General features: G+C 74.4%; 52 protein-coding genes and 3 pseudogenes (1 of these 55 cut by a window edge). 28 read left to right on the top strand and 27 right to left on the bottom strand.

What is annotated here, in order from left to right; all coding sequences use genetic code 11:
* From ACZ58X_RS35335 to ACZ58X_RS35300, 8 genes are all read left to right on the top strand, one after another.
* Positions 1-574, top strand: partial view of a hypothetical protein gene (locus tag ACZ58X_RS35335; protein WP_470337667.1) — the end only. The gene continues 1739 nt to the left of window position 1, outside the view; 574 of the gene's 2313 nt are visible here — the last part of the coding sequence; its start codon lies off the left edge, out of view; its stop codon occupies positions 572-574.
* A 65-nt stretch (positions 575-639) separates the two neighbouring features.
* Positions 640-1110 (top strand): YbaB/EbfC family nucleoid-associated protein, encoded by a 471-nt coding sequence (locus ACZ58X_RS35330; protein WP_470337666.1) that lies wholly within the window; start codon positions 640-642, stop codon positions 1108-1110.
* Positions 1103-1402 (top strand): hypothetical protein, encoded by a 300-nt coding sequence (locus ACZ58X_RS35325; protein WP_470337665.1) that lies wholly within the window; start codon positions 1103-1105, stop codon positions 1400-1402. Before ACZ58X_RS35330 ends, ACZ58X_RS35325 begins: the two co-directional genes overlap by 8 nt.
* Before the next feature lie 122 nt (positions 1403-1524).
* The gene (locus tag ACZ58X_RS35320; RefSeq protein ID WP_470337664.1) at positions 1525-15486 is read left to right on the top strand and encodes a WXG100-like domain-containing protein; all 13962 of its coding nucleotides are present in this window, start codon (positions 1525-1527) and stop codon (positions 15484-15486) included.
* A 98-nt stretch (positions 15487-15584) separates the two neighbouring features.
* On the top strand, positions 15585-16025 hold the full coding sequence (locus tag ACZ58X_RS35315; protein WP_470337663.1) for a hypothetical protein: 441 nt from the start codon (positions 15585-15587) through the stop codon (positions 16023-16025).
* A gap of 112 nt (positions 16026-16137) precedes the next feature.
* Positions 16138-17517, top strand: a complete 1380-nt coding sequence (locus ACZ58X_RS35310) for a hypothetical protein (protein WP_470337662.1) — start codon at positions 16138-16140, stop codon at positions 17515-17517.
* A 150-nt stretch (positions 17518-17667) separates the two neighbouring features.
* On the top strand, positions 17668-21078 hold the full coding sequence (locus ACZ58X_RS35305; protein WP_470337661.1) for a right-handed parallel beta-helix repeat-containing protein: 3411 nt from the start codon (positions 17668-17670) through the stop codon (positions 21076-21078).
* Positions 21075-22346 (top strand): S8 family serine peptidase, encoded by a 1272-nt coding sequence (locus ACZ58X_RS35300; protein WP_470337660.1) that lies wholly within the window; start codon positions 21075-21077, stop codon positions 22344-22346. Before ACZ58X_RS35305 ends, ACZ58X_RS35300 begins: the two co-directional genes overlap by 4 nt.
* A gap of 88 nt (positions 22347-22434) precedes the next feature.
* Here the strand turns inward: ACZ58X_RS35300 and ACZ58X_RS35295 are convergent, their stop codons facing one another.
* From ACZ58X_RS35295 to ACZ58X_RS35285, 3 genes are all read right to left on the bottom strand, one after another.
* Positions 22435-23616 carry a MinD/ParA family ATP-binding protein gene (locus tag ACZ58X_RS35295; protein ID WP_470337659.1) on the bottom strand — a complete coding sequence of 394 codons (1182 nt, stop codon included), beginning with the start codon at positions 23614-23616 and terminating at the stop codon, positions 22435-22437.
* A 298-nt stretch (positions 23617-23914) separates the two neighbouring features.
* Complete coding sequence (locus tag ACZ58X_RS35290) at positions 23915-24238, bottom strand: DUF6193 family natural product biosynthesis protein (protein ID WP_470337658.1); 324 nt, start codon at positions 24236-24238, stop codon at positions 23915-23917.
* 121 nt (positions 24239-24359) lie between these two features.
* Positions 24360-24854 (bottom strand): hypothetical protein, encoded by a 495-nt coding sequence (locus ACZ58X_RS35285; protein WP_470337657.1) that lies wholly within the window; start codon positions 24852-24854, stop codon positions 24360-24362.
* Between the two features lie 52 nt (positions 24855-24906).
* On the opposite strand from ACZ58X_RS35285, the gene ACZ58X_RS35280 reads away from it, so the two are divergent.
* On the top strand, positions 24907-25452 hold the full coding sequence (locus ACZ58X_RS35280; RefSeq protein WP_470337656.1) for a MarR family winged helix-turn-helix transcriptional regulator: 546 nt from the start codon (positions 24907-24909) through the stop codon (positions 25450-25452).
* Positions 25453-25489: 37 nt separating this feature from the next.
* Here the strand turns inward: ACZ58X_RS35280 and ACZ58X_RS35275 are convergent, their stop codons facing one another.
* The 3 genes from ACZ58X_RS35275 to ACZ58X_RS35265 all read right to left on the bottom strand — a co-directional run bounded on the left by ACZ58X_RS35275 (position 25490) and on the right by ACZ58X_RS35265 (position 27850).
* A complete protein-coding gene (locus tag ACZ58X_RS35275; protein WP_470337655.1) occupies positions 25490-26746 on the bottom strand; it encodes a cytochrome P450 family protein in 1257 nt (418 codons plus the stop codon).
* 199 nt (positions 26747-26945) lie between these two features.
* Complete coding sequence (locus ACZ58X_RS35270; protein ID WP_470337654.1) at positions 26946-27311, bottom strand: DoxX family protein; 366 nt, start codon at positions 27309-27311, stop codon at positions 26946-26948.
* 11 nt (positions 27312-27322) lie between these two features.
* Positions 27323-27850 (bottom strand): cupin domain-containing protein, encoded by a 528-nt coding sequence (locus tag ACZ58X_RS35265; RefSeq protein ID WP_470337653.1) that lies wholly within the window; start codon positions 27848-27850, stop codon positions 27323-27325.
* 81 nt (positions 27851-27931) lie between these two features.
* On the opposite strand from ACZ58X_RS35265, the gene ACZ58X_RS35260 reads away from it, so the two are divergent.
* Entirely contained in the window at positions 27932-28792 is an 861-nt protein-coding gene (locus ACZ58X_RS35260; RefSeq protein ID WP_470337652.1) for a LysR family transcriptional regulator, read from the top strand.
* A 181-nt stretch (positions 28793-28973) separates the two neighbouring features.
* Here the strand turns inward: ACZ58X_RS35260 and ACZ58X_RS35255 are convergent, their stop codons facing one another.
* On the bottom strand, positions 28974-29300 hold the full coding sequence (locus ACZ58X_RS35255) for a hypothetical protein (RefSeq protein WP_470337651.1): 327 nt from the start codon (positions 29298-29300) through the stop codon (positions 28974-28976).
* Between the two features lie 220 nt (positions 29301-29520).
* On the opposite strand from ACZ58X_RS35255, the gene ACZ58X_RS35250 reads away from it, so the two are divergent.
* From ACZ58X_RS35250 to ACZ58X_RS35230, 5 genes and pseudogenes are all read left to right on the top strand, one after another.
* A complete protein-coding gene (locus ACZ58X_RS35250; RefSeq protein ID WP_470337650.1) occupies positions 29521-29985 on the top strand; it encodes a MarR family transcriptional regulator in 465 nt (154 codons plus the stop codon).
* A 398-nt stretch (positions 29986-30383) separates the two neighbouring features.
* Positions 30384-31358: a terpene synthase family protein gene (locus tag ACZ58X_RS35245; RefSeq protein WP_470337649.1), complete on the top strand. Its 975-nt coding sequence runs from the start codon at positions 30384-30386 to the stop codon at positions 31356-31358.
* A 74-nt stretch (positions 31359-31432) separates the two neighbouring features.
* Positions 31433-31981, top strand: a complete 549-nt coding sequence (locus ACZ58X_RS35240) for a hypothetical protein (protein WP_470337648.1) — start codon at positions 31433-31435, stop codon at positions 31979-31981.
* 191 nt (positions 31982-32172) lie between these two features.
* Positions 32173-32802, top strand: coding sequence for a DUF1707 SHOCT-like domain-containing protein (locus ACZ58X_RS35235; protein ID WP_470337647.1), 630 nt, complete (start codon positions 32173-32175; stop codon positions 32800-32802).
* Positions 32799-32975, top strand: a pseudogene (locus ACZ58X_RS35230) (transposase); the annotation flags it as partial. The gene ACZ58X_RS35235 and the pseudogene ACZ58X_RS35230, both read left to right, overlap by 4 nt.
* Positions 32976-33035: 60 nt before the next feature.
* Here ACZ58X_RS35230 and ACZ58X_RS35225 read toward each other — a convergent pair.
* The 3 genes from ACZ58X_RS35225 to ACZ58X_RS35215 all read right to left on the bottom strand — a co-directional run bounded on the left by ACZ58X_RS35225 (position 33036) and on the right by ACZ58X_RS35215 (position 35976).
* Positions 33036-33311: a hypothetical protein gene (locus ACZ58X_RS35225; protein WP_470337646.1), complete on the bottom strand. Its 276-nt coding sequence runs from the start codon at positions 33309-33311 to the stop codon at positions 33036-33038.
* A 39-nt stretch (positions 33312-33350) separates the two neighbouring features.
* Positions 33351-34655, bottom strand: coding sequence for a lipase family protein (locus ACZ58X_RS35220; protein ID WP_470337645.1), 1305 nt, complete (start codon positions 34653-34655; stop codon positions 33351-33353).
* A 349-nt stretch (positions 34656-35004) separates the two neighbouring features.
* Positions 35005-35976 (bottom strand): zinc-binding dehydrogenase, encoded by a 972-nt coding sequence (locus ACZ58X_RS35215; RefSeq protein WP_470337644.1) that lies wholly within the window; start codon positions 35974-35976, stop codon positions 35005-35007.
* Between the two features lie 232 nt (positions 35977-36208).
* Here ACZ58X_RS35215 and ACZ58X_RS35210 point away from each other — a divergent pair, with 232 nt between their 5' ends.
* Positions 36209-36694 (top strand): indole-3-glycerol phosphate synthase, encoded by a 486-nt coding sequence (locus ACZ58X_RS35210; protein WP_470337643.1) that lies wholly within the window; start codon positions 36209-36211, stop codon positions 36692-36694.
* Positions 36695-36794: 100 nt separating this feature from the next.
* Here ACZ58X_RS35210 and ACZ58X_RS35205 read toward each other — a convergent pair whose 3' ends face one another.
* The 3 genes from ACZ58X_RS35205 to ACZ58X_RS35195 are packed head-to-tail and all read right to left on the bottom strand — an operon-like array spanning position 36795 to position 38054.
* Entirely contained in the window at positions 36795-36998 is a 204-nt protein-coding gene (locus ACZ58X_RS35205; protein WP_470337642.1) for a DUF397 domain-containing protein, read from the bottom strand.
* A 22-nt stretch (positions 36999-37020) separates the two neighbouring features.
* Entirely contained in the window at positions 37021-37230 is a 210-nt protein-coding gene (locus ACZ58X_RS35200) for a DUF397 domain-containing protein (RefSeq protein WP_470337641.1), read from the bottom strand.
* Positions 37215-38054: a helix-turn-helix domain-containing protein gene (locus ACZ58X_RS35195; RefSeq protein ID WP_470337640.1), complete on the bottom strand. Its 840-nt coding sequence runs from the start codon at positions 38052-38054 to the stop codon at positions 37215-37217. The genes ACZ58X_RS35200 and ACZ58X_RS35195 overlap by 16 nt, the downstream gene beginning before the upstream one ends.
* 121 nt (positions 38055-38175) lie before the next feature.
* Here ACZ58X_RS35195 and ACZ58X_RS35190 point away from each other — a divergent pair, with 121 nt between their 5' ends.
* From ACZ58X_RS35190 to gcvH, 4 genes are all read left to right on the top strand, one after another.
* Positions 38176-38373 carry a hypothetical protein gene (locus ACZ58X_RS35190; RefSeq protein ID WP_470337639.1) on the top strand — a complete coding sequence of 66 codons (198 nt, stop codon included), beginning with the start codon at positions 38176-38178 and terminating at the stop codon, positions 38371-38373.
* Positions 38373-38612, top strand: coding sequence for a hypothetical protein (locus ACZ58X_RS35185; protein ID WP_470337201.1), 240 nt, complete (start codon positions 38373-38375; stop codon positions 38610-38612). The genes ACZ58X_RS35190 and ACZ58X_RS35185 overlap by 1 nt, the downstream gene beginning before the upstream one ends.
* A gap of 74 nt (positions 38613-38686) precedes the next feature.
* Complete coding sequence (locus ACZ58X_RS35180) at positions 38687-39154, top strand: NUDIX domain-containing protein (RefSeq protein ID WP_470337638.1); 468 nt, start codon at positions 38687-38689, stop codon at positions 39152-39154.
* A gap of 152 nt (positions 39155-39306) precedes the next feature.
* Positions 39307-39687 (top strand): glycine cleavage system protein GcvH, encoded by a 381-nt coding sequence (gene gcvH / locus ACZ58X_RS35175; RefSeq protein WP_470337637.1) that lies wholly within the window; start codon positions 39307-39309, stop codon positions 39685-39687.
* Between the two features lie 38 nt (positions 39688-39725).
* Here the strand turns inward: gcvH and ACZ58X_RS35170 are convergent, their stop codons facing one another.
* Entirely contained in the window at positions 39726-40649 is a 924-nt protein-coding gene (locus ACZ58X_RS35170) for a phosphotransferase family protein (RefSeq protein ID WP_470337636.1), read from the bottom strand.
* Positions 40650-40916: 267 nt separating this feature from the next.
* Complete coding sequence (locus ACZ58X_RS35165; RefSeq protein ID WP_470337635.1) at positions 40917-41858, bottom strand: CAP domain-containing protein; 942 nt, start codon at positions 41856-41858, stop codon at positions 40917-40919.
* 392 nt (positions 41859-42250) lie between these two features.
* Between ACZ58X_RS35165 and ACZ58X_RS35160 the strand changes: the two genes are divergently transcribed.
* A complete protein-coding gene (locus tag ACZ58X_RS35160) occupies positions 42251-43000 on the top strand; it encodes a dienelactone hydrolase family protein (RefSeq protein WP_470337634.1) in 750 nt (249 codons plus the stop codon).
* Here the strand turns inward: ACZ58X_RS35160 and ACZ58X_RS35155 are convergent.
* The 5 genes and pseudogenes from ACZ58X_RS35155 to ACZ58X_RS35135 all read right to left on the bottom strand — a co-directional run.
* Positions 42988-44007, bottom strand: a complete 1020-nt coding sequence (locus tag ACZ58X_RS35155) for an SDR family NAD(P)-dependent oxidoreductase (protein ID WP_470337633.1) — start codon at positions 44005-44007, stop codon at positions 42988-42990. The two genes, ACZ58X_RS35160 and ACZ58X_RS35155, sit on opposite strands and share 13 nt — an antisense overlap.
* A 191-nt stretch (positions 44008-44198) precedes the next feature.
* Positions 44199-44639 (bottom strand): VOC family protein, encoded by a 441-nt coding sequence (locus ACZ58X_RS35150; RefSeq protein WP_470337632.1) that lies wholly within the window; start codon positions 44637-44639, stop codon positions 44199-44201.
* Between the two features lie 23 nt (positions 44640-44662).
* On the bottom strand, positions 44663-45178 hold the full coding sequence (locus tag ACZ58X_RS35145; RefSeq protein WP_470337631.1) for a hypothetical protein: 516 nt from the start codon (positions 45176-45178) through the stop codon (positions 44663-44665).
* A gap of 138 nt (positions 45179-45316) precedes the next feature.
* A complete protein-coding gene (locus ACZ58X_RS35140) occupies positions 45317-46258 on the bottom strand; it encodes a glycoside hydrolase domain-containing protein (RefSeq protein ID WP_470337630.1) in 942 nt (313 codons plus the stop codon).
* A 261-nt stretch (positions 46259-46519) separates the two neighbouring features.
* A pseudogene (locus ACZ58X_RS35135) lies at positions 46520-46801 on the bottom strand (methyltransferase domain-containing protein); the annotation flags it as partial.
* A 95-nt stretch (positions 46802-46896) separates the two neighbouring features.
* Between ACZ58X_RS35135 and ACZ58X_RS35130 the strand changes: the two are divergent.
* Positions 46897-47223, top strand: a complete 327-nt coding sequence (locus ACZ58X_RS35130) for a hypothetical protein (protein WP_470337629.1) — start codon at positions 46897-46899, stop codon at positions 47221-47223.
* Between the two features lie 47 nt (positions 47224-47270).
* Here the strand turns inward: ACZ58X_RS35130 and ACZ58X_RS35125 are convergent.
* Positions 47271-47627: pseudogene (locus ACZ58X_RS35125) on the bottom strand (transposase family protein); the annotation flags it as partial.
* Positions 47628-47748: 121 nt separating this feature from the next.
* On the opposite strand from ACZ58X_RS35125, the gene ACZ58X_RS35120 reads away from it, so the two are divergent.
* Both ACZ58X_RS35120 and ACZ58X_RS35115 read left to right on the top strand, forming a co-directional pair.
* Positions 47749-48774: a S66 peptidase family protein gene (locus ACZ58X_RS35120; protein WP_470337628.1), complete on the top strand. Its 1026-nt coding sequence runs from the start codon at positions 47749-47751 to the stop codon at positions 48772-48774.
* 110 nt (positions 48775-48884) lie between these two features.
* Positions 48885-49166, top strand: coding sequence for a hypothetical protein (locus ACZ58X_RS35115; protein ID WP_470337627.1), 282 nt, complete (start codon positions 48885-48887; stop codon positions 49164-49166).
* On the opposite strand, the gene ACZ58X_RS35110 is transcribed toward ACZ58X_RS35115, so the two are convergent.
* Positions 49151-49846: a helix-turn-helix domain-containing protein gene (locus ACZ58X_RS35110; RefSeq protein WP_470337626.1), complete on the bottom strand. Its 696-nt coding sequence runs from the start codon at positions 49844-49846 to the stop codon at positions 49151-49153. The genes ACZ58X_RS35115 and ACZ58X_RS35110 overlap by 16 nt on opposite strands.
* Positions 49847-49980: 134 nt before the next feature.
* Complete coding sequence (locus ACZ58X_RS35105; RefSeq protein WP_470337625.1) at positions 49981-50403, bottom strand: hypothetical protein; 423 nt, start codon at positions 50401-50403, stop codon at positions 49981-49983.
* Between the two features lie 163 nt (positions 50404-50566).
* Between ACZ58X_RS35105 and ACZ58X_RS35100 the strand changes: the two genes are divergently transcribed.
* From ACZ58X_RS35100 to ACZ58X_RS35090, 3 genes are all read left to right on the top strand, one after another.
* Positions 50567-51607 carry a hypothetical protein gene (locus ACZ58X_RS35100; RefSeq protein WP_470337624.1) on the top strand — a complete coding sequence of 347 codons (1041 nt, stop codon included), beginning with the start codon at positions 50567-50569 and terminating at the stop codon, positions 51605-51607.
* Positions 51608-51783: 176 nt separating this feature from the next.
* A complete protein-coding gene (locus ACZ58X_RS35095; protein ID WP_470337623.1) occupies positions 51784-52569 on the top strand; it encodes a DUF6193 family natural product biosynthesis protein in 786 nt (261 codons plus the stop codon).
* Between the two features lie 29 nt (positions 52570-52598).
* Complete coding sequence (locus ACZ58X_RS35090; RefSeq protein WP_470337622.1) at positions 52599-53399, top strand: DUF6193 family natural product biosynthesis protein; 801 nt, start codon at positions 52599-52601, stop codon at positions 53397-53399.
* A gap of 45 nt (positions 53400-53444) precedes the next feature.
* On the opposite strand, the gene ACZ58X_RS35085 is transcribed toward ACZ58X_RS35090, so the two are convergent.
* The 4 genes from ACZ58X_RS35085 to sigJ all read right to left on the bottom strand — a co-directional run bounded on the left by ACZ58X_RS35085 (position 53445) and on the right by sigJ (position 56343).
* Positions 53445-53897 (bottom strand): MarR family transcriptional regulator, encoded by a 453-nt coding sequence (locus ACZ58X_RS35085; protein WP_470337621.1) that lies wholly within the window; start codon positions 53895-53897, stop codon positions 53445-53447.
* Positions 53894-54382 (bottom strand): MarR family winged helix-turn-helix transcriptional regulator, encoded by a 489-nt coding sequence (locus ACZ58X_RS35080; RefSeq protein ID WP_470337620.1) that lies wholly within the window; start codon positions 54380-54382, stop codon positions 53894-53896. Before ACZ58X_RS35080 ends, ACZ58X_RS35085 begins: the two co-directional genes overlap by 4 nt.
* Entirely contained in the window at positions 54379-54903 is a 525-nt protein-coding gene (locus ACZ58X_RS35075) for a hypothetical protein (protein ID WP_470337619.1), read from the bottom strand. Before ACZ58X_RS35075 ends, ACZ58X_RS35080 begins: the two co-directional genes overlap by 4 nt.
* 492 nt (positions 54904-55395) lie before the next feature.
* Positions 55396-56343 (bottom strand): RNA polymerase sigma factor SigJ, encoded by a 948-nt coding sequence (gene sigJ, locus ACZ58X_RS35070; RefSeq protein ID WP_470337618.1) that lies wholly within the window; start codon positions 56341-56343, stop codon positions 55396-55398.
* Positions 56344-56475: 132 nt separating this feature from the next.
* Between sigJ and ACZ58X_RS35065 the strand changes: the two genes are divergently transcribed.
* The coding region (locus ACZ58X_RS35065) for a DoxX family protein (protein ID WP_470337617.1) at positions 56476-56896 on the top strand (421 nt) is incomplete at its 3' end.

Here is a 56896-nt window from a genome sequence, read left to right as displayed (position 1 = left end):
CGGCGGCAGCGGTGGCAGTGGGGGAGGCGGCGCAGGCGGCGGGATCGGTTCGGGCGGCGGCACCCGGCTGCCGGCCACCGGCTCCGACTGGAAGCTGGACCTGGGCGGTTCCTTCGACGACCACGGCCCGCAGTCGGGGGTCGGCGGGCCGCTGGCCTACCCGGGCCTGCCGGGCGGCGGGGGAACGGGCGGCCTCGGCGGGGGCGGCCTGATGCCCGGCGGCGGCCAGCTGCCCAAGCTGGTCAGCTCCGGCGGCGGGCTGAGCGCGCGGGCCGTCGAGAACAGCGGCGGGCTGGCCCCGGGCGGCAAGGCGGCGGCCGCCGCCGCGGCCGAGGCCGCCGCCGCCGAGAAGGCGGCCCTGCAGAAGGCCTCCGCGATGTCCGCCGAGGAGGCCGCGATGCGGGGCCGCTCGATGTCGACCAGCGGCGGCGGGATGCCGATGGGACCGATGGGCGGCGGCGGCCTGGGCGGCGGCCAGGGGGAGAAGGAGCGTCAGCGCACCACCTGGCTGGCGGAGGACGAAGAGGTGTGGGGCACCGACACCGGCGCGGTCAGCGGCGTGATCGGCCGCTGAACCGGCCGGCGGACCGGGCGCCGAGCGGCGCGCGGGCCCATCGACGAACAAGGAACGGGAAAGACATGTCGTACTCCTTCGAGGACCAACTCAACCAGGCCATCGCCTCGTTGGCGGAACAGCAGGAGAAGCTGGCCGAGTCCACCCGCCGGATGCAGGCGATGACCGCCGCCGCGACCAGCAAGGACCGGATGGTCACCGCGAAGGTCGGCCCCCAGGGCGAACTGCTCGCGCTCACCTTCCACACCACCGCCTACCAGTCCATGGCCCCGGCCGAGTTGAGCGCCGTGCTCAAGGACGTCTTCAACGAGGCCAAGGCCCGCATGGGCGAGCAGCTCACCGCCGAGATGCGCGGCTTCGAGGGCGTCGGCGAGGCACTGCGGATGAACTTCACCGGCGAGCGCGGGGACGAGGAGGACTTCTTCCAGGCCGGCGCTGGCCTGGACCTGGACGCGCTGCTCGCCCCGCTCACCGCGATGCGACCCGGCGCCGACCGCGGCGCCAAGTCCCGCAAGCAGGAGGAGTTCAATGGCTAGGACCCTGCGCAAGGACGAGGGCCTCAAGCAGGCGTTCACCAACTTCGACGACGTGGCCGCCCTGGTCGAGAAGATCAACAAGGAGATGGAGGACATCAACAAGAAGAACGTCAAGGCCGGCGGCGGCGACGACATCGGCAAGCAGTACCACGAGAAGATCGACAAGCCGACCTCGGACCTCTACGGGCTGACGACCCAGATCCGCAACAAGCTCAAGGCGATGTCCCGGCACGGCCAGGACACCGCCGACCTCTTCGACGCCACCGACGAGCACAACGTGGGCCTGGCGTGAGCCCGCCCGCGCCCGCCCCGCCCGCGTAGAGCCCGCCCGCGTAGAGGCCCCTGCGCCCGCGGGCCCGCCCGCACGCCCCCGCACCGCCCGTACCGTCAGCCCCGCCCCCGGAGGCCCGCGCCGTGTCCCACTCCTCGATCCACGTCTCCCCGGGCCTGGCGCAGTTCTTCCACATCATCAGCGGCATGCCCTGGCCGGAGTCCGACGAGGGACTGCTGCGCGACGTCCGGGACGACTACCAGGCGCTGGCCGACGACCTGCCGACGCTGAGCGGGTACATCCTCGACGCGGTGCAGAGCTGCGACAAGCGGCTGGAGGGCGAGGCCGCGCAGGCGTTCCGCAAGGAGTGGGGGCGCTTCGTCAACACGGACCAGGCCAACGACCCGCTGCGCAAGGCCGGTGAACTCTGCACCCAGCTGGCCGAACTGGCGGGCAAGGTCGCCAACACCGTCGAGTACACCAAGTGGATGGCGATCGGCCAGCTGGTCCAGCTGGTCGTCGAGATCGCCATCGCCATCGCCTGGTCCGTCTTCACCGGCGGCGCCTCGATGGCGGCGCTGAACCTCAAGATCCTGTTCACGAAGCAGGTCCTGCTGGGGCTCCTCAAGAAGCTCCTCCAGCTGATCATCATGCACACCTTCGGCGGCATCGTCGGCGGTCTGATGCTGGACGCGATCATCCAGGGCATCCAGTTCGAGCACGGCGACCGCCACGAGTGGGACAAGGACCTCACCAAGCAGGCGGCGATCTTCGGCGCGATCAGCGGCGCCATCGGCGGCCCGCTGAGCCTGCTGGGCATGGGCCTGGGCAGGCTGCTCGGCCCGCGGCTGAGCAAGCTGTTCGTGGAGAGCGCGCTCAAGGACGTCATCAAGGGCCTGACCGGCGGAGTCGGCAAGGACCTGGCCGGCGGCGCGGCGGGCGGCGCGCTCAAGGGAGCGGCCAAGGACCTCGGGGAGGGCGCCGCGGCGGGCGCCCTCAAGGGCGCGGGCAAGGAGGCGGGCGCCGGCCTCGGCAAGCTGCTCGGCGACGAGGCCGCCGAGCGGTTCGCCAGGGGCATCACCAACCTCCTCAAGGAGAACGCCCAGTACCTGGCCAAGGGCTTCAAGGGCGGGCGCAAGGTGGGCGCCGCGATGGGCGAGAAGTTCGTGCGCCAGCTCGGCGAGCTCTTCGAGAAGGAGCTCGGCGCGCAGTTCAGCAAGGAGGTCGGCAAGGAAGCCGGTGCCCGACTCGCCCGGGAGATGGGCGAGCAGGTCGGCAGGCAGTTCGTCCAGCACTCACTCAAGACGGTGGCCAAGGAGAGCAGCCAGAGCGCGCTCAAGGAGGCGCTGGAGAACATTGCCAAGGACGGCGGCATGGTCGCCCTGACGCCGGAACTCAAGCTGCTGGCCGAGAAGATGCCCGAACTCGCCGGCGGCGTCAACAAGATGAACAAGATGTTCCACCTCGGGGCGCTGCTGGGAAGCCAGTTCGAGTCGGGCATCAACCAGTACCTCACCGAGGGCATCTACAACACGATCTACAACGGCGAGTGGTCGGCCGGCGGGATGAGCTTCGTCGGCGGCTTCATGATGGCCGGCATGCGGCACATGATCATGGGCCTCGCCTCGCCGCTGACCCTGCGCTACGCGGACTTCGTCCGAGGCCTGGAGAGCTCGCGGATCACCGACGAGAACGGCGGGTTCTACGGCCCGACCCACCCGATGACCTTCCTGTCGGTGATCAGCAACATGGGCGGCCACGCGGCGCCCTTCCCGGTGCCCCGGCCCGGCCACATCGACCAGATCGGCGGCACGCGGCTGTCCGGGGGCGACGGCGCCCCGCTCACGTCCGGCGGCGCCTCGATCAGGACCGAGGGCACCGGCTCGCTGTCCGGCTCCACCCTGCTGGGCTCCGGCAGCCACCACCGGGAGGACAACGGCGACGGCGTCCTCGCCGACCCCGAGGGCAGGAGCAGCTTCCACTCCTCCGTCGACGGCGGCTGGGACCCCAAGGCCCCGGCGAGGCCCGTCGAGACCCGATCCCGCGGCGACGAGCGGACCGTGGCCGCCGGCCCGCCCAAGCCGTCGGCCCCGCCGGGCGGCCCGGGCGGCCCGGGCGGCCGGGACGGCGCCGTTGCGCCGCCCGTGCCCAGGAAGACCGACGGCGGCGCGGAGAACACCACCACGACCACCAGCACGACCACCACCACGACCACCGGCGGCGGCACCAGGAACGCCGACGACGGTGCCAAGCCGGTCAACGCCGGCGGGCGCGGCAGCACCGCGACGGCCTCCGCCGACGCCAACGGCCAGGACGGCGCCGTCAAGCCCCAGCCCCAGCCCCAGCCCCAGCCCCAACCGCAGGCGCCGACCAGGCCGGACCCGTCGCGCCGCACCACCGTCGTCGACGAGCACGGCGAAGCGCCCCCGCACGAGTCCACGACCCCGCGCGTCGGCGGCCCCGGCAACGACACCCCGCCGCAGGAGCGCGGCTCCCACCGCAGCCCGGCCGCCTCACCGCCGCCGCCACCGCCGATCCGCACCAGCGCCGGCGGCCCCGGCGACGGCGCCGCCCCGGCCACCCCCGACCACACCGGCCCCAACCGCCCCGACCCGAACCGTCCCGACCCGAACCGTCCCGACCCGAACCGTCCCGACCCGAGGACGTCGCAGGGCCCGGCCCCCGACCCGCAGGTCCCGCCGCCCGCCGCCCCGCCGCGCGACCCGAAGCCCGACGGCCCGGGCCCCGACCCGCGCACCCCCGACCCCCACACCCCCGGCACCCCGCCCTCCTCCACCGCCTCCGGCCACCTCTACCACCAGGTCGACGCCCCCGAGCACGCCAAGGCGCCCGCCGGTGACGAACGGCGCGCCGCCTGGCGGGACAAGCAGCACTCCCTCGCCGAGGACCACGACGCCCGGCTGGCCGCCGCCGAGCGGCAGGAGGCGGACCGCCGCGCGATCGAGGACCGGCTGACCGAAGGCGCCGGCCGCCTGCCCCGGGAACTGCGCGCCCTGGTGACGCCCGATTCGCCGGTGTGGCACCGGGCCGCGGAGTCCATGCGGGAGGCCGTCGAGGCGCGCCCGCACGAGCGGGAGGAGATCCTGGACGGCGCCGCGGACCGCCTGGAGCTGGCCGGCGCCCGCGAACTCGCGCTCACCTTCGCCCTCGGCCGCTTCGACCGCCTGCTGGCCGAGCGCGGCCTGGGCCCCGAGCGCTCCGGCGACCACACCCTGGCCGAGATCCGCCGCGAGGCCTCGCAGAAGTTCCGGGCCGACGCCGAGCAGGACGTCGCCCAGCTGTTCACCGCCCGCACCGACCTCACCCCCGAGCGCAACGCCCTGGCCGCCCGGGCCCTGGAGCGCCGCCTGCGCGAGGCCGGCCGGGACCTGGACGTGCGTCAGGCCCGGGCCCGGGCACTCGAGCAGGTCGACCGGGTGGTCGAGGACGCCCACGAGCGCTGGTCGGCCGGCGAGCTCTCCGACGGCGACCGCGCCCTGCTGGAGGCGGCCGGCCCGACCGGGGACCTCCGGCTGTCGCCGCAGGCCCGCGACCAGCTGGCCGAGACCCTGCGCGAGCGCCTGGCGGAGCGGCACGACGGCGACGAGGGCCCCTCCCCGCGGATCGAGGAGGAGGGCGGCGAGGACCTCGCCCCCGTCGACCCGACCCGCCAGGGCCGGGCCCGACTGGAAGCGGACTTCCAGCGGGCCCTGGAACGCCACCGGGCCGGGCTCTCCCACGACTTCACCGTCCAGGCGGTGCGCGAGGCCGTGCTCAAGCGCTGCGTCGACGCGGTGGACGACGCGGCCGCGGCGTGGAAGGACACCGCCGCCGACCAGTTCGGCCCCGAGGCGCTGCGCGAGCTCGGCCTGGCCGACGGCCCGTCCCCGCGCGCGGTGGCCGCCGCCCGCGCCGACCTCGCCCGCCGCACCGACCACCTGGTCACCGAGCACACCGCCGCCGACCGCGACCCGGCCCACCTCAGGACGGAGCTGGACGCGCTCACCTCCCGGACGGCGGCCAACCGCCTGCTGGCCCTGCACGGCGCCCGGGAGGAGGCGCTGCGCGCCGCCGAGGACAGCGCCCGTACCCACGTGCCGCACGACCTGGGCGGCCCCGGGAGCGCCACCGGCCACGAGCGCGACGCGGCCGCCTCCGTCGAGCTGGCCCTGGGCCCGGTGCGCGGCACCAGCGCCGACCGCGCCGAACCGCCCGCCACCGACGCCGCCCGCCGGGTGCGCGAGGGCTACACCGAGCGCGTGCGCGCCGCCTTCGAGGAGACCTTCCGCTCCCTGCTGCGCGACCCGGGCGCGGACCACCGCGCCGACCTGCCCGAACAGCTGGCGCGCTGGCGCGGCGAGCGCGAGCGGCTGACCGAGGGCCTGGCGGAGCACGTCGCCTTCGAACGCGCCGTCCTGCCCGCCCGCGAACGCGCCGGCGCCGGCTACGACCGCCTCGCCGAGCAGCGCCGCGTCCCGGAAGAGCAGATCCGCAGGCTCAAGACCGAGTACGGCGACGACTTCTTCGACGCCTACCGGGACCACTGGGCGCCCGAGGACCTCGACGGCGAGCACTGGCGCGGCCACGAGGCCACCCACGAGAACGTCTTCGGCCGCCGCCCCGACCCCGGGAACGCGCCCGCCCACGAGCCCTCGAACCAGCCCGAGAACGAGCCCGCCCACGAGCCCGTGCCCGAGCCGACCCCCGCCCCCGGGGAGAAGCCCGCCCCCGACACCCCGTCGGGCCCGCTCACCCGCCCCACCGACACCGACCCGGACACGGCCCCGGACACCGCCCCCAGGACGCCCGCCGCCGCACCCCCCGCCCAGCCGCCCGCCGTGGCGCCCACGGACCTACCGTCCGCGCAACCGCGCCCGCTGCTGCCCGCCGCCGCCTGGGCCGACATCCGCGCCCTCGCCCCGTCCGCCCGCATGGACACCGTCCGCTTCGACCCCCGCGTGCGCGGCCAGGACAACCCGGGCGCCATCGCCGGCCCCCGGGTGCGCGAGCAGTACGAGAACCGCGAGCGCCGCCCCGGCGGCCTGCCCCGAGCCGAACGCAGCCTCGGCGACCTGCACGGCGCCGACACCACGATCACCTACGACGTGCGGCGCTTCGAAGCCCGACCCGGCCACTGGGTCACCGAGTTCACCCTGAACCTGCACCTCGAGGGACCGGCCGGCCGCCCCCTCTCCCAGGCCGCCGCCACCCGCGTGATCGAGCGCGCCCGCGCCGTCGTCGCCGACCGGTTCAACGAACGCCACCGCCTGCCCGGCGGCGACCAGGTCCACCTGCGCCTGGAGAGCGCCCCGAACGCCGCCGGCGCGCACCAGAGCGTCACCGTCCTGCCCGGCACCGGACGCAGCGACCAGCTCCACTGGCACGAGGACAGCGCCCCCGGCGTGCTCCTGCACGAACTGCTGCACTTCCTCGGCCTGCCCGACGAATACGTCGAACCGGCCGCCGCACCCGGTGACGCCTTCGCGCTGCGCCGCCGCGACCGCTGGGCCGGCGAGAACGGCGTCATGGGCACCTCCGCCCACCGCGACGACTTCACCGTCCTGCCCCGCCACCTCCAGCGCATCGAGGACGTCCTGCGCTCGGGCCCGGTCCTGCGCGACCTGACCCACGGCCAGTACCTCACCCACCAGGAGAGCACGGCCCAGACCCCGGGGCCGGAGCACCGGCAGCAGAGCACCGCCGTCGGCCCTCCGCTCCCTTCCGCCGCCACGAACCACGCCTCCCGCAGCCCCGACACGACCCCGCCGAGCACGCCGGCCCCGGTGCACGAGGCACGGGTGAACGTCCTCGACGACGGCCGGCTGTACCACGTCGTCGACGTGCCGGGCGACGGCGACTGCCTGCTGCACGCCGTTCTCGCCGGCGCCCGCGCGCTCCAGGGCTGGGAACACCCCGACCTCACCGTCCACGCACTGCGCGAACTGGCGTCGCAGTGGTTCCGCAGCGACGCCGGCGCCCAACTGCGCCACAACGCCGACTCCACCGGCCAGCGCCCCCAGGACCGGCTGGAGCAGCACGAACGCGACCGGACCTGGCAGGTGTACCGCAACCCCGGGGACGAGCAGCCGACGACGCTGTCCGCCGGCGACCTCGGGAACCTGCGGATGAGCGACCTGTACGACATGGGGCTGCGCAACCGCTCCCTGTGGAACACGTCCTTCTACGACCAGGCGCCGGCCATCATCGCCCACGCCCTCAACCTCCACCTCGTGATCCACGAGGGCAACGGCCGCACCGCGTTCAACGAGGGCGCCCAGGGCCGCGAGGTCCACGTCTACCGCGACCCCGGACAGGGCCTGGCCGCGCACTACTCGGAGCTGCGCCGCGACGAGCGGCAGCCGGTGGTGCGCACCGGCGGCACCGTCGACCGCGAGGTGGCGCAGGAACTGACCGGGCGCGTCAAGCCGGACATGACCGTCGTCAGCCTGGAGCCCGGGCAGCCGGTCTTCCGGGTGACGGACGCCGTGACGCTGCGCGGATACCTGCTCCAGGGGAAGATCGGCGCGGTCAAGAACAAGGAGGGCTGGTCCCAGCTGGGGCCCGGCCTCTACACCGGCCACGACTTCGGGCACGCCGCCGCCTACAGCGACAGCCTCTCCAACCTTCCGGTGGTCATGGAGTTCGTCCTCTCCCGCAAGGCGACGGGCCTGAAGGTGGAGAACATCACCCAGAACTGGACGGAGAAGGAGGTCGCCAAGACGCTGGCGAAGTACGACTTCCTCACCGACGGGACCCAGTTCAAGTTCCACCCCCGCTTCTTCGACGGCCCGCTCCAGGCCGGGCCGCGCCCCTCGGACAAGTCGAGCGGTCTGCGGCTCGGCGGCGTGAAGGTGAAGGAGGGCGACTCGCTCTGGAACCACTACCGGACCGAGGACTTCGTCCCGGAGTACGACGGCTACCTGATCAAGGCCCACCAGGACAAGGCGGCCCGGCACCCGCGCGGCCAGGACGTGCCCGGCCCCGCCCGCACCCCGGATCCGGTCCCGACGAGCAAGGCCCTGGAATCCGCCCCGCCCGCCGCGCCCGAGGACCTCAGGCGCATCCGCTACCTCCAGGAGGCCGAGGCCTACGAGCGGCGCCTCGCCACCCACCTGCTCCAGCGCGAGGACGTCCAGCGCGAGGTCAAGAAGGTCGTGGACCTCGCCTGGACGATGACCACCAGCGACAAGGACAGGGCCAAGTTCGGCTCCAGGAGCGCCGGCACCACCGGCATGGTCGGCACCGAGCGGCACATGCTGCAGGAGGTCGTCGACCGCGGCAACCTCCGCGAGCGCATGGCCCTGCTCTACAACGGCTACACCTCCCACCACATCGCCAGGCTCGCCCGGCAGCGGGAGCTGCCGCGACCGGAGGAGCTGACGTGGGAACGGAAGGACCGCCACGACATCGGCGCCGAGGTCGTCAACCCGTTGATCACGGAGATCAAGAAGGTCTACGGGGAACTGCTGACGCCGCCCGCCGAGCGGGCGGGACAGCCGGCGCCCTTCGGGCCGTTCCGCACCGACGAGCCGTACGGGCCCGTCATCGACCGGATCCGGGACGACTACCTCGACTTCCAGAACCGGCAACTCGCGGCCTACGAGCGCGAGCGGGAGGTCGAGGCCGCGCGCAAGGCCGCGGAGCGCCGGGCCAAGACCATCCTCGAAACCGACCGCAACCCCCTCGACGTCAACCCGCCGCTGGGCCGCGGCGAGTGGTACAGCGCCGTGGACAAGGACGGCCGGCTGGGCTGGCAGCCCGGCGCCAAGTCCTTCCACTACCAGCTCGGTTCCACGTTCCAGCAGAACGCCCACGACACCGGGGGACTGGTCGCCACCGGCACCTCCGGCACGGCCTTCGGGATACTCCAGGCCGTCAAGGAGCTCGTCAGGACACCGGCGGGGCGCAACGAACTCACCCGGGCGGGCGGCGGGCCGGTCGACTTCGGGCTGCTGAGGCTGGGGCTGCTCGGCTGGATGCTGGAGTCGGGCGACCACACCTTCCACGAGATCATGGCCGGCTCCCGCCTGTTCTCCGAGAGCCTCACCCCCGAGGAACGCGCGGACCCCGACCTCACCGGGACGGACCTCACCTACCGCGACACCCACCACCGCTACCGCTTCCTCTCCCCGCTGACCGAGCGGGAACTGCGCGAGGAGGTGGCACCGGGCGGGGTCTTCCCGGACGAGCACCTGGTGGGCCCCTGGTCCGTCGACGACCCGGAGGTCACCGGCCTCACCCCCGACGACCGGAACCAGGCGACCCCCCACGACACCGACACCACCGACACCACCGGTGACGGCGACGGCGACGGCGGCCTCCGGGACTCCGCCGCCGCGCCGCTGGCCCCGGCCGACCCGGTCGCCGTGGACGTGGCGCAGCGTCATCTCTCCGCCGCGAACCGGAACCAGGCGCTGCGCGAGTTCATGGGGCGGATCAAGGCCGGTGCGTTCACGAGCCGGCGTGACGACGAGGGCATGCTCAAGGTGCGGGAGGGGGAGCGCTACGAGTCGCTGCTGGTCGACGTGCAGAGGTTCCTCGACCACGCGCAGGCGCTGCGCCCGGCGGGGGAGCGGTCGGGGCGGTCCTTGAGCCTGTTCCGGGCGGTGAAGCTGGACGCCCAGTCGCGTGGGCGGGAGTCCTTCACCGAACTGCTGCCCGCCTCCACGTCGTTCAGCCGGGAGTTCGTCCAGGAGTGGATGTCCAACGGCGGCGGGGCGGACAACTACGCGTTGTTCGAGATCAAGGTGCCGTTGGAGCACCCGATGCTCGCGCTGTCCTTCCCGCCCGGCCATGCCAGGGCGGAGGGTGACCCGGATCCGGTGAACGAGGCGCAGTCGGAGGTCACGCTCGGCCCCAGCCGCCTGACGGTGACCGGCCGCGACGACGCGAGCGGCTTCCACGTCATCAAGGTCGACGCCGCCCCGATGACCGTGGACGACATCCGCACCGAGGTCGCCAACTGGTCCAGCGGCATGTCGATCCCGGACGCCTTCCGGGGCTTCACCGACTTCTACACCCCGGAGTCACTGCGCGCCGCCTACTCCTTCGACTTCAATCCCCAGCACCGCATCACCGAGACCTGGTCGCCGGACGGCCTCACGAAGACCGTCCGGATCGAGCACTCCCACGAACAACTCGCCGGACAGTTCGCCGAGGTGACGATCCATCACCGCGACGACGGGTCCGTGTCGATCCGCTGGAGCACCAGCGACGACACCGAGCCGCGCGAGCCGATGCTCTTCAACGCCGACAACATCGGCGACGTCAGCGGCGGCCTGCGCTCCCGGACGCTGGCCGAGAACCCCAGCTTCGAGTCCCTCGACCTCCCCGCCGAGTGGTACAGCCCCGAGTACGACTGGCACGAACCCGAAGCGGCACCCGTGGAGGAGGACGCCGGCCACCACCTGTCGGACCTCGACGGCGACGACCTCCATCAGCCCGCCGCCGCGCCGCCGCTGCCCGCCGCCGACCCGGTCGCGGTGGATCTGGCCCGTCAACACCTCGACGCCGCGAACCGGAACCAGGCCCTGCACGAGTTCATGGGGCGGATCAAGGCCGGTGCGTTCACGAGCCGGCGTGACGACGAGGGCATGCTCAAGGTGCGGGAGGGGGAGCGCTACGAGTCGCTGCTGGTCGACGTGCAGAGGTTCCTCGACCACGCGCAGGCGCTGCGCCCGGTGGGGGAGCAGTCGGGGCGGTCCTTGAGCCTGTTCCGGGCGGTGAAGCTGGACGCCCAGTCGCGTGGGCGGGAGTCCTTCACCGAACTGCTGCCCGCCTCCACGTCGTTCAGCCGGGAGTTCGTCCAGGAGTGGATGTCCAACGGCGGCGGGGCGGACAACTACGCGTTGTTCGAGATCAAGGTGCCGTTGGAGCACCCGATGCTCGCGCTGTCGTTCCCGCCCGGCCACGTCCGGGCGGAGGGTGACCCGGATCCGGTGAACGAGGCGCAGTCGGAGGTCACGCTCGGCCCCAGCCGGCTCACGGTGACCGGCCGCGACGACGCGAGCGGCTTCCACGTCCTCAAGGTCGACGCCGCCCCGATGACGGTGGACGACATCCGCACCGAGGTCGCCAACTGGTCCAGCGGCATGTCGATCCCGGACGCCTTCCGGGGCTTCACCGACTTCTACACCCCGGAGTCACTGCGCGCCGCCTACCCGCGTGATCTCACGGACTTCCACCACATCACCGAGACCTGGTCGCCGGACGGTCGCACGAAGACCGTCCGGATCGAGCACTCCCACGAGCAACTCGCCGCACAGTTCGCCGAAGTGACGATCCATCACGGCGACGACGGGTCCGTGTCGATCCGCTGGAGCACCAGCGACGACACCGAGCCGCGCGAGCCGATGCTCTTCAACGCCGACAACATCGGCGACGTCAGCGGCGGCCTGCGCTCCCGGACGCTGACCGAGAACCCCAGCTTCGAGATGCTGGACCTGCCCTGGGACTGGTTCGACTACACCGCGCCCATGCCCCAGGACATCGGGCAGCCGCTGTCGTCCTTCGGCGGTGCCGCCAACGGCTGGCGGATCGGCGCGGCCGACATGCCGCAGGCCGAGCGCGACGCGCTGGGGCACTTCCCGCAGCAGCCCGGGGTCTTCGTCGTGCCCGTCCACACCGACGAGGCCTCCGGGCTGCCGGTCTGGCCGAACGGGCCGGACGGCACGCTGTCGGCCTACCGGACGGCGGGCGTCCTGGCCCGACTCCACCGGGCCGGGATCTGGAACGGCACCGACACGGTGCAGTTCGTCGCCTGCAACCTGGGCCGCGGCCCGGGCCGCGAGTTCGTCGACGAAGTGATGCTCCGGCTGGAGGAGTTGGGACTGGGCCCCCGTGCGCTGGCCGCGACCGGCCCGGTGTACCTCGCCCCGCACGGGGACGGCCCGGGGCACCTGGTGGTCGCCTCCGACATCGGCTTCACCGAGAGCGGCCACCCGGTCATGGTGGGCGGTGACCACTGGCTGGAGTTCCAGGCGGTCCGGGACGGCGACTCCGGTCAGGTTCGGGTCCAGGTCGAGGAACGCCGGGCCCACCGGGCACCGGACGGCTCCTTCCACGACCACCCCGAGGGCTACCGGCTGGTGGAGTCGGTGGACCCGGCACACCGCAACGAACAGGCGGTGCGCTTCGCCCTGCCGACCGAGGAACAGACCAACGCCGGGACGGCACTGTCGCAGCGCCACCTCACCGCCGCCCAGCCCGGCAGCGAGCTGCGCACGTTCATGGGCCGGATCGTCGCAGGGGCCTTCACGAACCTGCGCGACTCGGACGGCCGGCTCATCCACCGGGACGGCACGGTGACCTACGCCAAGCTGATGGACAACCTGCAGAGCTTCTTCGACCACGCGCAGGGCCTCCGGCCCCCGGAGGGGCACCCGCACGCCGAAGGGACCGTGCTCCTGTACCGCGCGGTGCGGATGAGCGAGCAGACGCGCGGGCAGCAGAGCTTCACCGAGGTCGTGCCGTCGTCCACCTCCTACGACCGGCAGTTCGTCCAGGAGTGGATGTCCGACCCCGACCGCTACGCGCTGTTCGAGATCGAGGTCCCGCTGTCGCATCCGATGCTGGCGCTGTCCTACCCGCGCGGCCGCATGCGCCCGGGCGACCCGGGCGAGATCAACACGACCCAGCACGAGGTGACGCTCGGCCCGACCCGGCTGACGGTGACCGGACAGGAGGAGGACGGCCCGTACCACGTCATCCGGGCGAACGCCGATCCCATGACGTTCGACGACGTCGTCGAGACGATCGGGGGCTGGACGAACGACATGTCGATGGAGCGCGCGTTCGAGCTGTTCGCCTGGTCCTACGGCGAGGACGCCCTGCGCACGGCCTTCCCCGAGGACCTGCGGCCCGAGCACCGCATCACCGAGCGGCGGTCCGAGGACGGACGGGAGATGACGGTCGAGATCACCCCGGCCCACCCGAAGCTGACCGGCCAGAGCGTGACGTTGCACGTGCGACTGGCGCAGGACGGGGCCCTCACGGTCGAGCTGCACAACAGTGTCGACATCGCCTACGGCGACGCACCGACGGTGTTCCGGTACACGGCCGAGAACATCCACGAGGTGAGGGCGCTGCTGGAGGAGGGCTCCCTGACACGGACCGCTCCCTTCGACACGCTCAACCTTCCGATGGACTGGTACATGACCGACCCGATACCGGAGGCGGGCGAAGTCGGCGCGCCCCTCCACACGTTCGGCGGCCCCGGCAACGGCTGGTGGCTCGGCAACCGCGAGCCGTCGGAACAGGAGAGGCACGCCCTGGCGCGGTTCCCCGAGCAGCCGGGCGTGTTCGCCCTGGCGGTGCACACCGACCCCGACACCGGCAAGCCGGTGATCGACGGCGAGGAACTGAGCGAGGACCAGGTCGTCGGAATCCTGGCCGGGCTGCACCGGGGCGGTGTCTGGAACGGCACCGACCGGCTGCAGTTCGTCTCCTGCAACCTCGGGAACGAGACCGGCGTCGAGTACGTCACCGAGGTGATGCGCCAACTCGGCCTCGCCGACCTGGGCAGCAGCGCGCTGGTCGCCACGGGCCCCGTGTACTTCGCCCCGCGCATGGACGGCACGGACGGCCCCGGCCACCTGGTGGTCGCCTCCGAGGTCGGCTTCACGGCCGACGGCCGGCCTGCCGTCGTCGCCGGCGGACACTTCCGGGAGGTCCACCGGCCCACGGCGCACGAGCGGCCGCCGGTGATCGCGGAACGCGGGGCCCACCTGCCCGCCGCCCTCCACCCGGAGCGGGACCGGGACCGCCCCGAGGGCTACGAGGTCGCCGAGCCGGGCACCCTCGATCCGAACCGCGGGATGGAGGGCGCGCTGGCCTTCGGGAAGAAGAGTAGGAAGACGACCGATCCCGCTCGCCCCGAGGTCAGGGCCCCCGACACCAACTCCTCCGAGGGGGTCGAGAGCGTGCTGTCGGGCAGGCCTTCGGCGCCCGACGGGCAGGACGTGGCGAGGCCGCAGGAGGAGGCGCAGGACAAGGGCAAGGAGCGGGCCGTCGACCCGCAGCCCGACTCCGACGTGGTGGCGAAGCCGCAGGAGAAGGCGCAGGAGGCGCAGGACAAGGGCAAGGAGCGGGCCGTCGACCCGGAGCCCGACTCCGCGGAGGCGGCGCGGCTGCTGCTGAACGACTCCCTCCTGCGCCCGCTCTTCGCCACGATCGACGAGAAGGTGACCTATTCCGTCGTGGGCCTGGAGCTCAAGGGCGACAAGAGCTGGCGCACGCCCGAGGCCGTCCCCAGCGGGGACCACGACGTCCCGGCGGAAAGCCGCTCGCGCCAGGCCGCTCGGCGGTGGGCGCAGGTGAACGACGTGTGGACCCAGCACGGTGACGCCGAGGTGAGGGGGCTGCACGAGGCCTACGAGAGGATGAAGAGCTGGGGCTTCACCCAGGTGCCCTACGCCCGGGGGGTGTCGCACGGCAAGCCGCCGGAGAAGCCGGCGTCCCCGCACCAGGGCGGCGAGCTGCCCCGCCAGCCCGAGGGCGTGCTCACCGTGCTCTCCACCCGGGGCACGTGCGACAGCTGCAAGTCCCTGGTCAAGGACTTCCAGGAAGCGTTCCCGGGGGTCAGCGCCTACGTGGGGTACGCGGTTCCGACCGCTGTGAGGTCGCAGATGTCGACGTCGTCCCGACCGACCGGGTGGAAGAAGGACGGGCCGCAACTCACCGTCAACTACGGCTGGGAGACGATGACCGGGCTCGACTCGACCAGCGCACACGTTCCGAGGAACAAGAGGATGGTCTTCAAGTACTTCCCCTCGAAGAACGGCGAGTCCGCCTGGAACCAGAGGCTCACGGACCGGGCGGCGGCGCAAGCGGCACGGGCGGCGCACGAGGCGGCGCAAGCGGCGCTGGCGGCCGAGGCCAATGCCGTCAACGCGGTCAACCAGGGGATCAAGCCGATGTCGGCCAAGGCGGTCACGGCGTTCGCCGTGGCCTACCGGGGCAAGCCCGAGGACTTCGTCACCGAGCTGCACAAGAAGATGCAGGCGGGCCACCTGGCGTGGATGAAGAAGATCCCCACCGAGTTGCAGGAAGCCCTCCTGCTCTGGTTCAAGAAGGACCCGCGGCCCGACCTCACCGGCACGGCCTGACCCCGCGGCTGCCCCACCGGGTGAACGCGGTGCGCGCCGGGGGCCGTTGACCGGGTGAGGGTGCCCCGGTGGGGGGCCGCGGAGACCGGGAGCGGGACGTGGGACAGCAGCAGGAGCGGGCGCGGGAGTTCCGGCTGGCGGCGGTGTTCGACACGGTCGACCCGGTGGCCGGGCCGGGCTTCGCGCCGGACCACCCGCTGGTGCTCGACGCCGGGCAGCGGGCCGCCCTGCTCGGGTACCTGAGGTCCGGCGTGGAGGTGCTGGTGACGCCGATGCTGATGGACGACATCTTCGACACCTCCCGTCGGGGCGCCGTCCCGATGAACTACCGCACCGACGGCGAGTGGATCTGGACCGACACCGTCGCCTACTACCTGGAGGAGTACGACCTCGCGCCCGAGCCCGCTCTGCTCGCCCATCTGCGCGAGCGCACCGGGGCGCTCGCGCGGCCGTCGGCGGAGACCGTGCGGCGGGCGGTGGACTTCGTGCTGAACCCGCCGCGCCCGGCCGGGCCGGCCTGGCGCCCGCGGACCGGCTGAACCCGGCGCCGTCCGCCGTCCGTCGGTCTGGGGGAGGGGTGGTTTTCGCCGCGCGGCCGCACGGTCGCGCCAGGCGGCCCCGGTGGGCGTCGTCGAGGGCCAGGGAGCGTGGGTGGGCAGGGAACGTAGTGCGCAGGGCAACGGGTCCTCAGGCGGTGGCATCCAGCTGCCCGCGGTGGCCTGGGAGGTACCGGAGCCGGCCGCCGAGACCCGGACACCGGCCGCCGAGACCCGGACGCCGGCCGCTGCCGGCGCTCCCGCGGCGGTGGGCGCCGCCGGTGCGGTGCCCGCACTCGCGCAGGGTGCGCCCGGGCAGGGGACGGCCGGGCAGGGCGCGACGCGCGCCGAGGCGGCCGGGCAGGCCCGGCCCGGGGTCAGCGCCGCCCCGGCGCCGGCCGCCGCGGCCGAGGAGGAGAGCGCCGGGCGGCGCATCCCCAAGCCGATGGTGGCCGCCGCGGTGATCGCCGGCCTGGTGCTGGTCGGAGTGCCGCTGGGCATCGCGGGCTTCGGCGGGGACGGCCCCGGCACCCCCGGTGCCGACGGGCCGCCGCCGGCCGGCTTCTCCCAGCCCGACGGCGGCGGCAACGGCTACGTTCCCGGCGCCGACGCGCCCGGCAACCCGCCCGGTGACCAGCCGCTGCAGCCCGGCCAGCCCGGTGAAGGCGGCCAGCCCGGCCAGCCGGCCGGCGCCCAGCCCGGCGAGGGCGCCGTGGTGCCCGCTGCGGCGGCCGCCGGGGCCGCGCTGCCCGGCATCGGCGCCGACCAGGGCACCGGACCGGGCAGCACGACCACCAACCACGGCGCCGCCGGAGCGCCCGCCGCACCCCAGGGCGGCGGCCAGAGCACCGGCCAGGGCGCGGGCCAGGGCAGCGGCCAGGGCGCCGGGCAGGGCGCGGGGCAGGGCGGCGGCGCACCGCAGACCCAGCCCCAGCAGCCCGCCAAGCCCCAGCAGCCCGCCCCGCCCCCGGCCAAGCCCACCCAGCCCGCCCCGCCGCCCGCGCCCACCTACCACGCCGTCGCCGGCCCGGGCTGCGGCGGATCCACCTCCCTGCAGCAGAACGGCTGGTACGACGACGGGCAGAAGGGATGGCGCAAGAACTCCGGCGGCTACACCGGCGACGGCTGCGGCGGCGGCTTCACCTCGGTGCCGATGTCCGGCAGGGCCGACCGGGACGACACCAGCAACTCCGTGGTGTGGACCTTCAACACCGGCTCGCTCACCACCGGCAGCTGCCGCCTGTCGGTGTACGTGCCCAACGGCGACCTCAAGGCCGTCGGCGGCGCCCCCACCTACTACACCGTCCAGAACCAGTCCTTCACCGTCAACCAGGTCTCCTCCCGGGGCCAGTGGGTCGCGGCGGGCACCTTCCCGCTCAGCGGCGGCCGCATCGCCGTGGTGATGCACAGCCGCGGCCAGGACTGGGTGGGCGACAGCGTCAAGACCTACGCCCACCACGCCGCCTCCGCCGTCCGCGCCGACTGCACCGGCTGACCCGGCCCGCACCACCCGCACCACGACACCACCCGCACCACGACACCACCCGCACCACGGCGCCAGCGCCCGCACCACCGGCACCAGCGCCAGCGCCAGCACCACGGCACCACCGGCACCACAGCCACGAACGACGGAGGAGAACGGCCCATGACCCGCCATGTGCTGACGGTCGGCGCGCAGCCGGGCGAGGGCGGCTACCGCACGATCGGCGCCGCCCTGGAGGCGGCCCGCAGCGGCGCGGTGATCAGCGTCCGCCCGGGCCGCTACGACGAGAACCTCGTCATCACCAAGATGGTGACCATCACCGCCGAGGAGGCCCGCGGCAGTGTGCGCCTGTCCCCGCGCCGCGGGGCCGTCGTCCAGGTCGTCGCGGAGGCCGTCCAGCTCACCGGCCTGGTCCTGCACGGCCAGGACGAGGAACTGCCCACCGTCGACGTCCCGCGCGGCCAGGCCGCCCTCCAGGACTGCGAGGTCGCCGGCAACTCCTGGACCGCCGTCCTCACCCGCGGCCAGGGCTCCCTGGCCATGCGCGGCTGCCGCGTGGTCAACCCCGCCGGCGCCGGCATCGTCGAGACCTCCACCGGCACCAGCGTCATCGAGGACACCGTCATCGAACACCTCGGCAGCTCCGCCGTGGTGATCGGCGAGAACGCCAACCCCGTCGTGCGCAACTGCGTCCTGCGCGACGCCCGGGGCAACGGCGTGTGCGCCAACGGCGAAGGCCGCGGCTCCATCGAGGACTGCGAGATCTCCGCCACCGACAAGCCCGGCATCGCCCTGGAGGAACACAGCGCCACCCGGGTGCTGCGCACCACCGTGCGCGACGCCGCCATCGGCGTCTACCTCAGCTCCGCCGCCCAGGTCCTCCTCGAGGACTGCACCCTGGACAGCACCCGCGGCCACGGACTGGTCCTGGCCGGCGGCACCGACCCCCTGGTGCGCCGCTGCCGCACCACCCGCACCAAGGGCCACGGCATCCACGTCACGGCCCGCTCCCGCGGCCGCTTCGAGGAGTGCGCGGTCGCCGACGCCCAGGGCACCGGCATCCTCGTCGACGAGTCCGCCAGCCCGGTCCTGACCCGCACCACCGTCACCGACGGCGGCGGCGACGCCGTCGAACTGACCGGCGAGAGCGCCGCCGAGTTCGACCGCCTGGAGGTGCGCGGCGCCGCCGGCACCGGCGTCCTGGTCCGCGACGGCGCCAACCCGCTGCTGCGCCGCCTGGACGTCGCCGAGGTCGGCGGACACGGCGTCGAGGTGCTGCGCGAGGGCCGCGGCCGCCTGGAGTCCTGCCTGCTGGGCACGGGCGGGCGCGCCGCCCTGCGGATCGCCGACGGCGGCAACACCCAGGTCGGCGCCACCACCGTGCGCGGCGCCGCCACCACCGGCGCCCCGGCGGTGAACGGCGTCGAGATCGGCCCCGGCGGCGTCGCCTCGCTGCGCGACTGCGACATCGCCGGCTGCGGCGGCGACGGCCTGCTGGTCGAGGACGGCGGCGAACTCACCGCCGCCCGCACCCGCGTCCACGACAACCGCCGCCACGGCGTCCTCCTCGCCACCGGGGCCCGGGCCGCGCTGACCGGCTGCGAACTCACCGACAACGCCCACGACGGACTGCGCGTGGACTCCGAGGAACCGGTGCGCGTCACCGGCTGCACCGTCACCGGCAACCGCGGCTCCGGACTGCGCCAGAGCAGGCCGAGCACCCGCCTGGCCGTCCAGGACCTGACCAGCCGCGACAACGCCCACGCCGACAGCCACGGCAGCGGCGCCGCGCACCCCGGCGCCGCCGCCACCGCCGCCACCCGCCCCGCCGCCACCCCGGCCGCCCCCGGCGACCCCGACCGGGCCGGCCCGCACGGCGCCGCCACCCAGGCGCCGCCACCGCCGCCCGAGGGCCCGCAGGCCGCCCTGCAGGCCCTGGTGGGCCTGGAAGGCGTCAAGGAGCAGGTCGCCACCCTGGTCAACCTCAACAAGCTGGCCCGGCGCCGCGAACTCGCCGGCATGCCCGCCCTCCCGATGGGCCGGCACCTGATCTTCGCCGGCCCGCCCGGCACCGGGAAGACCACCGTCGCCCGCCTCTACGGCAGCATCCTGGCCGAACTCGGAGTGCTGCGCAGCGGCCACCTGACCGAGGTGGCCCGCGCCGACCTGGTCGCCTCGATCGTCGGCGGCACCGCCATCAAGACCACCGAGGTGTTCACCGAGGCCCTGGGCGGCGTGCTGTTCATCGACGAGGCGTACACCCTGTCCGCCGGATCCGGCGGCACCGGACCGGACTTCGGCCGCGAGGCGATCGACACCCTGGTCAAGCTGATGGAGGACCACCGCGACGACATCGTGGTGATCGTCGCCGGCTACTCGGAGGAGATGCGCGACTTCCTCTCCTCCAACCCGGGCCTGGCCTCCCGGTTCAGCCGCACCGTGGAGTTCCGCAACTACTCGGCGCAGGAACTGGTCACCATCGTCGAACGGGCCGCCGCCGCCCACGGCTTCGAACTCGCCGAGGCCACCGTGGAGGCACTCGCCGCGCACTTCACCCGCATGCCCAAGGGCCCGGACTTCGGCAACGGCCGCGCGGCCCGCAAGGTCTTCGAGGAGATGGTCGACCGCCAGGCCTCCCGGCTCGCGGCCCTGGCCGAGGTCACCGACGCCGACCTGCCGCTGCTGCTGCCCGAGGACCTCGGCGCCGACGCCGCCCGCGCCAACGGCCCCCGCCCGGGCACCGACGGCCGCGGCGAACTCCTGGAACGGCTGCGCGCGATGGTGGGCCTGAGCGCCGCCAAGGAACAGGTCGAGAACCTGGTCAACCTGATCACCCAGGCCCGCCGCCGCGAGGAGGCCGGCCTGCCCGCCGCCAGGATCAGCCACCACCTCGTCTTCGCCGGCCCGCCCGGCACCGGCAAGACCACCGTCGCCCGCCTCTACGGCGCCCTGCTCGCCGAACTCGGCGTCCTGCCCACCGGCCAGCTCGTCGAGACCGCCCGCGCCGACCTGGTCGGGCGCTACATCGGCCACACCGCCCAGCTCACCAAGGAGGCCTTCGAACGCGCCCGCGGCGGCGTGCTGTTCGTCGACGAGGCCTACACCCTCACCCCGCGCGGCGGCGCCGCCTCCGGCGACTTCGGCCAGGAAGCCGTCGACACCCTGATGAAACTGATGGAGGACCACCGCGACGAGGTCGTGGTGATCGTGGCCGGCTACCAGGAGGAGATGCGGACCTTCCTCGCCTCCAACCCCGGCCTGGCCTCCCGCTTCCCCCAGCAGATCGCCTTCGACCACTACAGCGCCGACGAACTCGTCACCATCGTCAACCGCCAGGCCGGGGAAGCCGGCTACGTCTGCGCCCCCGAGACCCTCACGGCACTGGCACGGCTGTGCGAGGCCGTGCCCCGGGACCGCAACTTCGGCAACGGCCGCTTCGCCCGCCAGACCCTGGAGGCGATGGTGACCCGCCAGGCCGGGCGCCTGGCCCGCCTGGAGGTCGGCGACGTCTCCGAACTGAGCCTGCTGCTGCCCCAGGACGTCCCCGCCCTGCTCCAGGCGAGCACGGTGTGAGCGCCCGCCGGACCGCCGCCCTCGCCGCCGCCCTGTGCACCCTGTCCACCCTGTCCACCCTGGGCACCGGGGCCGCGCCGGCCGCGGCGGCCGGCAGCGACCCGTCGGCGCTGCCCGTCATCGGCCAGAGCCGCCAGGCCACCCGCGCCGGCGACTGCCTCAAACCCTCCGACAAGGGCACCGACCGCACCCCCTGGGCCCAGACCTACCTGCGCCCCGAAGCCGCCTGGCCGCTCAGCCGCGGCGCCGGGGTCACCGTCGCCGTCGTCGGCTCCGGCGTCGACCCCGCCTCCGGGGTCCTGGGCGAACGCCTGCTGCCCGGCCCGCGCGAGTACGGCGCCGGCGGCGCCACCCGCGACTGCGTCGGCCACGGCACCTTCCTCGCCGGACTGATCGCCGCCCGCCACCAGGACGGCACCGGCTTCGCCGGCATCGCCCCCGAAGCACGGATCCTGGCCGTCGCCGTCACCGACGACACCGGCAACACCACCCCCGCCCTGCTCGCCAAGGGCATCCGGGACGCCACCGACGCCGGCGCCCGGATCATCGCCTCCGCACTGCCCCTGCCCGCCGGCGACAGCACCCTCGACGACGCGCTGCGCCACGCCGACACCCACGGCGTCCTGGTCGTCGCCCCCGCCACCCCCGACCAGGGCGCCACTGTGCCCTCCGCCCCGCCACAGGTCCTCACCGTCGCCGCCCTGGCCCCGGGCGGCGGCGCGGCGGCGACCGGGGCGGACGGGGGAACGCGGACGGGGACGGGGACGGGGGCGGGGACGGGTGTCGGCATGAACCCGGCCGGCACCGGTGCCCGGGTCGACCTGACCGCCCCGGGCGAGGCCATGATGAGCACCGGACCGGCCGGAAAGGGCTACTTCACCGGCAGCGGCCCCAGTTTCGCCACCGCCGTCGTCGCCGGCACCGCCGCCCTGCTCCTCGGCCACCACCCCGACCTCGACCCGGCCCACCTGCGCGAACGCCTCGAAGCCACCGCCTACCACCCCGGCACCGCCCTGCCCGACCCCCGCCTGGGCTACGGCAGCGTCGACCCCCTGGCCGCCCTCACCGCCACCGTGCCCCCCGCCGCCGCCACCCTCCCCGCCCCGCGGGCCACCCTCCTGGCACCCCCACCCCCGGACCCGGCCCCGGGCCAGGCCGCCACGGTGGCCGTCGCCGTCCTGACCGTCGTCACCCTCACCCTGGGCCCGGCCCTCCTGTGCACCGCCGCCCGCCGCCGCGCCTGGCGCCCGGGCCGCTGGCAGGCCTGACCCGGCGACACCGCCCCGGCACCGGTTTCAGCCCGCGCCGCCCCGCGCCGCCCTGGTCCGTGCCGCCGGGGGTGCCGCCCGTTCGCGGTCAGGCGCCGGCCGGGCGGATGCCCTCGGCGACGAGGGCGGCGAGGTCGAGGTAGGCGCGGCGGGTGCGCTGGTGGAGCCTGGCGGGCTCGAACGCGCCGCCGAGGGCGAGGTGTTCGTCGAAGGGCAGCACGAGGGCGCCCCGGCAGCGCTGCCCGAAGTGGGCGACCAGGTCGTCCGCGTTGATCGCCCGGCTCTTGGCGCGCACGCCGGAGATCAGGGTGACGCTGCGCCGGGCCAGTTCCCCGTAGCCGTTGGCGCACAGCCAGTCCAGGGTGGTGTCGGCGCCGCTGGCGCCGTCGACGCTGGTGGTGGCGGTGATGACGAGCTGGTCGGCGAGGTCGAGCACGGCGCCCATCGAGCCGTGCAGCAGGCCGGTGCCGCAGTCGGCGAGGACGATCGGGTACTGGCGGCTCAGCAGGTCCACCAGCCGCCGGTAGTCCTCGCCGCCGAAGGCGTCGGCGACGGTGGGGTCGGCGTCGTTGGCCAGGACCTCCAGCCCGCTGGGGGTCAGCGAGGTGAAGCGGCGGATGTCCATGTAGCCGGTGATCGAGGGCGCGGCCGCGAGCAGGTCCTGGACGGTCGCCGGGCTCTCGCGCCGGATGCGCCGGCTCAGGGTGCCGGTGTCCGGGTTGGCGTCGACGGCGACGACCTTGTCGGACCGGGTCTCGGCGAGGACGGTACCGAGCCCGAGCGTCGCGGAGGTCTTGCCGACGCCGCCCTTGAGGCCGATGACCGCGATCCGGAAGGAGCGGTGCAGCGGGGTGCGGATGAGGGCCGCCAGCCGTTCCCGCTCACGCTGCTCGCCCCGGCCCAGGCCCAGCCCGGCGCCCAGCAGCCGGGGGCGCCGGGCCGGGGCCGGCGCGGCGACGGGCGGCGGCGCGGCGACGGCGGGCGCCGCCGCCGGCACCGGCAGGGGGGCCGGTAGCGGGGCCGGCAGGGGCGGGGCGTACGGCGGGGGAGGCGGCGCCAGGAGGGCGGGCGCGGTGGGCGCGGTGGGCGCGGTGGGCGCGGGCCGGGCCTGCGGGGGGATGAGCACCGTGCCCAGGGAGTCCAGCGGCCGCCGCCAGTCGGGCTCGGCCGGCCGGGCCGGGGGGAGCAGCCCGTAGTCGGGGGAGAGGTCCCGTTCCGGGCCCTGCCCCAGCCGCCGCACCTGCTCGATGACCATGTGGTCCGCCGCCACGTTCCGCCTCCTGTCGCCACGCCGGCGCCCTGCCGGTGCCGTACGGGGTCCCCCACCTGGCACAACGGCCTGGGCCGCCGTGACCGTTCACCGCCGGGCGCCGGGGGGCGATCGCCGTCAGGGCGGCGGGAGTTCGCCGGCCGCCGCCACCAGGGCGGGGCAGCTCGCGCATGCCGTCGAAGGTGCGGGCGCCGGGCCCGGCGAGCCGGGTCACCAGCTCGATGGGTAGGGGCAGGCCGTCACCCCGGAGCGCCGGTGATCATGAGGGCGGGCCGGTCCGGGGCGGGCCGGCGGCGGGTCAGGCGACCGTGGGGGGCAGGTGGGCGAGCAGGACGGCGACGGCCTCCTCGGGGGTGGCCGTCTCGGCCAGCAGGCGTTCGTGGCGCGGGGCGTAGACCCGGTAGGGCGGGCCGAAGCAGCCGATGGACGGGATGTCGTCGGCCCCGAAGCGCGGCGGCGCCTCGTGCAGCAGGTGCAGGGTCCCGTGGGAGGGCCAGGGGTAGAGGCCGCGCAGCCGGGGTTCGGCGTACGCGGCCCCGACGACCAGGGGGTCGCCCTGGCGGGCGCCGGTGCCGTCCAGCAGGAGGCGCCAGGCCGTGGGGATGTCGCGGGTTTCACTCACGACGGGCGATCATGCGCGAGCGCCCCGGCGCGGGGCAAACCGGCGCGGGGCAAACCGGCGCGGGGCAAACCGGCGCGGGGCAAGCCGGCGCGGGGCGAGGCGCTGGGGCGAGCCGGTGGGCTCACCGCTCCTCGGCGGGGGTGTCCAGGTGCCCGGACAGGCGCCCCAGCAGGGTCATCAGGGTGGCGAACTCCCGCGGCGTCAGACAGGCCGTCAACCGCTCCCGCAACCCGGCGGCCTGCCCGGCGACGCGCCGGTGGGCGGCGCGGCCCCGCTCGGTCAGGGCGGCGGAGCCGTCCGCGTCCAGCGCGACCCAGCCGCGGGCGGCGAGCCCCTCCAGGCACGGACGCACGGTCGGCTCCTCGGCGCGCAGGAAGGCGGCCAGCGCCGCGTCGACCGCGGCGGTGGTCGTCGGCCCGTGGGAGAGGGCGTCGAGCACCTGCCAGTCGCGCCGGCTCAGCGCGTCGGCGGCGAACAGGCGCGCCATGGACTGCTCGATGGCGCCGTCGACCTCGCGCAGCCAGTACCCGAGCGGGCGCTGCCCGCGCGCCTCGGGCAGGCCGGTGGCGGCGGGCGTGGCGGCGGTTGCGGCGGCGGGCGTGGCGGTTTCGGGCATAACAGGTCCCCCCTGATGCATGTCCTTTGACAAAAGTTGTAACCTAGCATGCATGTCTGAGCGGGAGAGGAAGCATCAGGAACTCGGGCCCGACACCGCCGCCGAGGACGCGAACGCCGCCGAGGACGCCCCCGGCACCGAGGACGTGTCCGCCGCCGCCGTCGAACGGGCCATGGTCGCCCTCCGCCACAGCCAGACCCGCCGTTCGCTGGGCCGCCTCGCCCGGCCCGAGGGCGCCGGCGCGATCGACCCCACCCTGTTCGGCGTCCTGGACGCCGTCGAGGCCCACCCCGGCCCGTGCGCCGTCACCGACCTCGCCGCCGCCCTCGGCGTCGACCAGCCCCGGGCCAGCCGCCTGGTGCTGCGCACCGTCGAGCAGGGCTGGCTGGAACGCGGCAGCGACCCGCGCGACGCCCGCCGCACCCTGCTCGCCCTCACCCCCGCCGGGCGCGCGCAGGTGGCGGCCGCCCACCGGCTGCGCCGCGTGGTCTTCGCCCAGGCCATGGCCGGCTGGAGCGAGAGCGACCGCACCGCGTTCGCCCGCCTGATCACCGCCTTCGTCGCCGACTTCGCCCGCACCGTCGCCGACGGGCGCTGAGCCGGGCCCCGACGGCCCGGCCCTGGGCGGTCCCGGGTCAGCGGTCCTGGGTCAGCAGCACCGGAAGCGACCGGTGCCCGTTGGAGATCAGCGAGTCCACCGGCTCCAGCTCGACCCCCGGCAGCAGCGCCAGCCGCGGGAAGCGTTCGAACAGCGCCCGCAGTGCCGTGCGCCCCTCCAGCCGGGCCAGCGGCGCGCCCAGGCAGAAGTGCGGGCCGTGTCCGAAGGCCAGGTGGTCCTTCACCGGCCGCGTCACGTCGAACACCGCCCCGGTGCTCCCGTAGCGGGCCGGGTGGCGCCCGGCGGCCGCGTAGGCGGCCAGGATCGCCTCGCCCCGGCGGATCGTCACCCCGCCGGGCAGCGCGATGTCCTCGACGGCGTAGCGCAGCGGCAGGTGCGCCACCGGCGCGTCGCGGCGCAGCGACTCCTCGACCACGTCCTCCCACCCGGCCTTGCCCGCGCGCACCAGGTCCAGCTGCTCGGGGTGGGTGAGCAGCAGCGTGATCGCGTTGTCGATGAGGTTGACGGTGGTCTCGTAGCCGGCCGAGACGATCAGCAGCAGGGTGTCGCGCAGCTCCTCCTCGCTCAGCGCGCCGCCGTCGCCCTCGGTGTCGCGCACGGCGATCAGGGCCGAGGTCAGGTCCTCGCCCGGCCGGGCCCGCTTGGCGGCGATCAGCCGGTCGAGCATGCCGTAGAACGCGGCGGCGTTGGCCGCGGCCTCCTGCGGGGTGAGGGTGGTGGCGAAGACCCGGTCGACGTGGTGGCGGAAGCTCTCGCGCAGGGTGTCGGGCAGGCCGAGCAGGTGGGCGATGACCCGGATCGGCAGCGGGTGGGCCAGGCGCTCGCGCAGGTCCACCGCGGTGCCCGCCGGGGTGGCGGCGACGGCGTCCAGCAGCTCGTCGGTCAACTCCTCGACGCGGTGGGCCAGTTCGGCGACCTGACGGGTGCTGAACGCGGCCCCGGTCAGCCGGCGCAGCCGGCGGTGGTCGGCGCCGTGCGCGGTGAACATGTTGCGGGCGCTCACCCACAGGGCCAGCGGCCAGTCGGGCACCAGGCGTTCGAAGTCCGGCCAGTGCAGGAGGGGGTCCTTGGACACCCGGGGGTCCTTGAGCAGTTCCTCCAGCAGCAGCGGGTCGGCGACCGACCAGGCCGGCACGCCGAGGATGTCCACCGGGGTGGCGGGCCCGCGCGCGCACAGCTCCTCGCTCTCGGCGTCGCGGGCCCGCCCGGTGGGGTCCAGGACGAGGCGGTGCTCCACCGGGCACCCGGCCGGCCGGTTCGACTCGTCGTCCACGAGGGCTCCTTCACGCGGGTTCGAGGGTTCGTGCGGGTTCGCGGGTTCGCGGGTTGGTACGGGCTGCGCGGCGTGCGGCGTGCGGTGTGTCCGCCACGAGGATGGCCCGCCCGCGCGCCGCCGTCGAGACCGCCCCGCCCCGACCCGCCCCGCCCCGACCGCCCCGCCGCCGCCTCCACCGGCCCGGGCCCGCGCCCGGTCACAGCCCGGCGGCCGGCCAGACGGCCACGGCCGCGGCCGCGGCGAGGGCGAGCCCGGCGTTGAGGACGATCCGGCGGTCCCCGCCCGTCAGGTGCACGGGGATCGCGCCGGCCTGGAGGAGGACGAGGCCGACGGCCGCGGCCGGCGCCAGCACGGTGGCGACGCCGGTCAGCGGCGGCAGCACCAGCCCGGCCGCGCCGAGCACCTCGACCGCCCCCAGCGCCCTGAGGGCGGGCAGCGGCACGCGGTCGACCCAGGCCATCATCGGCCGCAGCCGGTCACGGCCGCGGACCGCTTTCAGCGTGCCCGCGTAGGCGTAGAAGAGCGCGAGCGGCCCCGCGACGATCCAGTAGGCGATGTTCACGCTTCCCGTCCTCAAGCAGGTTCGGCGGACGGGCCGTTGACGGTCCGGGCGGTGCCGTCGGCGGGCTCGGTCGCGTAGCGGCTCATCGCCTCGACGTTGGCCCGCGCCGTCATCGGCCGCCCACCGGCGAGCACCTCCTGGAGGTCCCGGAAGTACTGCACGTACAGGTCCGGGGTGAAGGTGCTGAGCATGACGGCGGGCCGGTCGGTCGGGTTGGCGAAGGTGTGCGGGGTGCCGGGCGCCACCATCACCAGCGTGCCCGCGGGCGCGTCGTGGTCCTGCTCCCCGACGGTGAAGCGCACCGTCCCGGACAGGACGTAGAAGCCCTCGTCGTGCAGGCCGTGGCGGTGCTGCGGCGGCCCCTGGGTGTGCGGGGCCAGGACGGACTCGGCGATCGCGAGGCGGTGCCCGGTGTGGCTGCCGTCCTCCAGGACGCGCATGCGCGTGGTGCCCAGCACGATCGTCTCGCCCTCACCGGGACCCACCACCGACAGGGCGGGAACGGACGGTGACGCGCCGGACTTCACTTCTTCGGTCATGCCCACCAGTGCACCGCCGCCCACCCGCCCGCGTCCAAGACCCGTCCCGTCACCCCGATACCCGCTCGGTATCGTTGCAGCGTGGAGCTACGCACCCTGCGCTACTTCGTGGCCACCGCCGAGGAACTCCACTTCGGCCGGGCCGCCACCCGACTGCACATGAGCCAGCCGCCGCTGAGCCGGGCGATCAGGCAACTGGAGGCCGACCTCGGGACCCGGCTGCTCACCCGCTCACCCACCGGGGTCACCCTCACCCCGGCCGGCACGGTCCTGCTCGACGAGGCACGGGCCCTGCTGGAACGCGCCGACCGCCTCCGCGCCCTGGTGGCCACGGCCGCCGGCGCCGCGAGCGTCACCATCGGCATCCTGGGCGACAGCACCGACCCGTCGGCGGCCGCCCTCGCCGCCGCCTACCGCCGCAACCACCCCGGCATCGACATCCGCATCCGCGACACCGACCTGACCGACCCGACCTGCGGACTGCGCGCCGAACTCGTCGACATCGCCCTGACCCGGGCACCGTTCGACGAGACGGCCCTGACGACCCGGACCCTGCGCACCGACCCGGTCGGCGTGGTCCTGCGCGCCGACGACCCGCTCGCCCACCGCGACGCGCTGCGCCTGGCCGACCTGGACGAGCGCCGCTGGTTCCGGTTCCCCCAGGGCACCGACCCCGCCTGGCAGTCGTACTGGAACGGCGGCACAGCGCGCCGGGGCCCGGTGGTGCGCACCGTCCAGGAATGCCTGCAGACCGTGCTGTGGAACGGCACCGTCGGCCTCACCCCGCTCGGCCACGACCTGCCCCCGGAACTGGCCGTGGTACCACTGGTCGACATGCCGCCCAGCCGCGTGGTGGCGGCGTGGAACGAGGGCGACACCAACCCGCTGATCCACTCCTTCGTCCGGGCCGCGACGGCCGCCTACCGCCGCCCCGCCGGGTAGCCGCCCGCCGGGCCGTCAATCCCCCAGCGCCAGAGGCCAGTCGTCGGAGCGGACCGGGTTGCCCGGCGGGTACTCGAAGGCCATCTCGCCGACCAGACCGACCCCGCCCGGCGGCACACCGCGTCGGAGCCCGCCCGCGGCAGGTCCGCGTACCGGTCGGCGATGCCGTCCCAGGAGTCGCTCATCGGGGCCCGGGCGTCCAACGGGAGGTCACCGAGGCGTCGGGGGCCAGGGTCAGGCCCGCCGCGGTGAGGAAGTCCGTGAGGGTGATCTCGCCGCCGCGGGTGCCGTCGTGCCACTCGACCAGCAGGCCCGAGCGGCCCTCGATCCAGGACTGCGGGGTGTCGTCCTCGACCCCCGGGCCGGGATGCCACTCGACGCTGCCCTCCCCGTGCCGGTAGCGCAGGTACAGGTACTGGCCCCGCGCCGTCCAGGCGTCCCACTGCGAGGGGCAGGCGGAACAAGTCTGCACCACCCGCGCCAACTGCCGGTCCCCGTCCGTGTCCACCCGGCGATCGTCCCCCACCGGCACACCCGCGGGCAACCGACTTCCGCCCCCCGGCCCGCAGACCGCGGCACGACCCGCCCACCCCCGCCGTCCGGCCCCCGCGAAGCCCGCCCCGGCGGGGGTGGGGGACGGCGCGCGAACCGGCTTGATCTCAAGGGGACTTGAGCCTCTACGGTGATCGCGTCCCGATGACCCGACCGACCCGAGGGGGCGCACCGCCGTGACGCTCGAGGAGTACCCGCACGAAGTCCTGGCCGCCCAGCCCATCGGCGCCTGGAGCGCCGAGGTGTTCCACCGGGTGGTGGGCGCCCTGCGCGAGCAGCTCGCCGTCGAGGACCTCACCCAGCCGCACTGGTGGACGCTCAACCACGCCGCCGGCGCCCCCGGCCGCTGGAACCGCACCACCCTGGTCCAGCGGCTGGCCCGCTACGACGACCTCGGCACCGACTTCGACGCCGTCTTCGACGACCTCACCGCCCGCGGCTGGCTGCTGGAGGACCCGGCCACCGGCGCCATGTCCCTCACCGAGGACGGCGAGGCCGCCCGCCTGCGCGCCCGCGACCGCAACCACCGCGTCCACCTCCAGGCCCACCGGGGCGTCGACGAGGCCGACTTCGTCACCACGATCAACGTGCTGCGCCGCATCACCGCCAACATGGGTGGCGAGGGCAACCTCCCCGACTGACCCGACAGACCCGACCGACGGACCGACCCGACCCGACCGGACCGACCGACCCGACCGGCCCGGCCCGCCCGTACAGGAGGTCGACGGGGGTGATCTCCTGTACGGGCGGACCGGGCCGGCGTCCGTCCGGCGACCGACGTTCGCCGAACGCCCGCACGGACGGGGAACGCCCGTCGGGCCCCGCCGCCCGCCCCGCCGCCCCCGCAGGGCGGGCGGCGGCCCGCGCGCGGGCACGGACCCGGCGGTGACCGCCGCGGCGTGCGCCGGGGGTGCTCCCCTTTGCGCTCTTCCGCAGGCGCCGCCGGGTCCACCACGCTGGGCCCGGACCGTCCACGGGGGCGCCGACGGTCCTCGCCCGGGCCGTCAGGCCCCGAACCGGTCGGGAGTGCGGAAGGCGTATGCCCCAGGACGTCGAGTTCACGGTGCCCCTCGAGAGCCGGGTCAGCCCCGACCTTCCCCGGGCCCGCCGCCACCACCTGGCCTGGGTGAGGGAATCGGGCCTGCTGCGCGACGAGGAGGCGCTGCGCCGCTACGAGTCCTCCCGGGCGGCCGACAGCGCCGCGTACGGCTTCCCGTACGCCGCCGGCGCCGACCTCGACCTCTGCTTCGACCTGCTCGGCTGGCTCTTCCTCCTCGACGACCACTTCGACGACGGGTCGGGCACCCGGCCCACCGCCGCCGCCCGTACCGGGGACGCCGTCGCCCTGTGCCAGGAGCTGGTGGACCACCTGCGCTACGGAACCCGCCCGGGCGCCGGGGCCGCCCCCCTCGTGGCCGCCTTCGCCGACTGCTGGCAGCGGATGAGCCACGGCATGTCCCAGGAGTGGCGCCGGCGCACCGCCCACGACTGGGTCGACTACCTGGCCGGCTGGCCCACCAAGATCGCCGACCGCGTCCTGGGCGACCTGCCCGACCCGGCCGCCCACCTGCGCGCCCGCCGCCGCACGATCGGCCTGCGCCCGCTGCTCGCCCTCGCCGAGCGGGCCGGCCACTACGAGGTCCCGCTGCCCGCCTGGTGCTCCAGCCACCTGGAGGGCATGCGGATCGCCGCCTGCGACGCGATCATCGCCATGAACGAGGTCCACGCCCTGGAGCGGGACGAGGCGAGCGGGCGCCCCAACCTCGTCCTGAGCCTGATGCGCCACCAGGGCCGCGCCCGCCCCGAGGCCCTGCGCGAGGTCGGCGACACGGCCCGCCGCTCCGTCGAGACCTTCCTCCAACTGCACGCCGGGCTACCGCAGTTGGAACGCGACCTCGGCGGCTGCGTGCCCGAACTGGCCCGCTACGCCGACGCCCACGCCGCCTGGATCCGCGGCTACCACGACTGGGGGCGCACCGCCCCCTGCTACGAGGACGTACGGCGTCCGGGCTGAGGTGTCGTGGGCCGTGGGCGGCCCCTATCATGGGCGCGCTCCGCTTGATGATCACCGCTGCTGAGGGACTGTTGATGACCGGTACCGTCGTCGTGCACGCCGAGTCGCCGGTGTTCGGCCTGACGAGGCACACCTTCGGCGTGGTGGTCGACGGGGTACGGGTCGGCGAGGTCAGGCAGGGCGACACCGCCCGCTTCCCGGTGCCGGCCGGAGCCCGCGCCGTGCGGCTCGCCACCCGGGACCTCACCCGCTCCAACACGGTGACCGTGGAGGTCGGCGAGGACCGGGAGTTCCTGGTCGCGGGCCGGGGCACCGGCCTCGGATTCGCCGTCCTGGTGCCGGCGCTGGCCCCGTTCGCGATGGTCCCCTGGCCCTACGTGGTCGCGGTCATGGTGCTGACGGCCGTGGTGCTGTGGACCGTTCCCGGACTGCTGTTCCGGGTACGGGCCGTGGGCGACTCCTACCTCCCGTCCGTCCACGGCGAGGAGCGCGCCGGATCCGCCGGGAGCGCCGGGAGCGCCGGGAGCGCCGGGAGTGCCGAGCGGGAGAGCGTCGGCAACGGCCTGTGGTGGGAGTCGGACCCGGCCCTGGCCAAGCGCTTCCGCAAGTCCGCCGGTTCCTGAACCCGCCCCGGCCCGCGGCTTCTTCGAGGCCCGCCGTCGTGGGCAAGAGCCCCGGCCCCCGGGTCGGGGACGGGTCTGGCGGGGACGGCACAACGCGATATACCGTATCGCGATATAGCGTAAGTTGCTGTCCGTGCGCCGCTCACCCCGGCGCGCGGACCTTCGCCGAGCTCAGGACGGGAACCGCAACCATGCCTGGAGAGATCTCACCGGCCCCGCGGCCCGCCGCCCCGCCCGCGCTGCGGGCCTCGCACGCCGACCGGGACCGCGTGGTCTGCGCCCTGGGTGTGGCCGCGGGCGACGGCCGGCTGACCGCCGAGGAGCTGGACGAGCGGGTGGAGGCCGCGCTGTCGGCCCGCACCGTCGCCGAACTGGCCGAGCTGACCGCCGACCTGCCGCCGGTGTCGGTCTCGGCCACCGGGGCGGTGGCGCAGGGCCGGGACGTCCTGCGGATCGAGCAGAACTTCACCAGGACCGAGCGGGTGGGCAGTTGGGTGCTGCCGCGCCGCCTGGAGATCGCCGCGCAGTGGTGCCACGTGAAGCTGGACTTCACCCAGGCGGTGCTCACCCACGACACCCTGGAGATCGACACCGACATGCAGGGCGGCACCCTGACGCTGATCGTCGGCCCGGGCGTCGTGGTCGACCCCTACGGCCTGGCCCTGGAGTTCTGCAAGGTGAAGGGCCACCAGGACCCGGCCCCGGGCACCCCGGTCAGGCTGCGGATCGAGCTGATCGGGAGGAAGAGCTTCGGCCGGGTCGTCGTACGCCACTCCCGCCGCCGGCGGGGCCGACGCGACGCCCTGCCCGCCGGCGACTGACCCCCCCGCGCGGTCAGTTCCTGGTCGACTCCCTCGAGGGCGTCGGCTCCCGTCGGATGCGCCGGGAGTACCCCGAGCTGGTCGAGCACTGCTGGCGCGCACAGCGCCTGTGGTCCGGCTCCTACTTCGCCGGATCAGTCGGGGGTGCCCCGCTGCCGGCAGTCCGGCAGTCCATCGAGCCGCAGAACAGGCCCGTCCGAGCCGAGGCTCACAGTGCGGGAGGGTGCTCCGGCTCAAGGTCGGAGCACCACTCGGAACCGCTTCACCACCGGGCTGAGCCCGGTGCACCGCGATGGGATCCGGTAGCCGAGGGTGAGGTTCCCCTCGTCCGCCACGGCCTGCGGCAGTCGGTCCAGGACGTGGCGCAGCAGCGCGTCCAGCGCCGCCCGGCGTACGGCCTTCGCGCTCGTCCCGGTGTCGGCCTGCGCCTGCTCCGGCGGGCGCCCCGCACCGCCCGCCGCACCGTCGCCCGCCGCACGGCCCTCACGGCCCCGCGCACCCGCCGCCACCGCGCGGCCCGGCCGCCTCCCAGGGCCGCGCGGCGGCCGTCAGGACAGCTGGTCGAGGACCCATTCCACCAGGACGCCGGAGACCGCGCTGTGCTCGGTGTTCTCGGTGTCGAAGGCGACCGCGTCCAGGTGGAAGCGCTCGGGGCCCTGGTCGAGGAGGTTGAGGTTCGGGTCGACGTCCCAGGCGATCGGGTCGTAGACGAGCGCGGAGGCGCTGACCGCCGGGACGAAGGCGCCGCTGCGGTGGTCCTCGCTGATCTTCGCCTTGATGGCGTCGGCGACCTTGCCGAAGGAGTCCAGGGTGCCGCCGGGCACCCCGTCCAGGGCCGGGACCTCGGTGGTGGTGGAGCGGCGCAGCTCCAGGCCGACGTGCATGCCGCCGATCCGCTGCCCGGCGCCCCGGTCGGGCTGAAAGCGGGCGGTGGCGCTGGCGACCAGGGCCTGCCAGTCGAAGGCGATCTCACCGGAGGGCAGCGGGCGCCCGGTGCCGTCGCCGCGGCCGTTGGCGACGCCGAGCAGGCGCGGGCGGCGCGGGAAGTCGCCGAGGCCGGCGAGCTCGCGCACGAAGTCGGTGCGCAGTTCGCTGGCGGTGGCCACCTCGCCCGAGTACTTGGCGTCCGGCACCCAGGCCCAGAGCAGCTGCTGGGCGGCGGGGCTGCGGATCAGGTCGGCCTGGGAGGGCTGTCCGGGCTTGGGGGGCGTGAGCTTCTCGAAGAAGTACGCCATCTGCTGGAGGATCAGCGGGATCCAGGCGCCGTTGTGGGGGGAGTCCCAGGACAGGTAGGTGGCGGTCTCGTGCTCGAAGTCCTCGCTCTCCAGCTTGGCGAGCGCGTAGCGGGTGATGATGCCGCCCATGCTGACGCCGCCGACGGTCAGCGGCTCCTCGCCGACGCGCTCGGCGAGGGCGCGCCGGATCGCCTGGATCGCGACGTCGGCGTTGTGCTGGAGGTGGGTGTGGCGCTCGTCGAAGCCGATCAGGACGACGTCGTGGCCGCGGGTGAGGAGCTGGTCGAGGAAGCCCGGACGGCCGTCCTCGTAGGGGGCGTTGAAGTGGTGGAACAGGGCGGGCAGGTCGCTGGGGCCGTAGTTGAAGCCGTCGGCGAACAGGAACGGCTTCTCCAGGTGGGTGCGGCCGTTGCCGTAGTAGACGGCCGCGGTGCCGCTCGCCCGCTCGCCCGGCAGCTCCCAGGTCGCGTCGGGCACGCGCACGCCCGGCAGGCCGATGTCGGTGGTGAAGAAGATGTCGGAGACGATGGTCGCCGCGAGTTCGGCGAGTTCCTCCGGGGTGAGGTCCGTCCCGCTGGTGGTGGAGAGGGAGGTGGAGACGTCGATACGGGGGGTCACGGCCATGGTGTACCGCCTCGGTCGGGGAATGGTTCGTAGCCGACCGTAACGGTACGGTCACTCACCGCACCAGGCGTTGACCGCTATTGGCCGAAAGCGACCGGGACGGACCGCTCGGAGGCGGAGGCCCCGCGCACCACCGACCCCTGGCACGCGCCCCCGTGAGCCACCGGCCGCGCCGACCTGCCAGGACACCCTCGCCCCACCACCTGGCACCGGCGCGCCGCACCCCGGCCGTCGACCCCGGGGCCCGGAGCCCGTCCCGCACCGGCGACACGCGGCCCCGCCGCCCCGGAGCGGGCGGCAGCTCCCTCAACTACGGTCAGTGGAAGTCGAATTCGGGCCGCGATCAGACCAGGAGCAGCGTCTTGCCCAGAGCACTGCGACCCTCGATCACCGCGTGCGCGTCGGCGGCCCGCTCCAACGGGAACGTCTGCCCGATGACCGGCCGCACCCGGCCCGCGACCGCCTGCGCCATCACCTGCTCCGCCCACGGACGCATCCGCGCCCGGAACCCGAACAACTGCTCCACCCCGATCACCTCCACCCCGCGCCGCTGCGCCTCCTCGGGCTCGATCGCCGTGAGTCGGCCGCTGGAGGCGCCGTGCACGGAGAACCGGCCGTGGCGGGCCGTCACCTCGAAGGCGGCGCGGCCGATCTCCCCGCCCACGCCGTCGAAGACGACGTCGACGCCCGCGCCGCCGGTCACCCGCAGGACCTGCTCGGTCCAGTCCGGGGCGGAGTAGTCGATGGCGGCCTCGGCGCCCAGGCCGCGGACCAGGTCGAGCTTGCGCTCCCCGCGGGCGATCCCGATGACCCTGGCCCCGGCGGACCGCGCCAACTGCACCAGCAGGCTGCCGAGCCCGCCGGCCGCCGCCTCGACCAGCACCCACTGCCCGGGGGCGATCCGGGCCCCCTCGACCAGGCCCGTCGCGGTGCTGCCGTCGGAGTGCAGGGCCGCCGCCTCGCGCAGGCCCAGCCCGTCGGGAACCGGGATCAGACTCTGCGCGTCGGCCGCCACCCGCTCGGCGAAGGCACCCGTCGATCCGGCGTCGGCCAGCACGGACCGGCCGGTCCAGCCCGGATCCACGCCGTCCCCGACGGCGATCACCCGCCCGGCCACCATGCCGCCCGGCACGTAGGGCAGTTCGGGCCTGGGGTGCCACTGGTCGACGCCACGGCGGATCTGCGTCTCGACGAACGTGATGCCCACGACGGCGACGTCGACCAGCACCTGCCCCGGCCCGGGGACGGGCTCCGGTGCCTCGCTCGGAACCAGAACCTCCGGACCCCCGAAACGCACTGCCTGCACGGTCCGCATGCTGATCACTCTCCTGTTCGGACGACGGCGACTTCGACGCCCCGGATTCTTCAACCTCAAGCGGACTTGAGGTCAACCGCCCTGCGGTTGACGGGTCAGGAGGTGCCACGGCCACGGCCACGGCCGCACGATCGGTGCGCCCGGCACGCCGGTTCGGGCCGGGCGCGCACTGTCCCGATAGCGTTGCTCGTCGTCGCGCCCACCGGGGGTGCGCACGAGGGGAGAACCCACGGTGTCCACGAGCGTTCTGATGGTCGAGCAGCCGCTGTCGGCGACGGATGTCGACTTCGTCACCGGCCTGCACGACGACTCCACGTCGTTCGTCGTCCTCATGCAGCCGCGAGGAGCGGAGGACCGGCTCCTGCGGTCGATCGACGATGTCGCACTCGGAGAGCTGGAGGAGGCGGTCCACGAGGGTGACGAGCCCGAGGGCGAAGCCGCGCGGCGACCTGCCGCGCTCGCGCTGGAGCACTCGCTCAGGTCCTTGCGGGCGGCGGGCTGCGAGGCGGTCGGCCGGCTCGTCGAAGGTCATCCCCTGGACGTGCTGCGGTCGGTGGTCGACCAGACGCATGCGGACGAGGTGATCGTCCTGACCGCCCCGCACCTGGTGGAGGAGTTCTTCCACCGCGACTGGTCGAGCCGGGCCCGGCACAAGGTGGACGTCCCGGTGCTCAAGCTCTACGCGCACGCCGATGAGGAGCCGACGGGCGGCAAGTGACCCTTCCGGTCGCGGATCCCCCAGGTGAGACCGCGGACGGTGGGGGAGCGGGAAGTCGGAGGGGCCGACTTCCTGTGCCTCCACCGGGGCGGTGCTGCGGTCAGCGGGCGTCGAACTCGCCGGTGCGGACGGCGGTGATGAAGGACTGCCAGGCGGCGGCGGGGAAGACGAGGGCGGGGCCGGAGGGGTCCTTGGAGTCGCGGACGGGCATGACGCCGGTGAACCCGTCGGCGACCTCGATGCACGCACCGCCGCCCCCACTATGGGAGCTCTTTCGCCAGGTGGTGATGCGCGTGGTGTCCATCGCGGGTTCCTCGTGATCGGGCCTACTGGGCGTCGAACTCGCCGGTGCGGACGGTGGTGATGAAGGACTGCCAGGCGGTGGCGGGGAAGACCAGGGCGGGGCCGGAGGGGTCCTTGGAGTCGCGGACGGGCATGACGCCGGTGAACCCGTCGGCGACCTCGATGCACGCACCGCCGTTCGCGCTGCTGTACGAACTCTTGCGCCAGGAGGCGTCGGTCAGGTCGACATCCACTCCAGGTCTCTCCTTACCGCTCTGATGAAAGCCAGCGATTCGGCTTGGCCGAGGGCCTCGACCGCCAACCGATCGTACTGCTTCGTCAAAGCGGCAATTGACTTGGTGTCACGGTCGATGTAGCCGCGAACCTCAACTTCGCCGTAAGCGAGAAGTTTACGGTTTGGCATGGTAAGGAGGTGCAGCATGTGGGTGAGGGGCCGGTGCTCGCCCAGGGAGAACGGCGCTACCTGGATGACTACGTGCGGACGTTCGGCCAACTTCTCAAGATGAAGCAGCTGTTCGATCATGACGTCGCGGCCGCCGACGACTTTCCTGAAACAGCTCTCGTCCAACACCGCGTGGATGAGGGGAGGCGGGGTCCGGTCCAGAACTTGCTGCCGGGCAAGGCGGAAGGCGATGCGCTCCTCGGCCAGTTTCTCGCTCGAAAAGCCTTGCATGACAGAGGCCCTCTGGAGGGCGGTCATATACGCCCGGGTCTGTAGGAGCCCGGTGATGAAGTCGTTCTCGAAGATCCTGATCGTTTCGGCAAGACCCTCATAGCGGGCGCACTCCGGGAAGCCCTCCAGGATCGCCGCATTTTTCAGCTGATACCACATCAGCAGCATCGTGCCGCCGGTGTCGAGCGCGATGTCCGCCAGTTCCGCGAGCCTGCGACTCGGCGGCCGGTGCGCAAGTTCGATGTAGGAGAGGTGCGACGGGGAGCACTCCAGGAGCGGGGCCAGATCCTCCAGCACCATCTTCCTGGCCTCGCGGAAGTTGCGGAGTTGGATCCCGAAGGGGGCCCAGGGGCTGGACTCCGGGTCAATCTTCTTCTTGTTCATGGCAGTTCCTCAACTTCCAAGGCGCCCGTAGGCAAGTCGCATGCCACTTCCGATGCTAAGCGACGCTGGGCCACCATGTGCAACAGAACGTGAAACTCCCATCGCAGAGAGTTCCCTTGCTATGACCCAAGACCAAGCCCCCCGCCTCCACGGTTACGGTGTCCGGTGGGACACCGAGGCCCGGTGCTACCGGGTGCGCAACGAGTGCACCGGGGCGTGGCTGTGCAAGCCCAATGGTGAGCGCAGCGGCTTCTCCTCCTTCACCGAGGCCTTCTCGGCCTGGCGCCTGTTCGAGGTGCACAAGCGGCCGGGGGAGTAGTGACCCTCTCCCGCGTCACCGCCGAGCAGCGCCGGCAGGCCGCCGCCGTCCTGGACGACCTCACCACCGTCCTCGCCCTGGGCCGGGTCAAGTTGCCGACCCTGGAAGTGGACTGGGACACCGGCCGCTCCACCTGCGAGTACCTGCTGCACCTCACCGCCCGCCCCCTCGACCTCCTGCGGATCGTGGACCTGCTCCGCAAGGGCCTGCGCTACGAGCGCCTCACGTATGACGACTGAACTCCTCGCCCGCCTGCTGTGGTGGGCCTGCTTCGCCCTCCTGTTGTTCTGCGCTCTCAGGAAGTGAACTCCCCGTGCACGACCCCCGCCTGCTCGCCAAGCCCCCCATCTGCCGCCTCGGCTGCCTCGTCCTGGTGCGCAACCAGCGCGGCGACGTCCTGCTCGTCGACCCGGACTACCTCGACGGCATGATCCTGCCCGGCGGCCCCGGCAAGGCCAACGAGCCCCCGCACCGCGCCGCCGCCCGCCACCTCCACGCCCAGACCGGCATCATCCTCAGGCTCACCCACGCCGTGGCGTTGGACTACACCCCCTCCGACCGCTACCTGGAGCGCTTCAACCTCGTCTTCGACGGCGGCACCCTGCGCGACGACCACCCCATCACCGTCCCGTCCCAGAAGCGCAGCCGCCTGCTCGGCGCCCGCTTCGTCCCCGTCCACGAACTCCCCAACTACATGGCCCCCTCCCAGGCCGCCCGCACCACCGAAGCCCTCACCGGCCGCGCCCTCCCGCTCCTCCTCCACGGCCAGCGCCCCGACTGAGACGAGCAGCAGAGGCGTTCCCCGGGCTCATCCCCGGCGCGGCCCGACCGCTCACCCGGTCGGGTGAGGGTCGCGCCGGACGGCGAGGTTCTGTAGCAGGCTCCTCCCTGGCTGACGCATCGTCAGCGAAACGCCGTCTCACGGAGAACGCCATGGCTTACCCGAAAGACCTCAAGTACACCGACACGCACGAGTGGGTGCGGCGCACCGGCGACGGCAGGGCCCAGGTGGGCATCACCGACTACGCCCAGCGCCAGCTCGGCGACATCGTCTTCGTCGAACTCCCGAACGTGGGCGACACGTTCGAGGCCGGACGGCCGTTCGGCTCCCTGGAGTCGGTGAAGTCGGTCAGCGAGCTCTACGCCCCGGTCTCCGGGAAGGTCGCGGCCGTCAACGGGACCTTGGGCGACGAGCCCGAGGAGGTCAACGCCGACGCGCACGCCACCTGGTTCATCGAGCTCGACCTGAGCAAGCCCGCCGAGCTGGACACCCTCCTCACGGCCGCCCAGTACGAGGCCCTCATCAAGCAGTAGGAGGGCCTGTTGGAAGCGCTCTCGCGTGCGGGTCGCCGTCACGCGAGCAGCGCCTCCAACTGCGCGAGCCGGCCGAAGAGGTCGGGCAGGCCGCGCAGGCCGTCGCGTACGGACTCGTGCGACAGCGCGAGGTCGGGGCCGGTGCCCGGCTCGACACCGGCGAGGCAGCGCAGGACGTTCCACCGGGTGTGCCCCAGCCAGCCGCCGATCATGTACGCGAACCAGCTCGGACCGAACGGCGGCAGTGCTGCGCCGCCCGCGACGTAGCCGTCGAGGACGGCACGGAAGACGGCGGGTCTGATGTCGTCGAGGCCGGGGCCCTTCGCGATGCCCAGCGCGGTCGAGCCGAGTTCGCCGGACAGGTCGAGCAGCCCGGACAGCTCCCAGTCGAGCAGCACCGGGCGGCCCCGGCGGGCGAGCAGGTTCCACGGCTGGACGTCCCGGTGGGTCAGCACGAGGGGGCCGGGCCGTTCGCAGGTGTCGAGGAAGTCGGCGATCGCCAGGAACGTCCCGACGCGGGAGGCGAGTTCGTCGGCCCACGGCTGTCCGGTCGCCGCCGCCCGCGCGGCGAGGGCGGGCCAGTCCCGGGGTGTGGCCTCCTCGACCGGCTCAGGGGTCCACGGGACGTCGAGGGCGTGCAGGCGCGCGAGGATCCCGCCGATCTCGAACGCGAACGCCTGCGGCACCGGCTCCTCCGGGACCTTCTCGCCCTCGACCCAGCGGTGCACGAGCGTGTGCGCGTCGGCCGCGACCGGCTCCGGCATCGGGACACCGGCGGCGAACGCCGCCCGCTCGAACCCGAACACCTCCTCGACCCGGTAGGGCCGGCGCCGGTCGGCGACGTTCAACTCCTTGACCGCGAAGGACCCCTGGTCGGTGTCGAGCCGGTACATCCGGTTGGCGAACCCGCCGTGGACACGGATCATCGGCCCGAGCGGCACGCCGAGGGGGGAGAGGTTCACCCGCGCATGCTAGTGCTGTGACCGCCTGGGTTCACCGGGTTTCTGCCCCGGGCGAAGGCTGGGGCAGATCGGATGGGGGCTGACGACCTGCTCACCCTCTCCCTTCGGTTCCTCGAAGTCGGCCAGGTAGCGGTTGAACAGCGCCTCATCCACGGTGACGGCGTTGGCACCCTCCACACCGCTCCGTACTGCGAGGCGGCGCTCCATCGGGCGCACCGGACTCTCCCGTGGACGCCGGCACCGGCCGGCGTCCACGGGGTGCCGGTGTCAGCGAGTGCTGAAATCGGCGTTCCAGGAGGCCGCGCCCGTACGCGCCAGGCCGACCTCGTTGTAGTCGCCGACCATGATCCGCAGGTGGTCGGGGGAGTTGATCCAGCCGTCGACGGCCGCGTCGATGGTGGTCGGCCCGTAGAAGGCGATCTCGCCGAAGCCCCGCCCGGTGTAGCCCAGGCCCGCCGCGATGCGGCCCGAGTCGCAGAAGTGGCCGGAGACCCGGCGCTGGTCCATCTGGTCGGCGTTGCACTGGGCGGCCTGGGAGAGCGTCGCGTTGAACCGCACCGGCGCCTTGCCGTACTGGGCGCGCAGGGCGTTCAGCCGGTCCAGGAAGCGCTGCTGGTCGGAGGTGACCGGGCCGGGGCCCGGACCGGGGCCGGTGCCGCCGGAGGGGACCAGGTCGAAGCGCTGGGACGCGCTGCCGTCGCAGCCCTCGACGGTGACCTCCCGGTCGAGGCCGTGGTACGTCAGGCAGCCGCTGCTCTGGGCGTTGCGCAGGTAGGTGCCGCCCTCGGCGGCGGTCTCCAGGGTCCACTGCTGGTTGGCGCCCGCCCACCAGTGGACGAACTGGGTGGTGCGGTTGTCCCGGGTGTCCATCTCCAGCACCCGCTCGGTGCCGTTGACGTTGCGGGCGAAGTCGACCCGGTCACCGGGCTTGTTGGATATCCAGAACGAGGTGGAGGCGTCCTGGTAGCCGCGGGCGACGATCCGCGAGCCCTCGCCGTCGGAGCTGGCCAGCGAGTGGTGGTTCTGGTGGTCCTGGATCGTGACCATCTGCTCGACCACGCCCGCGGTCGCGGCGTTCGCCGGCGCGGCCAGCAGCGTGGCACCGCTCGCGGACAGCGCGGAGACGGCGAACGCCAGGGCCGCCAGCCGGGTGCGGCGGCGGGCGCCCGTGCCCGGACGGCGGGTGCGAGTGGACGACGGGTGGGACACGGGGATCTCCTACGCTCGGTGGACCGCGTGCCGGCGGGCAGGCGGGGCGTAGGACAGGACAACAGCGCCGGGTAGACAACCGATCAACGGCCCGTCACCGCCGCCCCCAGCCCGCCGCCCGCCCCGTCACCGCCGCCCGCCCGCCATCGGCCACCGGCCCGCCCGCCACCGGCCACCGGCCCGCCCGCCACCGGCCCGCCCGCCGGCGCATCGGGGCAAAACCGTTTGGCACGGCGCGGCGGCCGCTGCTACCTTTCGGCCAGGCCGTGCGAGAGAACGAGGAGGTGGTACCCGTGAACACGACGACATGGGTGCTCTCCTCCGGGGTCACGGTCGGGCGATAGGTCGTCGCCCGGGAGCGCCGTTCAGCAGCTCTCCCGAAAGGCACGACCGTGCACTTCACCCCCTCCGCCTCCCTCGTCTTCACCGCCGAACAGCACCTCGCCGACGGCGTCCTGGAGCGTGAGTTCCTCCTCGGCGACACCCCCGGCACCCTGTGGACGCCGCCCACCGCCGCGCCCGCCCCGCTGATCCTGATGGCCCACAACAACGGCCTGCCCCGGCGCGAGCCCCGCCTCGTCGCCCGGGCCCGCTACACCGCCGCCCAGGGCTACGCGGCGGCCACCATCGACGCCCCCGGCTGCGGCGACCGGCCCCGCACCCAGGCCGCCGAGCAGGCCCGCGCCGAACTGCGCCGGGCGATGCGCGCCGGCGAGCCGACCGACGAGATCTTCGAAGCCCTCGTCGGCCCCCTCGTCGAAGCCGCCGTCCCCGAGTGGCGGACCACCCTGGACGCCCTCCTCACCCTGCCCGAGATCGCCACCGGCCCGGTCGGCTACTCGGGGTGGGCGGCCCTGGGCATCCGCCTGACCGCCACCGACCCGCGCATCGCCGCCGCGGGCCTGTTCGCCGGCGGCTACGTCCCCCGCGCCCAGCGCGAACAGGCCCGGCAGGTCACCGTCCCGCTGCTGTTCCTGCTCCAGTGGGACGACGAGGGCAACCCCCGCCGGCGCGCCCTCGACCTGTTCGACGCCTTCGCCGCCACCGAGAAGACCCTGCACGCCAACCTCGGCGGGCACACCGGCACCCCCGCCTTCGAACTGGAGGACAGCAGCCGCTTCTACGACCGTCACCTGCGGTAGGGCCGCGCCGCCGGGCCCCCGCCCACACGGCGCGGGCCCGCGGCGAACACCGGCTCGCAGCCCGTCAGTTCGCGGCTGGCCTCCCACAACCAGGCCGCCGCCCCCGGGTCGGCCAGCTGCTCCCACAGGGGTTCGGGCCGCGGCTCGCCGCGCAGCCCGAACACCCGCGGGCTCCACAGCACCGGGCCGCCGTGCACCCCCGGGTCCAGCACGGCCCGCACCGCCGGCCAGGCGGCGGCGTCCTTGCCCTGGACCACCAGGCCCAGCGGCAGGTGGGCCAGGTGCGCGCCGGTGGTACGGGCGTGCAGCGGCGGGCGCGCGGGGGTGAGGGCGTCGAGCGCCCCGCCCGGGTGGACCAGGACGCTCAACGCCGTACTGCCCGCGGCGCGCAGCCGGCGGCCGAGCTCGACGGCGAACAGCATCTGGGCCAGCTTCGAGCGGGCGTAGGCGCGCTTGGGCTTGTAGTCGCGGGCGCTCTGCAGGTCGGCGAAGTCCAGGCGCTCCGACTTGGCGGCGAAGCTGCCGGTGGTGACGATCCGGGCGCCCGGGGCGGCCGACAGCAGCGGGGCCAGGTGGGCGGTGAGCGCGAAGTGGCCCAGGTGGTTGGTGGCGAACATCAGCTCGTGGCCGCCCGCCGTGCTGCGGCGCGGCGGGTCGTCGAGGGCGATGCCCGCGTTCAGGACGACCGCGTCCAGACGCCCCGGGCGCTCCAGGTCGAGCGCGCCGAACGCGCCGGGGGCCGCCTCGACGGAGGCCGGGTCGGCCAGGTCCAGCGGCAGGTGCAGCAGCCGGGCGCCGGGCACGCGCGCGCCGATGGCGGCCACCGCCGCCAGGGCCCTGCCCCGGTCACGGCTGCCCAGGACGACGGTGGCGCCGGTGCCGGCCAGCTGCTCGGCGACGAAGTACCCGATGCCCGCGTTGCCGCCGGTGACCAGAACGGTCCTCCCCTCGGCGCGGGGCAGCCGGCGGACGTCCCACGGCGGGCTCTGGGGTACGGAGTTGGGCATCGGGTGCTCCCTGGGGTGTGCGGCGGACCGGGGGCGCGTCGATCACGCCCCGTCCCCGAGGTTCCCGCAGGCCGCTCACACCCCACCGGCAGACCGCTGTCCCCGCTGTCGGCCGACCGTCGCCGCCGTCGGCCGACCCTCCCCGCTCTCGGCCGACCCTCCCCGCCGTGCCCGGGCGGCCGCGCCGGGGCTCAGTCGACGCAGAACTCGTTGCCCTCGACGTCCAGCATCGGGATGCACGAGTCATGGCCGTCGTACAGCACCTGCACCTGCTGGGCGCCCAGCGCCTCCAGCCGTGCCGCCTCGGCCTTGAGCACGGCCAGCCGCTCCTCACCCACCAGCCCGGTGCCCACCCGCACGTCCAGGTGCACCCGGTTCTTGACGGCCTTGCCCTCCGGAACGCGCTGGAAGTACAGCCGCGGGCCCACCCCGGACGGATCGGTGCACGCGGACCAGGAATCCCGCTCCTCCGGCGCCCGGGAGGCCTCGTACTCCTCCCACGAGGCGAACCCCTTCGGCGCCGTCATGACGTAGCCCAGCACCTCGCACCAGAACCGGGCGACCCGCCCGGGCTCCGCACAGTCGAAGGTCACCTGGAACTGCTTGATCGCTGACCGCTTGATCACTGACATCCGGGCACCGTAGCAGGGCACACTCACGCGCTTCCCGGAATATCGGCCGTCACCGTCCAGTCCGCGGCCGGGCCGGCGCCACCGGGCCGGGCACCCAGGCCGCCCTCCCGCGTCTGCGTCAGGTACAGGTCGTTGTCGTTGAGGTCCGATGCCGAACGGACCCGGGACCGGCCGCCGTCCGCCACGCTCCACGCCGACTCCGTCGCCCGGCACTGGCCGTAGCGGATGCTCCAGTTGTCGCCGATGGCCACGCACCCCCAGGTGCCCTTCTCCGGGTCGAACGCCGCCACGTTCACCGCCGCACCGACCGCCCGCAACTCCCACCGCTGCCCGGCCGCCGCCGCCTCGCACGGCTCCAACCGCACCTGGGCGGTGCCGGCGACGTGGTGCAGACAGGTGCCGGCACGGGCGTTGCGCAGGCTGTACGTCACCGGCTGCTGCGCCGCGCGGGCGGCGGCGGCCGGGAACGGCGACAGCGACAGGAACAGTGCGGCGGCGAGGGCGGCGGCGGCCGCCGCGCGCCGGGAGCGAACGGGCATCGGGTGACTCTCCGTCGAGACGTGGTGCAGCGCTCAACGACCGGACGCACGGCCAGGAAACGAACCACCCCGCCCGACTCCCGGGCACGCGCAAGCGCGGGACGTCGGCCCGGCCGACGTCCCGCGCCGCGCTGCCGCCTACGCCACGGTGAGGGCGGCCGGCGGGCTCTGGTTCCCCCAGCGGTTGCTCACCACCACGTCCACCTGGCCGGAGACCCCGAACGGCACCTGGGCGTCGATCCCGGTGTCGGAGGTGACCGCGATGCCCGCCGCGCTGGTACCGGCGAAGGAGACGTCGTCGGCGCCGTCGAAGCCGCTGCCGGTCAAGGTCACGGTCTGACCCGCCGACGCCGGATCCGGGCTCACCGAGTCCACCACCGGTGACGGCAGGACGGGGTTGGAGGGGTCCAGGCAGACCGCGCTGTCCATGTCCACCGTCACCAGCTGCCTGGGCGCCCCCGAGTCCGTCCAGTTCAGGGTGATCGCCCCGTTCATGCTCTGCCGGTACTGCCAGGCCAGCGCCGCCCCGAAGCCGGAACCGGCCGGGTCGGGCGCGGTCTCGGCCGAGAGGTCGATCTGGGACGGCCCGCCGTCGACGACGCGGAAGGCCCAGACCGGGATGCTCCCCACCGCCGTCACCACCTGCTGCGCGGTCTGGAAGAACGAGCAGTAGACACCCGCCCGGAAGGCCGGCAGCTGCATCTGGGCGACCCAGGCGGTGACATAGGCCAGATGGGCCGTCGACAGGGTCCCGCCGGCCTCGATGTCGAGGTAGACGACGGAACCGGGCTCCAGCCCGGCGCTCTGCGCGAGTGCCCTCGCGTCGAAGGCGTCGGCCGTTCCCTGGGCGGCGGTCAGGACGTGCGAGCCCGGGCCGTCGGCCGCCTGCTGCCCGACGTACAGGGGTGCCAGGCCCCAGCCCATGCCGCGCAGCGTGGCCACCGTCGACATCCAGCTGGTGTTGGGCTGGCTGGGCGACGGGGCGAGGTACATCCCGGTGAAGGCCATCGGTGTCGCATTGAACATGGACTGCATGAGCGCGTCGCCGGGATAGTCCAGGCGGTCGAATCCGAGGTGCATGAGGGTCCCCGTTCTCGAAATCCCGTGGGGGACACGGCGGGTACGCGGGAACGGGGCCCTGCCGGACGGCACTGCGGCGGCCGCCCCGTCGTCCCGCTCGCCCACCCGGCCACCGACGGCGCGGAGCCCGCGGGCCGGCCGGCCCGTCCGGCCGTCCGGCGGTGGGATCGTCGGGTCGTCCCTTCCATTGAAGCACCGAGCGCACGGGTGCGGCACTGCGCCGAAGGGGCCGCCGGCCACCGCCCGCTACCGAGCGCGACCGCCGCCCATGCGCTGCAGCGCCTCGGCACAGGGCCTCGGCACGGCGCCTCGGCACAGGGCCTCGGCCGGGTCGGCGTGGCCGTAGGCGTGCACGGCGACCACGTCGCCCCCGCGCCCGGCCAGCAGCAGCGCGAACACCCCGGTGCCGCACCCGAGGTCCAGCACCCGGCGCGCGCCGAACTCCGCCACCATCGCCAGATAGGCGTCCAGGTCGCCGCGGTCGGGGTCCAGCGCGTCGTAGAGCGCGGCGAGCCGCGGATGCGTGAAGCACTCGTCAGCCAGCCGACCACCCTAAAGGCTGTCCCGTATTGAGATTTTGGACTGTGTGCCGTCGTGGGCCTGGACACACAGTGAGCGCCCGGGGGACGCTTTCGATCATGGAGTCCAATGAGGTGCTGTCTGAGGAAGACCTGTCCGCGATCGAGCGGCGCGTTGCCGCCGCCACTCCGGGGCCGTGGGTCGGCTGTATGGAGAGCCGGCATGGAATCGGCGGCACGAGTTTCATTCAGCTCCGCGCTGACGCGGAGAAAGACGACGAGATCTACCTGACTCGCGCCACCGGTGGCCGCGAGGTGGTCGGGGTGGACGCCCAGACCGACGCGGACATCGAGTTCATCGCTGGCGCGCGCCAGGATGTGCCGCGCCTGGTGAACGAGATCAGGCGGCTGCGGGCTGTGCTGGATGAGGCTCCTCCGGCTGACTGACCAGCGCGCCGGATGTGCCTCAGCCGGTTATGGCGAGGTTGTTAGGCCGCGATCGTCCTGTCCCGGGTGGGCACCAGGGTGCCGTCCACGATCAGTACGGTGTCCTGCCTCGGCCGCCGTGCGGGCGAGATCGCCAGTAACGGTGCGAGGTGGTCCAGCACCCGGTCCATGGCTGACTTCGAGATCCCGAAGAGCGGGGCGACCTGCCGCAACGTCAGGTTGGTCCGCCAGTATGCGGCTACCAGCAGCACCCGGTCCTCCAAGCAGAGCCGCCACGGCCGGCCGCGCTGCATGTCACCGCCACGACGGCGGACCAGCGTGACCAGCTTGCGGAACTGCAACTCGCTCAACCCCGAGAACGGCTCGATCCAGATCGGATCGCTCGCCGAGATCACCCCACCCATGCTGTGACCAACGCGGAACCGAGCCAGCAGTTATGGGACAGCCCTTAGGGGCGTGCCTGGCCCGCGCGTCGGCGGCGGAAACCCGGGTGACCCCGCCCGTCGCAGCGGCGACACTGGCGCCATGACCGCCCCCACGCCCCCGCCCCCACTGCTGCGCCCGCGCGCCCTGGCGCCCGGGGACCTCGTCGTCATCGCCGCGCTGTCCGGCCCGCTGTCGCCCGCCCACGAGCCCAACGTCGAGCGGACGGTGGCGGTGCTGGAGCGGATGGGATTGCGCGTGCGCCGGGCCCCGCTGCTCGCGGCGGGGCGCCGCCACTGGTGGAGCGCGGCCACGCCGGCGCAGATCGCCGCGGAGCTCAACACGCTGCTGCGCGACCCCGAGGTGCGCGCGATCGTCGCCAGTGACGGCGGGCAGACGGTGCTGGGCTACCTCGACCTGATCGACGTCGAGGCGGTCCGTGCCGACCCCAAGCCGATCCTCGGCTACAGCGACATCTCGCTGCTGCACCTGGTGCTCCACGCGCGCACGGGCCTGGTCGGCTTCCACGCCGACATGGCCGTCCCCGGCTTCGGCGGGCACTGGCCGTGCGCGTCCGCGGCGCGACAGGCGCAACTCGAGGAGCTCTACGCCAGGTTGCTGACCGGCACCGGGGCGATCGGCGCGCTGCCCGCGAGGGATTCGTGGGAGTGCTGGCGTCCCGGCCGTGCCGAGGGGCCGCTGATCGGCGGGGTGATCAACCGCATCGTGCTGGCGCAGGCGACGCCGTTCGCGCTGCCGCTCGAACGCTTCGACGGCGCGGTGCTGTTCTGGGAGGAGATGGGCGGCCTGGCCTCCTACGTGTGGAGCTACCTCCATGTGCTGCGGCACAGCGGCATCCTCGACCGGATCGGCGGCATGGTCGTGGGCGTTCCGCGCGAGATCGGCGGACTGGAGCCCGGCGCGTCCCCCACCCTGCGCGAGATCGTCCTCGACGTCCTGGGCGAGCGTGACATCCCGGTCCTGGGCAACGTCGACTTCGGCCACGCCGGCCCGAACCTGCCGCTGCCGGTGGGCATCCGCGCCGGCCTCGACGCGCGGCGGCGCACGTTGGCGCTGCTCGAACCGGCGGTGGGTGCGCGGCCACCGCGCCGGGTGGCGCTCAACTAGCCGTGTTCCGTCGTCGGTTCGGGCGATTGCCGTATCCGCCTCGGCGCCGGGAGGATCCTCCGTGGAAGCACCGCTTCGTGGCGGTGCGCCCGAAACGAGAGGATCGCTCCATGCGCCGCCGGTTCTTCGCCCTCGTCCTGCTGGCCTCCGCCGGGATGCTCGCCCTGGCCGTCCCCGCCCAGGCCGCCACCGGGCTCCTGGTGGTGAACGGCGTGCCCCACGAGAACCCGCAGCGCGGCTGCTACCCGGCCACCTCTCCGGTGCGCGTGGAGAACGTCACGAACTCCACGGTCCTGGTGCACGCCGCCGCGAACTGCCGGGGCCCGGTGACGCTGGAGGTGGAACCCGGGCAGTCCGCCACGGCCTTCGGGACGAGCTACTTCGTCGAGTGACCCGGTTCCGCTTCCGTGGCCCCGGCCGCCCGTCCCTCGAACGGCCTCACCGTCGGCTGCCGGGTACCGCCGTCGTCGAGCCCGGCGATGACCCTGAGGTCCGCCTCGGACATGTCCAGGGCCCCGGCGATCAGGCGGACCAGCGGCAGGTCCGGGTTGTCCCCGCGGCGGAGCATCCGGACGGTGGGGATCGACAGTCCGGCGCCCCTGGCCACGTCCCTGACCGGAATCCCGCGCAGTTCCATCAGCCCGGTGAGCACCCGTCCGAACGGATGCGGCTCCGGCCGGCCGGCAGGGGAGACGGCCGGGCCGATCACCACGTCACCGACCTTGGCCTGGAAGCGGACCAGCCGGTCGCCCCTGAACCCGACCTTCGCGACGAACGGCAGGCTCTCGCCGTCGCCGGAGACGACCGTTCCCGGGACCGACACCTCGGCGAACCTCACGGCGGGATCGCGGCGGTGGTCCCCGGTCTCCACGGGAGTCCCCGGCTCGACGCGGTCGACCCTCCAGTCGCGGTTCCACCACGGAAGGTCCCGCAGCAGCCCGTTGAAGAACGGCGGTAGGACGGTCACGTCCACCGGGTCCGGAGGATGCTTCTGTCCACCCCAGATGACGCCGGGCCAGTACGTCAGGGCCGCGATCACGTTCGCCGTCAGTGGGCGGTCGGTAGTCTCCACGGCCACACTCTCCCACCGCTCGACAGCTCAGTCGCCCGGAGCCCCCGGCCGCTCGTCGGGGCGCGTGGGTTCGAGGGCCGCCGGGTCCGCGCGGCACTCTCCTGCCGGCGCTCTCCTGCCGGCACCGTGTGCGGTCAGTGCCAGGGCCGCAGGTCGTCGCGGAAGGCGGTGGCGGTGCCCGCCAGGCGCCAGGAGCGGCTGTGCCGGGAGAAGGTCCAGGTCTCGGGCGCGGTGCGGGTGGCGTCGATCCAGGCGGCGAGTTCGGGCAGGGCGCCGTGCCGCAACGCGAGGCGGGCGGTGGAGCGTTCGGCGGCGGGCAGCGGGGAGACGCCGACCCGTACGGTCGACCACCAGGCGGGGTGGAAGCCGCCCACGCCGTAGTTGGAGCGCACCGGCGGGATCCACTCCACGTGCAGCAGGGTCCCGTCCCCGCGGGGGCGGCTGCCGAAGTCCAGGCGGACGGCGTCCGCCCGCTCGGCGCCGAGCGCGCCGCGCACGTCCGTGGCGGTGAGCGGCCACGACAGTCCGCTCGGCAGGCGGCGGTTACGGGAGGGCACGGCCCGAGGATGGCACGCGCCCGGGCCGGGGCGCACCCGGATTCGCGCGGCCGGCGAGCCGCCAGGGGCCGGTGATCCACGCGGTGCCGGTGATCCACGAGGGGGCGGTGATCCACGAGGGGCGGTGATCAACAGCGGTCGGCGGGCGCCTAGGGTCACCCGCATGTCCAGGACCACACCGCCGCGCCCGCTCGATGTCGAGGCGCTCTTCCCGGAGCTGACGGCCCACCGGGGCACCACCACCCGCCTCCACCCGCGCCCGGGGCGCCCCGACGCGACGGTCGGCTCCGTGGGCGGCCCGCTGCTGTGGCCCTGCGACGAACCCTGGCCGGTGTGCACCGACCCCCACGACCACGGGCGCGGCCACCGTCCGGCCGACATCCACGAGCGGCGCCGCATCCTGGCCGCCGCCTGGCGCCGGGACCCGGCCACCGGCCCCACCGACGAGGAGCGCCGGCGGCTCAAGGAACTCGAACGGCGCCACCGCGTCGAAGGGGCCACCGCGGCCGACCCGCTGCCGCTGATCGGCCTCGCCCAGCTCTACCGGGCGCAGATCCCCGACCTGCCGGCCGGCCCGGACGGCTGCGACCTGCTCCAGGTGTTCTGGTGCCCCTTCGACGCCCACGGCCCCGGCCGCACCGGCATGCTGCTGGACCTGCGCTGGCGCCGCTCCTGGGAGGTCACCGACGTGCTGACCGACCCGCCGCGGCCCGAGGTCGTCGGCTACGAGGGGTACCTGCCGGAGCCGTGCGCGCTGCACCCGGAGCAGGTGGCCACCTACCCGTTCGCCGGCCTCCTCCCGCAGGACCTGGGCGAGCGGATCCACGCCTGGGAGGAGGCGCGGGAGCAGGAGGCCGAGCAAGCGGCGGACGCGGACGGGGACGGGGACGGCGAGGAGCCGGTGGGCTACCAGTACGACCTGTCCATCCCGCCGGGCTGGCGGGCCGGCGGCTTCGCCTCCTGGCACCTCACCGACCCGGCCCCGATGGACTGCCCGGCCTGCGCGACCCCGATGCACCTGCTGCTGAGCGTCGACAGCTCCGAGTGGGACGGCGGCACCGGCAGCTGGAGGCCGCTGGAGGAGGAGCAGGACCCGCACTCCTCCAGCAGCCCGACCGAGGTCACCGTGGGCCGCTGGGGCGAGCTCAACGTCTTCGCCTGCCCCGACGACCCCGCCCACCCGCACCGCTGGAGCATCCAGTAGGACTTCAACGGGCCAGGTACGACCGGCTGCGATGCGACAGGACAGCCGGAGCGCGACAGCCCCACGCGGAGGGGGCGACCTCGGTGACAGGTCGCGTGCCGGGGGGAGGGCTGTCGCGCGTCGGCCCGTACGCCGGGCGGGCCGTACGGGCGGGCCGTTCTGGCACAATCGACCGCATGTCCGAACAGCAACCCCCGGATCCCCTGCGCGAATTGGCGGCGCTCCACCCCTCGGCGGCGGAAGCCGGGTCGGTGTGCGAGGCCCTGCGGGCGGCGGCCGAGCGGGCGGGACACGTCCTCGCCGTCGAACCGGCCGAGGCGCCGGGCCTGGGCCTGCTGGGCGCGAGGGCGCACGCCGAGGGGCGGACCGCGTACGCCACGCTGCTGCGCGAGAACGAGAACGAGAACGAGAACGAGAACGAGAACGAGAACGAGGGCGCGGGCGCGGGCGAGGGCGACGGGGGCCGGGTGCTCGCGGTGGACTGCTGGGGCTACCAGGCCTGCGCGGCCACGGGCAGCACCCGGGACCCGGCCGAGGCCGCCGACGTGCTGCGCGCCTGGGTCGGGGGCGCCGGGGTGGACGAACTCACCGCCCGGTGGCCTTTCCTGCGCACCCACGACCTCGCCGAGGCCGACCAGCGCGGCGAACGGGAGATCGTCGCCCGGCGCTGGCAGGGCCGGCTGCGGGGCCCCGCGCGGGGGAGGGCCGGCGAATGGCGCAGGCTCGCCGTGGCCGCCCATGCCGAGCCCCGGTTGCGGGTGCTCTCGCCCGGGCGGGCCATGTACTGGTTCACCCTCAGCCGCCGCGCCACCCCGCCGATCAGCCAGGACCTGCCGCAGACCAGGCCGCTGGGCCGCGGCCGCTACGAGGTGACGCACGCCGACGGGCGGGCGCGGACGGTGGAGGGCGCGGCGGCGGCCGTCGCGGCGATCCTGGAGGGCCTGCCCGGTGACCTGCGGTGACCGGGCAGGACCGTGGCACACTCGGCCGCATGCCCGAACTTCCTTCCGAGAACGCCGACATCCGCACCGACACGGACTCCGACACGGACTCCGGCACGGACACCGACACTGACACTGACACGGACCCGCTGCGCGCGTACGCGGCGCTCTACCCCGAGGTGGTGGCGGCCGGCTCGGTGCGCGCCGCGCTCCAGGCGGCGGCCGACCGGGCGGGCCTGGAGCTGGCCGTCGAACTGACCTCCTCGCCGGGCTGGCGCCACGTGGCCGCGAAAGCCGAGGCCGAGGCCGACGGGCGTTCGGCGACCGTCATCATCACGCGCGGCGAGGAGCGGGTCTTCCTGGTCGACTGCTGGCTCGGCAGCATCCACATGGCCAAGGGCCGGGCCCTGGAGCCGGCCGACGTCGCCGCGGTGTTCCATGCCTGGGTGCGGGGGAGCGGGGTGCGTGAACTCACCGCCCGGTGGCCCTTCCTGGAGACCTGGGACCTCGCCGAGGCCCACGAGCGCGGCGAGGCCGAGGCCGTCGCCGCGCGGTGGCGGATGATGCAGCGCGGCCCCCTGCCCCACCGGGACTCCGAGCTCCTGGACCTGATCCGGGCCGCCCACGCCCAGCCGCAGCTACGGGCCCTGTCGCCGGGGAAGTCGATGTGCTGGTTCACCCTCAGCCGCCGGGCCGCGGACCCCGTCGTCCGGGACTTCCCGCGCACCAGGTCGCTGGGCGGGGGCCGCTACGAGCTGATGTTCGCCGACCGCAGCGTGCGGGTGGTGGAGGGCGCGGAGGCCGCCGTCGCGGTGATCCTGGACCAGCTGCCCCCTGACCTCACCCCCTGACCTCACCCCCTGACCCGCCGCTGGCCGGGGGCGCGTGCCCGCTGCTCACCCGGCCTGGCGGGCCAGTTCGGCGTTCGCACGCTCGGTGATCACGGCCAGCGCCCGGCCGGCGGCGGCCAGGTCCGCGTCCGGGATGCCCGCGTACAGGCGGGCCGAGATCCGGGCCGTCTCGGCGCCGGCGCGCTCGTACAACTCACGCCCGGCCTCGGTGAGTTCGAGCCTCCCGTCCGGGCGCTCGGCCAGGAGGGCGGCCGCCGTCAGCTCGCCGACGACGGCGCGCACCGCCGCCTCCGGGGCCTTGAGCGAGCCGGTGACCTCGGCGACGAGCTCGCCGGCCCCGACCGACCCGCCCGCGGCGGTGACGGCGCGCAGTGTCACGTTCTGTTCGAAGGTGGCGCCGTGGCGGGCCAGGACGCCCTCCACCAGGGCGCGGGCGGCGTAGTGGGCCAGGGCGATGGAGCGGGGGTTGAGCACGGGGGCGGTTGCGGTGGTGGTCATGACTGGTGCTGCTCCTCGTCGTCGTCGGTGTGCGGGGCCAGCGGTACGTCGAGCAGGGCCGTCAGCTCGCGGGTGAACTCCCGGGCGCGCGGGCTGCGTTGGCCGCCGAGCGGTTCCAGCAGCTGCTCCAGCAGGCCCTGGATGACGGTGACCGCGCGGCCGGTGACCTCGCGGCCCTGCTCGGTGAGCGAGAGCTGCATCGCGCGCGGGTCCTTCGGGTCCCGGGTGCGCTCGACGAGTCCGGCGGCCTCCAGGGCGCGGGCGAGCTTGGAGACGTAGAGGGCCTCCAGGCCGGTGTGGTCGGCGAGTTGGCGCTGACTGGGGCGCTGCCCGGTGCGCGCCAGGCCGTACAGCGAGCCCAGTAGCGCGTACTGGGCGTGGGTCAGGCCCAGTGGCGCGACCGCCCGGTCGACGGCGACCCGCCACTTCATGGACAGGCGCCAGACCAGGAATCCGGCGGTGGCGCTCTCGACTGCCTCGCTCATGACGGATACCGTACATGGCTACTATGTCCATGGCTACTGTTTTCCCGGCCGGGCACAAGGGGAGCCGGACACCCCTCGCCCTCGGCTCGACCGCCGAACGCGCCTGCCGGATCTGGCAGTTGACGGCCACTGAGCTCCCCGCCGCGCCGGAGGCCGTCCACGACGGGAGCCGCTACGGCCTCGACGCCGGGGAGCAGGGGAGCCGGGAAGCAGGGGAGCAGCTGATCGCGCTCCTCGCCGGGCTCCCCGACCCGGTTGCCGCCGTCCTGCAGCCGCACTCTCCCGCCCACGGTGGCGGGCACGTGCAGGGCCTGCGGGGCGCGCTCGCGCACCAGCGTGTCGGGGCCCTCGGCGACGGTCGGCGACAGGTGGCCGCCGCGAAGCAGGAAGCTGCCCCTCCAGCGGGCGGCCTTGCCGCCGAGGCCGTCCCAGGTGATCGTCCAGCCGCCGTTGCCGCCGCCGTCCGTGCGCACCTCGACCGTGCCGGCCGTCGGCTTGCCCTGGGAGCTGCGGGAGTTCACCTTCCAAGTGCCGCGCACGAAGGCGTCGAAGGCGCGGTCGGCGATGGTGGGCTTCGCGGCGTCCGCGACCGAGGTGGGGCCCTGGGCGGCGCCGTCGCCGCTCGCCCTGCTCCCGGCCCCGTCGCCGTTCGTGTTGCCGGAGCAGGCGGCGACCAGCGCCGCACCGGCCCCGAGGGCCAGGTGGCGCAGGGCGTTGCGGCGGCCGGCCTATGACGCGGGCGGCGGTGCCCGGATGACGGATGCTCGTGTGCTTCCCGTTCGACGCGCGGTGCGCGGCGTGCGGCGTGCGGCTGATCGAGACGGGGCGTGTAGGCGACCAGCGCCCCCGGCCGCCCTCCGGTGTCCGGGTCGGAGGGCGGCCGGGCGGCCGGGGTGGCAGCCGCGAAGGCCCGCACCGGTACGGGCCTTCGCGACTCCCGGAGACGGGCTACCCCCGCCCGGCCCCGCCGCCACGCCGGGGCGGGGTGGTTCACCCGAACGGGATCCGCAGGCCTACCGTTCCCGCACCCGCCGCAGCCCGATGTCGGACACCTCGCCCAGGTGGCCGAGCTTGTCGGGGTTGGACACGGAGTGCAGCGCCCGGATCGCGCCGTCGACGATGTGCAGCTCCAGGACGGAGGCGACGCGCCCCTGCGGGTCGTAGGAGACCGCGCCCGGGCGGCCGTTGACGATCGCCGGGTGCAGGGTGATGCCGAGTTCGCGGCCGCGGCCGAAGCCGAAGGCGAGCAGGTGGGCGACGCGCGCCCGGCCGGTGACCGAGCGGCCGACCGCCTGGGCCTTGCCGCCGCCGTCCCCGTGGAAGACCACGTCGGGGGCGAGCAGGTCCAGCAGCTGGGTCAGGTCCCCGCCGGCGGCCACCGCGAAGAAGCGGCGCGCCAGTTCGTCGCCCTCCGCCCGCCGGGCCGTGGGCGCCGGGGCCTGCGCGCCGCCGGTGGCCAGGCGCTTGCGGGCCCGGGCCAGGATCTGACGGCAGTTCGCCTCCGACTTGCCGGTCAGCTCCGCGACTTCCGGGTAGCCGTAGCCGAAGGCCTCGCGCAGCAGGAACACCGCCCGCTCCACGGGGGAGAGGGCCTCCAGCATCAGCAGCAGGGCCATCGACAGCGAGTCGGCCAGCTCGGCGTGCTCGGCCGGGGCGTCGCCGGGGCGCTCGGCGAAGGCGACGACCGGCTCGGGCAGCCACTCGCCGACGTAGGACTCGCGCCGCACCCGCGCCGAGCCGAGGTGGTTGATGCCCAGGCGGGTGACCGATGTGGTCAGGTACGCCTTGAGGTTGGTGACGGTGGTGCCCGCCCGCTGGGCGCGGGTCAGGTTGAGGAAGGTGTCCTGGACGAGGTCCTCGGCGTCGCCCACCGAACCCGTCATGCCGTAGGCGATGGAGAACAGCAGCGGCCGGTACCCCGCCGCCTCCGTCGCTCCCCTCGCGCCCGCCGCTGCCGCCATGGCCACCCGTCCCGTCCCCGGCGCCGCCCCGGCCCGGGGTGGCGCGCGTCACCGCGGGCGGCTGTCACGGGCCGCCCGGCCGCCCTGTCCCAGAGGGCAGCAGCGGACAACGTACCGAGGAGAACGAACACCATGAACCCTGCCCTGTGGACCGTCACCGCCCTGCTGGCCGCCGCCTACCTGCTCGGCGGCGCCTTCAAGGTGCTGGTGCCCAAGGAACGGATCGCCGCCGCCGGGCGCAGCGGCCGCTGGGTCGAGGATTTCAGCGCGGCGGGGGTGCGGGCGATCGGCGCCCTCGAAGTCCTGGCCGCCTTCGGCCTGGTGCTGCCCGCGCTGCTGCATGTCGCGCCGGTGCTGGTGCCGCTGGCCGCGCTCGGCCTGGTGCTGCTGATGGCCGGCGCGGCGGCGGTGCGCCTGCGCCGCCGCGAGTACCCGCTGGTGGCGGTGGACGCGCTCTACCTGCTGCTGGCCGCCTTCGTGGGGGGGGGGGGGGGGGGGGGGGGGGGGGGGGGGGGGAGAGAAGAGAACGCCCCACCCCACAAAAAACAAAAAA

This window comes from Kitasatospora sp. NPDC040550, from assembly GCF_055594965.1.
The sequence above is the reverse complement of the archived record's forward strand: the minus strand, read 5'-3'. Positions and strand labels throughout refer to the sequence as shown.

Bases quoted from the DNA above. Each gene is read 5' to 3' on its own strand.
- ACZ58X_RS35330 (WP_470337666.1), top strand. From the start codon at position 640: ATGTCGTACTCCTTCGAGGACCAACTCAACCAGGCCATCGCCTCGTTG.
- ACZ58X_RS35325 (WP_470337665.1), top strand. From the start codon at position 1,103: ATGGCTAGGACCCTGCGCAAGGACGAGGGCCTCAAGCAGGCGTTCACC.
- ACZ58X_RS35305 (WP_470337661.1), top strand. From the start codon at position 17,668: ATGACCCGCCATGTGCTGACGGTCGGCGCGCAGCCGGGCGAGGGCGGC.
- ACZ58X_RS35285 (WP_470337657.1), bottom strand. From the start codon at position 24,854: ATGCCCGAAACCGCCACGCCCGCCGCCGCAACCGCCGCCACGCCCGCC.
- ACZ58X_RS35280 (WP_470337656.1), top strand. From the start codon at position 24,907: ATGTCTGAGCGGGAGAGGAAGCATCAGGAACTCGGGCCCGACACCGCC.
- ACZ58X_RS35265 (WP_470337653.1), bottom strand. From the start codon at position 27,850: ATGACCGAAGAAGTGAAGTCCGGCGCGTCACCGTCCGTTCCCGCCCTG.
- ACZ58X_RS35245 (WP_470337649.1), top strand. From the start codon at position 30,384: ATGCCCCAGGACGTCGAGTTCACGGTGCCCCTCGAGAGCCGGGTCAGC.
- ACZ58X_RS35240 (WP_470337648.1), top strand. From the start codon at position 31,433: ATGACCGGTACCGTCGTCGTGCACGCCGAGTCGCCGGTGTTCGGCCTG.
- ACZ58X_RS35235 (WP_470337647.1), top strand. From the start codon at position 32,173: ATGCCTGGAGAGATCTCACCGGCCCCGCGGCCCGCCGCCCCGCCCGCG.
- ACZ58X_RS35215 (WP_470337644.1), bottom strand. From the start codon at position 35,976: ATGCGGACCGTGCAGGCAGTGCGTTTCGGGGGTCCGGAGGTTCTGGTT.
- ACZ58X_RS35205 (WP_470337642.1), bottom strand. From the start codon at position 36,998: ATGGACACCACGCGCATCACCACCTGGCGAAAGAGCTCCCATAGTGGG.
- ACZ58X_RS35195 (WP_470337640.1), bottom strand. From the start codon at position 38,054: ATGAACAAGAAGAAGATTGACCCGGAGTCCAGCCCCTGGGCCCCCTTC.
- ACZ58X_RS35190 (WP_470337639.1), top strand. From the start codon at position 38,176: ATGACCCAAGACCAAGCCCCCCGCCTCCACGGTTACGGTGTCCGGTGG.
- gcvH (WP_470337637.1), top strand. From the start codon at position 39,307: ATGGCTTACCCGAAAGACCTCAAGTACACCGACACGCACGAGTGGGTG.
- ACZ58X_RS35155 (WP_470337633.1), bottom strand. From the start codon at position 44,007: ATGCCCAACTCCGTACCCCAGAGCCCGCCGTGGGACGTCCGCCGGCTG.
- ACZ58X_RS35150 (WP_470337632.1), bottom strand. From the start codon at position 44,639: ATGTCAGTGATCAAGCGGTCAGCGATCAAGCAGTTCCAGGTGACCTTC.
- ACZ58X_RS35145 (WP_470337631.1), bottom strand. From the start codon at position 45,178: ATGCCCGTTCGCTCCCGGCGCGCGGCGGCCGCCGCCGCCCTCGCCGCC.
- ACZ58X_RS35140 (WP_470337630.1), bottom strand. From the start codon at position 46,258: ATGCACCTCGGATTCGACCGCCTGGACTATCCCGGCGACGCGCTCATG.
- ACZ58X_RS35130 (WP_470337629.1), top strand. From the start codon at position 46,897: ATGGAGTCCAATGAGGTGCTGTCTGAGGAAGACCTGTCCGCGATCGAG.
- ACZ58X_RS35120 (WP_470337628.1), top strand. From the start codon at position 47,749: ATGACCGCCCCCACGCCCCCGCCCCCACTGCTGCGCCCGCGCGCCCTG.
- ACZ58X_RS35115 (WP_470337627.1), top strand. From the start codon at position 48,885: ATGCGCCGCCGGTTCTTCGCCCTCGTCCTGCTGGCCTCCGCCGGGATG.
- ACZ58X_RS35100 (WP_470337624.1), top strand. From the start codon at position 50,567: ATGTCCAGGACCACACCGCCGCGCCCGCTCGATGTCGAGGCGCTCTTC.
- ACZ58X_RS35095 (WP_470337623.1), top strand. From the start codon at position 51,784: ATGTCCGAACAGCAACCCCCGGATCCCCTGCGCGAATTGGCGGCGCTC.
- ACZ58X_RS35090 (WP_470337622.1), top strand. From the start codon at position 52,599: ATGCCCGAACTTCCTTCCGAGAACGCCGACATCCGCACCGACACGGAC.
- ACZ58X_RS35085 (WP_470337621.1), bottom strand. From the start codon at position 53,897: ATGACCACCACCGCAACCGCCCCCGTGCTCAACCCCCGCTCCATCGCC.
- ACZ58X_RS35080 (WP_470337620.1), bottom strand. From the start codon at position 54,382: ATGAGCGAGGCAGTCGAGAGCGCCACCGCCGGATTCCTGGTCTGGCGC.
- sigJ (WP_470337618.1), bottom strand. From the start codon at position 56,343: ATGGCGGCAGCGGCGGGCGCGAGGGGAGCGACGGAGGCGGCGGGGTAC.